General features: G+C 36.7%; 52 protein-coding genes. 18 read left to right on the top strand and 34 right to left on the bottom strand.

What is annotated here, in order from left to right; genetic code table 11:
- Both BMY14_RS19100 and BMY14_RS19095 read left to right on the top strand, forming a co-directional pair.
- Window positions 1-256: ATP-binding protein (locus BMY14_RS19100; protein ID WP_177177524.1), on the top strand; the 256-nt coding region annotated here is incomplete at its 5' end.
- 601 nt (window positions 257-857) lie between these two features.
- Window positions 858-995 carry a helix-turn-helix domain-containing protein gene (locus BMY14_RS19095; RefSeq protein WP_091835469.1) on the top strand — a complete coding sequence of 46 codons (138 nt, stop codon included), beginning with the start codon at window positions 858-860 and terminating at the stop codon, window positions 993-995.
- 700 nt (window positions 996-1,695) lie between these two features.
- Here BMY14_RS19095 and BMY14_RS20710 read toward each other — a convergent pair.
- Entirely contained in the window at window positions 1,696-3,243 is a 1,548-nt protein-coding gene (locus tag BMY14_RS20710) for a hypothetical protein (RefSeq protein ID WP_177177669.1), read from the bottom strand.
- A gap of 1,109 nt (window positions 3,244-4,352) precedes the next feature.
- On the opposite strand from BMY14_RS20710, the gene BMY14_RS19085 reads away from it, so the two are divergent.
- From BMY14_RS19085 to BMY14_RS19075, 3 genes are all read left to right on the top strand, one after another.
- Complete coding sequence (locus tag BMY14_RS19085) at window positions 4,353-4,538, top strand: helix-turn-helix domain-containing protein (protein WP_091835464.1); 186 nt, start codon at window positions 4,353-4,355, stop codon at window positions 4,536-4,538.
- A gap of 90 nt (window positions 4,539-4,628) precedes the next feature.
- Complete coding sequence (locus BMY14_RS19080) at window positions 4,629-5,474, top strand: KilA-N domain-containing protein (RefSeq protein ID WP_019555380.1); 846 nt, start codon at window positions 4,629-4,631, stop codon at window positions 5,472-5,474.
- A 424-nt stretch (window positions 5,475-5,898) separates the two neighbouring features.
- Window positions 5,899-6,849, top strand: coding sequence for a glycosyltransferase family A protein (locus BMY14_RS19075; RefSeq protein WP_342741781.1), 951 nt, complete (start codon window positions 5,899-5,901; stop codon window positions 6,847-6,849).
- Window positions 6,850-7,071: 222 nt separating this feature from the next.
- Here BMY14_RS19075 and BMY14_RS19070 read toward each other — a convergent pair whose 3' ends face one another.
- Together BMY14_RS19070 and BMY14_RS19065 are read right to left on the bottom strand one after the other, a co-directional pair.
- The gene (locus tag BMY14_RS19070; RefSeq protein WP_091835460.1) at window positions 7,072-7,428 is read right to left on the bottom strand and encodes a hypothetical protein; all 357 of its coding nucleotides are present in this window, start codon (window positions 7,426-7,428) and stop codon (window positions 7,072-7,074) included.
- Between the two features lie 26 nt (window positions 7,429-7,454).
- On the bottom strand, window positions 7,455-7,745 hold the full coding sequence (locus BMY14_RS19065; protein WP_091835458.1) for a hypothetical protein: 291 nt from the start codon (window positions 7,743-7,745) through the stop codon (window positions 7,455-7,457).
- A 310-nt stretch (window positions 7,746-8,055) separates the two neighbouring features.
- Between BMY14_RS19065 and BMY14_RS19060 the strand changes: the two genes are divergently transcribed.
- Window positions 8,056-9,018 carry a LacI family DNA-binding transcriptional regulator gene (locus tag BMY14_RS19060; RefSeq protein WP_091835455.1) on the top strand — a complete coding sequence of 321 codons (963 nt, stop codon included), beginning with the start codon at window positions 8,056-8,058 and terminating at the stop codon, window positions 9,016-9,018.
- Between the two features lie 118 nt (window positions 9,019-9,136).
- On the opposite strand, the gene BMY14_RS19055 is transcribed toward BMY14_RS19060, so the two are convergent.
- The 6 genes from BMY14_RS19055 to BMY14_RS19030 form a co-directional block, all read right to left on the bottom strand.
- Window positions 9,137-10,309 (bottom strand): mandelate racemase/muconate lactonizing enzyme family protein, encoded by a 1,173-nt coding sequence (locus BMY14_RS19055; protein ID WP_091835452.1) that lies wholly within the window; start codon window positions 10,307-10,309, stop codon window positions 9,137-9,139.
- 94 nt (window positions 10,310-10,403) lie between these two features.
- Window positions 10,404-12,245, bottom strand: a complete 1,842-nt coding sequence (locus BMY14_RS19050; RefSeq protein ID WP_091835448.1) for a beta-glucoside-specific PTS transporter subunit IIABC — start codon at window positions 12,243-12,245, stop codon at window positions 10,404-10,406.
- A 330-nt stretch (window positions 12,246-12,575) separates the two neighbouring features.
- Complete coding sequence (locus tag BMY14_RS19045; RefSeq protein WP_091835445.1) at window positions 12,576-13,970, bottom strand: 6-phospho-beta-glucosidase; 1,395 nt, start codon at window positions 13,968-13,970, stop codon at window positions 12,576-12,578.
- A gap of 432 nt (window positions 13,971-14,402) precedes the next feature.
- On the bottom strand, window positions 14,403-14,612 hold the full coding sequence (locus BMY14_RS20950) for a hypothetical protein (protein ID WP_245741494.1): 210 nt from the start codon (window positions 14,610-14,612) through the stop codon (window positions 14,403-14,405).
- A gap of 2 nt (window positions 14,613-14,614) precedes the next feature.
- Entirely contained in the window at window positions 14,615-15,049 is a 435-nt protein-coding gene (locus BMY14_RS19035) for a Fur family transcriptional regulator (RefSeq protein WP_091835439.1), read from the bottom strand.
- Between the two features lie 150 nt (window positions 15,050-15,199).
- Window positions 15,200-15,745 (bottom strand): MarR family winged helix-turn-helix transcriptional regulator, encoded by a 546-nt coding sequence (locus BMY14_RS19030; protein ID WP_091835436.1) that lies wholly within the window; start codon window positions 15,743-15,745, stop codon window positions 15,200-15,202.
- A 454-nt stretch (window positions 15,746-16,199) separates the two neighbouring features.
- On the opposite strand from BMY14_RS19030, the gene dmpI reads away from it, so the two are divergent.
- From dmpI to nudC, 3 genes are all read left to right on the top strand, one after another.
- Window positions 16,200-16,394: a 4-oxalocrotonate tautomerase DmpI gene (gene dmpI / locus BMY14_RS19025; protein WP_091835433.1), complete on the top strand. Its 195-nt coding sequence runs from the start codon at window positions 16,200-16,202 to the stop codon at window positions 16,392-16,394.
- An 86-nt stretch (window positions 16,395-16,480) separates the two neighbouring features.
- Complete coding sequence (locus BMY14_RS19020; protein WP_091835430.1) at window positions 16,481-16,834, top strand: winged helix-turn-helix transcriptional regulator; 354 nt, start codon at window positions 16,481-16,483, stop codon at window positions 16,832-16,834.
- A 16-nt stretch (window positions 16,835-16,850) separates the two neighbouring features.
- Window positions 16,851-17,696, top strand: a complete 846-nt coding sequence (gene nudC / locus BMY14_RS19015; protein WP_091835427.1) for an NAD(+) diphosphatase — start codon at window positions 16,851-16,853, stop codon at window positions 17,694-17,696.
- Between the two features lie 68 nt (window positions 17,697-17,764).
- Here nudC and BMY14_RS19010 read toward each other — a convergent pair whose 3' ends face one another.
- Together BMY14_RS19010 and BMY14_RS19005 are read right to left on the bottom strand one after the other, a co-directional pair.
- Entirely contained in the window at window positions 17,765-18,241 is a 477-nt protein-coding gene (locus tag BMY14_RS19010; protein WP_143063196.1) for a glutathione peroxidase, read from the bottom strand.
- A 288-nt stretch (window positions 18,242-18,529) separates the two neighbouring features.
- Window positions 18,530-19,054, bottom strand: coding sequence for a cysteine hydrolase family protein (locus tag BMY14_RS19005; RefSeq protein ID WP_091835421.1), 525 nt, complete (start codon window positions 19,052-19,054; stop codon window positions 18,530-18,532).
- Window positions 19,055-19,230: 176 nt separating this feature from the next.
- Between BMY14_RS19005 and BMY14_RS19000 the strand changes: the two genes are divergently transcribed.
- Window positions 19,231-20,334 carry a cobalamin B12-binding domain-containing protein gene (locus BMY14_RS19000; RefSeq protein ID WP_177177668.1) on the top strand — a complete coding sequence of 368 codons (1,104 nt, stop codon included), beginning with the start codon at window positions 19,231-19,233 and terminating at the stop codon, window positions 20,332-20,334.
- Window positions 20,335-20,364: 30 nt separating this feature from the next.
- A complete protein-coding gene (locus tag BMY14_RS18995) occupies window positions 20,365-20,979 on the top strand; it encodes a GGDEF domain-containing protein (protein ID WP_091835415.1) in 615 nt (204 codons plus the stop codon).
- Between the two features lie 64 nt (window positions 20,980-21,043).
- On the opposite strand, the gene BMY14_RS18990 is transcribed toward BMY14_RS18995, so the two are convergent.
- Genes BMY14_RS18990 through BMY14_RS18980 form a run of 3 tightly spaced genes read right to left on the bottom strand, consistent with a single transcriptional unit; the run spans window position 21,044 to window position 25,125 of the window.
- A complete protein-coding gene (locus BMY14_RS18990) occupies window positions 21,044-22,534 on the bottom strand; it encodes a PepSY-associated TM helix domain-containing protein (protein ID WP_091835412.1) in 1,491 nt (496 codons plus the stop codon).
- Between the two features lie 17 nt (window positions 22,535-22,551).
- Entirely contained in the window at window positions 22,552-22,881 is a 330-nt protein-coding gene (locus BMY14_RS18985) for a hypothetical protein (protein ID WP_091835410.1), read from the bottom strand.
- Window positions 22,882-22,890: 9 nt separating this feature from the next.
- A complete protein-coding gene (locus tag BMY14_RS18980; RefSeq protein WP_091835407.1) occupies window positions 22,891-25,125 on the bottom strand; it encodes a TonB-dependent receptor in 2,235 nt (744 codons plus the stop codon).
- Window positions 25,126-25,353: 228 nt separating this feature from the next.
- Here BMY14_RS18980 and BMY14_RS18975 point away from each other — a divergent pair, with 228 nt between their 5' ends.
- Window positions 25,354-26,193, top strand: a complete 840-nt coding sequence (locus BMY14_RS18975; protein WP_091835405.1) for a helix-turn-helix transcriptional regulator — start codon at window positions 25,354-25,356, stop codon at window positions 26,191-26,193.
- A gap of 191 nt (window positions 26,194-26,384) precedes the next feature.
- Window positions 26,385-27,167, top strand: a complete 783-nt coding sequence (locus BMY14_RS18970; RefSeq protein ID WP_091835403.1) for a TerC family protein — start codon at window positions 26,385-26,387, stop codon at window positions 27,165-27,167.
- A gap of 367 nt (window positions 27,168-27,534) precedes the next feature.
- Here BMY14_RS18970 and BMY14_RS18965 read toward each other — a convergent pair whose 3' ends face one another.
- The 19 genes from BMY14_RS18965 to BMY14_RS18880 all read right to left on the bottom strand — a co-directional run bounded on the left by BMY14_RS18965 (window position 27,535) and on the right by BMY14_RS18880 (window position 44,638).
- Window positions 27,535-29,880, bottom strand: a complete 2,346-nt coding sequence (locus BMY14_RS18965) for a M1 aminopeptidase family protein (protein WP_091835401.1) — start codon at window positions 29,878-29,880, stop codon at window positions 27,535-27,537.
- On the bottom strand, window positions 29,877-30,602 hold the full coding sequence (locus BMY14_RS18960; protein WP_091835398.1) for an ABC transporter ATP-binding protein: 726 nt from the start codon (window positions 30,600-30,602) through the stop codon (window positions 29,877-29,879). Before BMY14_RS18960 ends, BMY14_RS18965 begins: the two co-directional genes overlap by 4 nt.
- Window positions 30,599-31,474 (bottom strand): ATP-binding cassette domain-containing protein, encoded by an 876-nt coding sequence (locus tag BMY14_RS18955; RefSeq protein WP_091835395.1) that lies wholly within the window; start codon window positions 31,472-31,474, stop codon window positions 30,599-30,601. The genes BMY14_RS18960 and BMY14_RS18955 overlap by 4 nt, the downstream gene beginning before the upstream one ends.
- A 19-nt stretch (window positions 31,475-31,493) precedes the next feature.
- Entirely contained in the window at window positions 31,494-32,327 is an 834-nt protein-coding gene (locus BMY14_RS18950) for a hypothetical protein (RefSeq protein ID WP_091835392.1), read from the bottom strand.
- A complete protein-coding gene (locus BMY14_RS18945) occupies window positions 32,314-32,898 on the bottom strand; it encodes an RNA polymerase sigma factor (protein ID WP_245741492.1) in 585 nt (194 codons plus the stop codon). The genes BMY14_RS18950 and BMY14_RS18945 overlap by 14 nt, the downstream gene beginning before the upstream one ends.
- Before the next feature lie 21 nt (window positions 32,899-32,919).
- Window positions 32,920-33,060: a hypothetical protein gene (locus tag BMY14_RS20700; RefSeq protein WP_177177667.1), complete on the bottom strand. Its 141-nt coding sequence runs from the start codon at window positions 33,058-33,060 to the stop codon at window positions 32,920-32,922.
- Window positions 33,061-33,162: 102 nt separating this feature from the next.
- On the bottom strand, window positions 33,163-34,005 hold the full coding sequence (locus BMY14_RS18940; RefSeq protein ID WP_091835389.1) for a class II fructose-bisphosphate aldolase: 843 nt from the start codon (window positions 34,003-34,005) through the stop codon (window positions 33,163-33,165).
- Between the two features lie 43 nt (window positions 34,006-34,048).
- Entirely contained in the window at window positions 34,049-34,435 is a 387-nt protein-coding gene (locus BMY14_RS18935) for a tetratricopeptide repeat protein (RefSeq protein WP_091835386.1), read from the bottom strand.
- Window positions 34,436-34,457: 22 nt separating this feature from the next.
- Window positions 34,458-35,738, bottom strand: a complete 1,281-nt coding sequence (locus BMY14_RS18930; protein WP_091835384.1) for a PTS sugar transporter subunit IIC — start codon at window positions 35,736-35,738, stop codon at window positions 34,458-34,460.
- A gap of 24 nt (window positions 35,739-35,762) precedes the next feature.
- Entirely contained in the window at window positions 35,763-36,071 is a 309-nt protein-coding gene (locus BMY14_RS18925) for a PTS sugar transporter subunit IIB (protein WP_091835381.1), read from the bottom strand.
- 153 nt (window positions 36,072-36,224) lie between these two features.
- Complete coding sequence (locus BMY14_RS18920; RefSeq protein WP_091835378.1) at window positions 36,225-36,689, bottom strand: PTS sugar transporter subunit IIA; 465 nt, start codon at window positions 36,687-36,689, stop codon at window positions 36,225-36,227.
- A gap of 60 nt (window positions 36,690-36,749) precedes the next feature.
- The gene (locus BMY14_RS18915) at window positions 36,750-38,699 is read right to left on the bottom strand and encodes a BglG family transcription antiterminator (RefSeq protein ID WP_091835376.1); all 1,950 of its coding nucleotides are present in this window, start codon (window positions 38,697-38,699) and stop codon (window positions 36,750-36,752) included.
- Between the two features lie 305 nt (window positions 38,700-39,004).
- The gene (locus BMY14_RS18910) at window positions 39,005-39,610 is read right to left on the bottom strand and encodes a P-loop nucleotide/nucleoside kinase family protein (protein ID WP_091835373.1); all 606 of its coding nucleotides are present in this window, start codon (window positions 39,608-39,610) and stop codon (window positions 39,005-39,007) included.
- A 249-nt stretch (window positions 39,611-39,859) separates the two neighbouring features.
- Complete coding sequence (dhaL, locus tag BMY14_RS18905; protein ID WP_091835371.1) at window positions 39,860-40,516, bottom strand: dihydroxyacetone kinase subunit DhaL; 657 nt, start codon at window positions 40,514-40,516, stop codon at window positions 39,860-39,862.
- A gap of 14 nt (window positions 40,517-40,530) precedes the next feature.
- Window positions 40,531-41,535, bottom strand: a complete 1,005-nt coding sequence (locus BMY14_RS18900; RefSeq protein WP_091835368.1) for a dihydroxyacetone kinase subunit DhaK — start codon at window positions 41,533-41,535, stop codon at window positions 40,531-40,533.
- A 185-nt stretch (window positions 41,536-41,720) separates the two neighbouring features.
- Entirely contained in the window at window positions 41,721-42,386 is a 666-nt protein-coding gene (locus tag BMY14_RS18895; protein ID WP_091835365.1) for a class II aldolase/adducin family protein, read from the bottom strand.
- Between the two features lie 17 nt (window positions 42,387-42,403).
- Window positions 42,404-43,753, bottom strand: a complete 1,350-nt coding sequence (locus BMY14_RS18890) for a PTS galactitol transporter subunit IIC (RefSeq protein ID WP_091835362.1) — start codon at window positions 43,751-43,753, stop codon at window positions 42,404-42,406.
- Window positions 43,754-43,874: 121 nt separating this feature from the next.
- Entirely contained in the window at window positions 43,875-44,156 is a 282-nt protein-coding gene (locus BMY14_RS18885) for a PTS sugar transporter subunit IIB (protein ID WP_091835359.1), read from the bottom strand.
- Window positions 44,157-44,176: 20 nt separating this feature from the next.
- A complete protein-coding gene (locus BMY14_RS18880; RefSeq protein ID WP_091835356.1) occupies window positions 44,177-44,638 on the bottom strand; it encodes a PTS sugar transporter subunit IIA in 462 nt (153 codons plus the stop codon).
- Window positions 44,639-44,929: 291 nt separating this feature from the next.
- On the opposite strand from BMY14_RS18880, the gene BMY14_RS18875 reads away from it, so the two are divergent.
- On the top strand, window positions 44,930-47,719 hold the full coding sequence (locus BMY14_RS18875; RefSeq protein WP_091835353.1) for a sigma-54-dependent transcriptional regulator: 2,790 nt from the start codon (window positions 44,930-44,932) through the stop codon (window positions 47,717-47,719).
- 217 nt (window positions 47,720-47,936) lie between these two features.
- Here BMY14_RS18875 and BMY14_RS18870 read toward each other — a convergent pair whose 3' ends face one another.
- Entirely contained in the window at window positions 47,937-48,725 is a 789-nt protein-coding gene (locus tag BMY14_RS18870; protein WP_091835350.1) for an IclR family transcriptional regulator, read from the bottom strand.
- Window positions 48,726-49,033: 308 nt separating this feature from the next.
- On the opposite strand from BMY14_RS18870, the gene BMY14_RS18865 reads away from it, so the two are divergent.
- The 4 genes from BMY14_RS18865 to BMY14_RS18850 form a co-directional block, all read left to right on the top strand.
- Window positions 49,034-51,010 carry a YjhG/YagF family D-xylonate dehydratase gene (locus tag BMY14_RS18865; RefSeq protein WP_091835347.1) on the top strand — a complete coding sequence of 659 codons (1,977 nt, stop codon included), beginning with the start codon at window positions 49,034-49,036 and terminating at the stop codon, window positions 51,008-51,010.
- A gap of 26 nt (window positions 51,011-51,036) precedes the next feature.
- Window positions 51,037-52,383 (top strand): gluconate:H+ symporter, encoded by a 1,347-nt coding sequence (locus BMY14_RS18860; protein ID WP_091835343.1) that lies wholly within the window; start codon window positions 51,037-51,039, stop codon window positions 52,381-52,383.
- Window positions 52,384-52,413: 30 nt separating this feature from the next.
- Entirely contained in the window at window positions 52,414-53,310 is an 897-nt protein-coding gene (locus tag BMY14_RS18855; RefSeq protein WP_091835340.1) for a dihydrodipicolinate synthase family protein, read from the top strand.
- Between the two features lie 147 nt (window positions 53,311-53,457).
- Window positions 53,458-53,676, top strand: a 219-nt coding sequence (locus BMY14_RS18850; RefSeq protein ID WP_483878440.1) for a transposase, incomplete at its 3' end; no start/stop codon positions are given.

Raw genomic sequence — 53,676 nt, 5'->3', positions numbered from 1 at the left:
AATCTGTGATGAATGGGGTTATGTGCCATTGGACAGAGAAGCTGCACAATTGCTGTTTCAAGTTATTTCCGACAGCTATGAGCGCAGGAACGTTGTTTTGACAACCAATCTTGAGTTCAGCCGCTGGGTGAGTATTTTTTATGATGAACAAATGACCGCAGCCATAATTGATCGGCTGGTACACCATAGTTATCTCTTGCTTTACGATGGCCCTAGCAACCGCATGCGCGATTCGCTTATGCGGCAAGATGGATAAAATTCCCCACCCATATAGGTGAGGAAAAACTTTTGCAAAAGTGAGGAATTTTCACTTGCAAAATACACCATATACTGTGTTATTTATCATTAAGCTTTTCACACCGCCATACTCTAAAAGTATTTCGATCAATTATTTACATTTTTTCTTTAATTAATATAACTCTTGCAACATTCTATCCAAACTATATAACAGACCTAAACCTTTTATTTTTTAAAAAGTTCAGGTCTGTTTTCGCTATTACAACGATAAAATTCTCAATATACTGCTAACGGCGAATTACATCAGCATCATCTAAATTAAAAATTTTGAAAATTGCTTACCTTGAGTGTTTATTTACTCTCAAATCATATATTTTTTAGTAATTATACAAAACCATCTTTTTCAGCCATTCTCTATACTTATTTATATATCCTTCTTTTAATTATATAATTGCAGTTAAAATACTTAACCCGGTTTTACCATCAATATTGGTAATTACGCTTGCTAGTTTTATATTTGCTTTCTCTAACACAGCCTGTATGTGATTAAATTCTGGGCAGTAAGCGTTTTTTGACGCTGGCGATAGCCTCCGTTTTATCTGTTTTTAGAGTTTTGTGAAATGCTTTCCATCGGTAAAAACGCGGCTTACAAATTACTAGCATCTGGACAGCTAAAGTGCTTTCGGTATAACCATGTCTGGAAAATTCCCAAACAGGGTATTATTGCATACATAAAAACACAAAGTAATTTAGTGTAAAAATTAGGACTTTGTATTCTTGCCAAGTCCCACAGTATAAATAAAGTTCCATCTGTTACACTATTTTTAATTTCTATCCGATAAATTTAAGTTTTAAATTTAAAATGACAACATCCATTTTATCGGATGTTGTCAAAATATTGTCAAAAGCGCTTTTCTGCTCTATTTTTATGCAATAAAAAAAGCTCCGCGCAAGCCACGCGAATCCTTGAAATTACTACTATCAGCGAGGGTTTGATTCGAATCCACGGTACCTTGCGATACAATTGATTTCGAGTTATCCAAAGATGTTTCTTAACCCCTTTGACAGCTTACACCCGATTGTAAATCAAGAATTCATCTATGTATATCGAATTATATATAACGGTGAAAAATTGGTACTATCAATAGTTTTTTGCAAATTCATATTTCATTCAACAATGAGTCTTTCATAATAATCATCAATTATAAAAATCAGACAAAAACTAATTAAGCCTTAAACCTATTTAAATATTTCATATTTCTCTACCGTATCAACAACATAATAACGGCTACGCCCAAAATGGCGATTTATATGCTGATCAAATATCATTAAGTTGCTTTTACTTTTCAAATATTTCCACCCTTAAATGCAGCATTATTTGCACGTTGCAATAACTACAAAAAACAAGACAACGAATTGTCCTCATTGCCCTGCATATTTTAATATTGTCACGTCAGTTTATTTGCAAATCAATTCTCCTTCAATAATATTGGGAGATCTTTTAGAAGTAATTTTATATCTTATTTGTTCTGGAAAATCTTTAAACACAAGATACGAAGGAAAAAAACTGTTGGTATTCTGTTTAAGATATTTTTGATTATAGCAAACTATATCACACTCATCGTCTTCAAAATATTCATAACAGAAAATAGTTTTGCAGTTATTGTTAAAATCATTTCTTTTACTTTCAATTATTTCATTATAAGACGGTCCAAATCCATTCAGATGTGGAATGCTAAAGCCTTTAGGTCTTATATCATAATCATAATATTCATCTATTGCAACCGTCTTTTTCGGTTTATAGACAAGTTCAAATATTTCATTTGCCACATTAAGAATATCGTCCTCTGGAATAGGCAGTTGCTTACGTACGCAAAGGTGATTTTTATTAATAAATAGTTTGACATCAATATCTTCATCAAAATCCGTCCCAATATTACAGAGCGCAAGATTAAGATAAACATTAGCATCAAGCTCAACAAAATATCTAGTTAATTGCATAAACTTGTCAATCTTCTGTTTCACGTTTCTTATTAGTTCATACTTTTTCTTTTCTTCATCACTTCCTGTTTCTGATTTACTTGGCTCCATTCCATATAGTCCACCACCCATAGGACTTTGTATTATCATCAAATTTCCCAAACAGTAAAAATCATTTTGTATATCAATGTGATTCTGTTCAATAAAAATATTAATGGCATCTTTACAATCGTCAACCTTCGCAGGCTCAGAAGGAAAAATGTTGTTAATAGCTTTTATCTGTTGTTGCCATATCTCAGGCATCATTATAGCATCGTTTTTCTTTTCCTTGTTAATTTTAATAAACAATCTAATATTTTTTATCTCTTCAATATTATCAATAATAGATTGTTTCATGTTTATCATATATGGCGAATTTAAAAAATTGGTATGAAATGCAGTTGGTGGATCTTTGGGAATTCTATCACATACACCGTTAATACATAATTTACTTTTCGCTCTAAAGTCAGTTCCTTCCCCAAACATCTTCAAAAAATGCAAAGATAAGTGATTAAGAAAATCTTTTTTAAAATCATCCAGATTAGAATATGTCCAATACAGTCCTTTATCTTTATATTTTTCCCTAAAAGCTAGTACTTTTTTATACTGTTCATTATCAATTTCAGATGGCTTAAGAGGGCAATCGCTAAAATATAAAAATACTTGCTTACCACTTTTTATAAGTTCTTCTATTTCCTCTTCTGTACCCGAACTATATGCATCCGTCGGGGTCCCAAATTTTGTCCAAAACACCGCGACAGCCGCATCACAAGAAAAAACAATTTGCTTATTGAGTATTTTTTGAGGATGGTCTCCTGATTCAGGATATGCGCCAGATGACCAATGAAGTACTTCTATCCTAGCATTATTTACTGAACCAAAAATTTTATTAAAAGTTTCAACTGTTTCTTTTATAAGATGTAATTCTTGCTGTACATCAGACGGGCACGATATAAGTAGCTCAAATTGTGTCATTGTTTTAGGCATTTTAATTCTCCTCGCTAACACTAACTGCTTTTTTCAACCATTTCAATAGATAGCTATATCATATATTATTATCTTTCCAAATAAATCTAATTAACTTTACTTATATTCCACATTTTCCTCAGCAACCTTCGGAACACTCACTATCCCATCATAAATTGCAGCTACTCACGATATCCAGCACTTATAATGTTCCAACGACTTTTCTTGACATGTATAAAATATATTTTATAGTTCAGCTAAGGTTAAGTGACAAAAAAATTTTAGCTCTATAAATTATCATAGAAGATCCAACCTACAGAGATTTTTCCTTCGCATATAATCTCAAAGGGCGATTTATAATCGCTAACCATAAATTTATTTCATAAAATCAAAAAAAGCTCTTATACTATTCAATATTTACTTAGGAAGAACCCCCAGCGAAGTTCAATCCAAGAATACCAAAATTCACTGTAATTCCTGCAAATTTAATGTTTTTTATTAAATTTTTTATGCCTGTATATATCATAAGGCATCCCCCCTTTATCTGCTTCGCTGAGTTGAGCTGGTGGTTCACCCATGGACCGCAAGGGTAGTCCTTCCTAAGCAAACATAGATATTTTTTATTATACTATATTCTCGTAATTCATGCTGAATTTTTCAACGTTTATTAGTCTGTATATTAATAGAACAAACTGCGCCTCAACAATTTCTAGATCTTCTAGCTTTTCCTCTCCCCCATGTTATGAAGTTTCTAGAGGACTCGTTATTAAGTAGCCCCAGGCGGTAAAAAAGATAAATTCCGGTTCTTTGTCAAGTGTTGTGGTAAAACATAAAGTGAGTTTTTAGCGAGGGGATTTCCCTTCGCTATTTTCTATTTTTATGCAGCCATATAAAGTATCTGATTTCTCATTCGTTTAAATTTCTGTATGCCATAAGAGCCATAAAATACAGCAAAGTTTATTTTATATAATCTTCAATCCAAGATTATATAAACACCATGATGACTTAAGATGATTATATGGCAATATATTCATTTTTCTTACGTTGTATAAGTTTATTGCAACTTATACATGCAATGCTTTTTTCAATAAACATTTAAGTAATATAACAAAACTGGAGGTAAAACAATCATGTTTGAACAATATAACGATCTAGTAACCGTAGAAGAGCTTTGTGAAATGCTTTCCATCGGTAAAAACGCTGCTTATAAATTATTAGCATCCGATGAACTAAAATGTTCCCGATCTAACCGCATCTGGAAAATCCCTAAACAAGGGGTTATCGAATATATTAAAAAACAAAATAATTTAGCGTAAATATAGAACTTGGCGATTTGCCAAGTCCTATATTTCGACTTAATATTATGCTATGATTATATCAGTAAAGTACATCGGACGGAGGATCTTATGGCTAAACAAAATAAAGAAACGCTCCATGCAAAAGGAATAGAAATCTCTATATTCTCGGAAGATTTTCAAAATGATTTCATTTCATTAACAGATATTGCACGTTATAAAAGTGAAGAACCAAAAGATGTTGTTAAAAATTGGCTTAGAACCAAAGATACCTTAGAATTTCTCGGATTGTGGGAACAACTCCATAATCCTAATTTTAAAGGGGTCGAATTCGACGCCTTTAGAAAAGGAGCTGGTCTAAACGCTTTTACTCTATCTCCACAAAAATGGATCAGCTCTACTAATGCAATCGGCATGATTTCAAAATCCGGGCGATACGGCGGAACCTATGCCCATAGTGATATTGCCTTTGAATTTGCCTCATGGGTTTCAGCTGAATTTAAGCTCTATATTATAAAAGACTATCAACGAATAAAAAGCGATGCAAGCAGTAAATTAGCACTTGGTTGGAACTTAAACCGTGAAATTGCAAAGCTAAATTATAAAATTCATACGGATGCCATAAAAGAAAACCTGATTCCCCAAAAACTAGCACCGAAACAAAAGTCCATGACCTATGCCAACGAAGCCGATGTCTTAAATGTAGCTTTGTTTGGCAAAACAGCTAAAGAGTGGCGAGACGAGTATCCTAAAGCTAAAGGTAACATCAGAGATTGTGCTTCACTTCATCAACTATTAGTTCTCGCTAACCTGGAAAGCTATAATGCCATACTTATTAAAGAAAATATCCCCCAAGAGCAAAGACTTGATCTTTTAAATAAAATGGCCATTGATCAGCTCAAAGCTATTCAAACCATAAACATTGATTCCATTCAAAAACTTAGTAAGCAATCCTAAACGGTACTCCCCCAATAACAATCGACGCCTAATCAAAATCAATGCGCCTTATTTGCGCCTTAACATTTAAAAACCATTGCCATTTCAAACCAACATTCACCAATCCTGACCCCCGTAAAGCCAGTAAAATCAATGATTTCCTATCAATCTACAATAATCACAAATAGTCCTTACGTCATTCGTAATAAGCAGGTCGTAGGTTCAATTCCTATCATCAGCTCCAGTGTTATCAATGCCTCCGAGGTTTTCGGAGGCTTTTTTGTTGTTCCAATTTAAATTCTGCGCCTTATTTTGCGTCTTAAAACCTAACCAATCAGTATTCAGGCAAAATCGTGCACTGCTGGAAGGTGATTGAGAGAATACGCATTAAGTATTATAATAAAATTATGGATTCAAAAAACAAATCAAATGGAAAAAGCGATGGATGCTGGCAGGCAAAAGCAGCATAAACGGAGGTAAAATGGAAATTTCTTCAAACACGAATCGATGTGCATCACAGCTAACGGCTGTAGTTACAAGCTTTAATCAAGGAGAGATGATTCAAGAGGCCTTAAAGTCGTTATTGAATCAAACCATCTTGCCGGATAAAATCATCATCGTTGATGATGGATCGACGGACGAAAAATCGCTGGACATCATAAGAGGGTTAGAATCAATGGTAAACCAAGTTCCAATTATGGTTCATCGACAGAAAAATTCTGGCGTTTCTGCGGCAAGAAATACCGGCATCCAACTCGCAAATACTACATTTGCATTGGTTCTAGATGGAGATGATAAACTGGAACCGTCTTTTGTGGAACAAGCATTACCTCATATTAAGAAATCCTCTGAAATTGTCGCTGTATCTTCATGGATGAAGACATTCGGCGTACTCCAAAGTATCGTATGCCCATCAGGTGGTGATATTCGAAAGTTTCTTTCTCATAATTGCTGTCCTGCAACGCATATCATGCGCTGTGAAGCATGGAGAAAATGCGGTGGATATGATGAAACGATGCGTACGGGATTTGAAGATTGGGATTATTTTCTCCGGCTACTTGAGACTTCGCCAAAGGCTCGTATTGCAATCGTAGAAGAAGCTTTGATTGACTATCGCACAGTACCGGCATCATCGAATGTCCGCAGTATGGATAAGAGATTAGAATTAATGAAGTATCTGATGGAAAAACATTCTAATGCATATGCTAAGCATATGGTCGATGTGATGCTTGATTTGGAAGCAATCTCCATATCTCGACTATACGCATGGGAAAGCGAAATGAAAAAACAAATTTTAAATTCGAATCTTAGTGATGCGTCGAAGAAGTTCATGAAATCTCCGAGTTATGGTGATGGAGGTATGGCTGCAGCAGTACGAATTGCTGCTAGAATATAAATAGATCAATTTAAAATGAGAAATCCGAAAAATATAGTACAATAGAGAAAATAATTCGGAAGTATCTCATTATATAAAAACACATAGTAATTTAGCGTAAAAATAAGGACTTGGCGATTTGCCAAGTCCTTATTTTTACTTACTATTATGCTATGATTATAGAAATAAAGTACATCGTGACACTATTTTTCAACGGCAAAAGCATTATCGTTTCTCCTGATATTATAGTGGATGATCGGAATATTTGACTCCTTCTATGATGCTGAACCCTACATCCCGTTTTTCCGGTGTCATTAACGATTTCATGGCGTAATGGACAATCCCCAGGCTGGAATTCCCCTTAAACAGCCGCGTAATGGTGTGTTTGTCTGCCCCACCCTGGTTCTTGTTCACCAGTTTTATCCCTACATCCATCTGACGATCATCCTTATCTTTACCGGTAATTCCAACCGTTTCCTGATCAATCTGATAGGTCAGCATCGGTAGTTCGATCATCGTCATCCATTTGGGAGCAGCAAATGCGGGTCTTGTGAAACCTAGAATCACTATGACAAGCAAATATGTAATGACTTTTATCACGGCTGTACCTCCACGAAAATATGTTTTTATACTTTTTCTCCACAATTTTGTTTAATGCTTTTAATATATGGAAAAATAGTACATTTTCCCCAGTCCGTTTTCTGAGCCTTACGTTGGAACCCAAAATGGCCCTGCCTTTCCTCTATGATTTGTTCGCCTCGATTTACTTGTTCAACCCGTTGGTAAGGAGTGAAGATATCAAACACACCACATACGCTTTGTATCTTCAAGTGGAACCGTTGATAAATTGCAACCATTCGTAGAACAAATAAAAAATAAAAATAAACTACACGCAAATTCTTTATATTAGTTTTCATGGTGCAAGCCTCCCTGTCATTTTTTTGCAGCCGACAGTCTCCGTTCATTTAACGTAAGCTCTATATTTCAGCTCGATATCATGCTATGATTATATCAACAAAAGAAAGAATCCGCTCAAAGCTATTCAAAAATTCAGGAAGCAAGCCTAAACGGTACTCCCCCAATGACAATAAACTTCTAATCAAAATCAATGATTTTCTATCAATTTACAATGATCACAAATAGTCCTTACATCATTCGTAATAAGCAGATCGTAGGTTTGAATCCCATCATCAGCTCCCTAGTAAATTCGAGAAAGAAGATGATTCATTGGCCACTATATTTGACATAGCAAAATTAGCAAAGACTTCTAAATCTACCGTTTCCAGAGTTATTAGTGAGCATGGTTATGTCAGTGAGGGAACTCGTTCTCGTGTTTTAGATGCAATAAACGAATTGAACTATATCCCAAATCAAATTGCTCGCCAGATGAAGTATCAACGCACTAATACCATAGGCTTTTTAGTAAATAATTATCATCCTACGGCCGGAGATTTTATAAATTATTTTGCCAATACCGCCAAGTCATATAACTATCGTGTAAACATATATTTTACAGGAACTCCCCAAGATGAATTAAAGGCTCTTAATCTATTGGCCACGCGCTCTCTAGATGGTTTATTTTTGTTAGCAAAAATAAATGATTGGGATAAAATCATTCCATATACAAAGTTTGGCCCCATTGCAACTTGGCGTCGAATTAAATCGGATAAGATCTATTCATCCTATATTGATCATTTTCCCCTATACATGCAAATCTTAGAATATATCTATGCCAAAGGAACACGCTTTGTCGGTCACATTTTAAATTGTGAAAAAAATTCTAATACCCAAGCTCGTTTAGAAGCAATACAAACCTTTGAAAAAACTCATTCCATGAATAATGATTGGATATTATTTTATACTGAGCAAAAAGATGCTGGCATTGATGCCGCCCATAAATGGATTGCAGCCGGAAAAGAAGCCCCCAAAACAGTTGTAATATATTCTGATTATGTTGCTACTGAATTCATTTCTATACTTAAAGAAAACGGCTATCAAGTACCTAAAGATTGTGCTATCTTTGGTTTTGATAATAGCACGTTCGGACGTTTACTGAATATATCTACAGTAGATACATTTCTTGAAAAACAAGCCATCAATGCATTTTACTATATTCATAATAACTTAAATAATACAAAGCTTACATACAAGAAAATCAATCCAAAATTGGTGTTTAGAGAAACTTGCTAGCAAAAATATCCATGCTTGTTATCTTTGCTATAAGATATTTTATAAACACGCATAAAAAAGCAGTTCTCCATGTATTTTTATATAGATGGAGTACTGCTTTTTTTACATCAATTATATATTAGACTATCTTTTTTTTGCTGCATTTCGCCAAAATATCAGCAGGAATTTCCTGACCTAGTCCCGGTCGGTCTGGTACTGTAATATAGCCATTAACAGGCTGATCATCATAAACACCCAAGCTTCTTGTAAAATCACTTAAATTACCTATATGGTGTTCATGGATGCAAAAATTAGGAATTACTGCTTCTATTTGTATTGCCGCTGCACAGGAAATAGGTCCACCACATACATGCGGTTGAACTAAAACATCATATATTCTAGCCATATCACATATTTTTTTACACTCAGATATTCCTCCGCAAGTAGCAAGATCTGGTTGAATTACATCTAAAGAGCGATTTTCTAAAAAAGGCTTAAATCCATAACGTGAATAAATCCTCTCACCAGCAGCTAAGGGAACATTTACTTTATTTTTCAGTTCTTTACTTAATTGTGGATTCAAAGAACCACATGCTTCTTCCATATAATAGATATTTAAATCTTCGATCAACTTGCTAATTTGAAATGCTGCATTAATATCTGTCTTGGCATGCAATTCCAAAATAATATCTACTTTATCTCCAACAGCTTTTCTTATGGCTACTAATCTATCACGACACAATTTTAATTTGTCAAACGTTAACAACCCATCATTTCTGTAATTTTTATTACCATTTTCATCACGCTGCAATGGATCGACTTTAATCGCTGTATAACCATCTGCAACAGCTTTCTGAGCAGCTAAGCCATACGCTTCTACACCGCCGAGAGGAAGCGCCTTCTTCCCCCAACCAAACTGAATTTGACTAGCATATGCTCTTATTTTATCACGGGTTTTCCCACCTAACAATTCATAAACAGGAACATTTAATGCCTTACCCTTAATATCCCAAAGAGCAATATCAATTGCACTCATGGCCGCAAAAATTAGTGTACCACCACCTTGTCCCCAGAAAGTATCTCTGTATAAACGATCCCAAATTTTTTCGATACAGAAAGGATTTTCACCTATAATCAATTTAGCAAAATCTTGAACTTGCCCGATACCTCCTAGTTTAGCATTTCCATAAGCTACACCTGCTTCACCAAAACCGCTGATCCCCTCATCCGTATTTATTCTTATAAAAATCGGTTCATTTGGTGCTGTTTTATCAAAGTCCGCACAAAATATTTCTACATCTGTAATCTTCATAAATATTCCTCCTGAACTTAATCGTTGTACTAAAACTATGGTTATACACTTTGCAATAACAAAATACTACTTTACAGTTGTGACTATTTTCGTTTTAATCAATAATTTCTAACAATGTATCCTGGATCGTCAACCTGTCTTTTTTTGTGATTATTAGATTATCCATTACACGATTCAATATGACAATAATGACTGTCGTATCATAACCTTTTTCTTTCAGAAGATTTAAATCAACCTCGATCAACAAATCACCTTTTTTGACTTCCATTCCAGTTTTTATATGTGACTTAAACCCTTCTCCTTCCAGCTTTACAGTATCTATACCAATATGAATCAATATTTCTTTGCCACTTTTACTAGTGATCCCAATCGCATGACCAGTAGGGTATACCATTGATAGTACGCCATCAACAGGAGAATGTATCGCTCCTTCCTGTGGTATTATCGCTGCTCCGCCCCCTAGAGTTCCTGATGAAAATGCTTCATCTTTAACATCTTGCAATGGAATCAATGTACCTGCCACTACATTTTTAACTTCTTCTTTACCATTTTCTACTTCTTTTTTTGTTTCTTCTGCAACACTTTCTACTGGAACAAACACATAAGTCAATACAAAAGAAAGGACTAATGCTATCATTGCTGTAATAATTGCATTGATTATATTATTAGGATTGTCACCAATAAAAACTGGCAAAGACAAAAAGCTTGCTGAAGCAATAGCATATCTTACAACACCGGTTATTCCGGCATAAAGACCCGCAATACCCCCTGAAACCATAACACAGAGCAACGCTCTTTTATATTTTACCGTTACACCATAAAGTGCAGGTTCCGTTATTCCTGATAAAGCTGTAATTCCTGCTGAAATGGCCACTTCACGTTTTTCTATCCGCTTTTCTTTAAATGCGATTGCTAGTGAAGCACCACCTTGTGCAATATTGCTGCCAAGCATCCCTGGACCCATAAGTGTTTCATAGCCAAATCTAGACACTGACAAGATAGCAAACGGTGTTATCGATAAATGCATACCAGCCATTACCAGTAACGGTGAAAAGGTTCCCATTAACATCGGTACAGCCCAAGGAACATTTTCATTGAGTATTTGTATAACATAGTAAAGACCTTCACCTAAGTATCCACCTAAAGGCCCAATTACAATTAAAACCACAGGGGCTGTTATTAAAAGGGTTAATAATGGTCTAAACATCGTCTTGATTAATTTAGGCGTGTATTTGTCCACAACCTTTTCCACATAGCTCATAAACCAAACAGCAAAAATAATAGGAATAACCGTTGCACTATAGGATACTAATCGCACTGGCAAATCAAAGAAAGAAACTGCTTTACCCGCACTAACCATGCTCATAAAATTAGGATGAAGCAGTATCCCTGCTATAACCATTGCCATATAATTATTGGTCTTAATTCTCGTTGCAAAACTATTGGCAATGAAAAACGGTAAAAAATAAAAAGTAGCATCCGAAATAAAATAAAGTATCTTATAATTTTGCGAATCACGACTCATTCCCGAAAGCACCAGCAATGCAAGCACAACTTTTACCATACCACCGGCAATCAAAATAGGTAAAATAGGCGCCATAATTCCAGCCAGTGCGGTCAATCCTTTTTGAAATATCTCTCTAATATTGAATTTTTGTTTTTCTTGGTTACTTGAACAATCACTAAAATTCTCTAACCCTTGTTTTAATAAATCATTATAAAACGTATCGACTTCTGCACCAATAATAATTTGTGACTCTGCTCCAGATTGTACTATATTTATAACACCTGGTATATTCTTTAATGCTTCCGCATTAAATTTTTTTTGATCTTTTAAAATAAATCTCAATCTAGTCATACAATGATAGAGGTTTACAACATTTTCAATACCGCCAACATTTTCTATAATTAGATTAGATATATTTTCTTGTTTCAAAATAAACCCTTCTTTCTCCAAGTAAACTTAAAACTCAAAATATAAAGTTTCTTAATTAAAACAATATGAACCGATAACTCAAATTTTTATGACGAAAAGCTATGATTGCAACAATTATCGAAATTTTCAAATATTAATTAATGAAATTTATACATACTTTTATATTTCTATTATTTTTTAAGGGTTGATTAATTTATAGAACCCTTCGCATACTCTATCATACTGCATTGCCAAAGACTATAAATTAATCATCACCCTCCCGTGTATATACCAACTTTTTTAGATTATCACTCTCCGTTGTCATAAATACACGAATTATCTAATTACAAATTAAATTGTATTATCGATATTTGCAGCTACCTGATCATGTACTTTTACACCAGCATCTAGCAATTCCTTGATTTTTCCAGAAAACTGTGGTAGATATTTTTTATTTGCCACTAGCATTTCATCTAGTAAATCCTTCGCTTTCTGCCCACTTGGAATAAGCGGATTTAATATAAACGCTTGTAAAGCTAAACCATAATCACCCGTTACAGCTGCTTGAACTATTATCAACTCCATATTCTTCATCACTTGCAGCCAGCCTCGTTCTGCTGGTGAAAAAGGACCAAAGACCATTGGAACAGCACCAGATGCACCGATTTGTGAAGAAACTTCCACTATCTGATCGTTAGGCAAATCCGGAACAGCACCATTATTTACAGTAGATACAACCATTTGTGTTTTCTTGTTCCCATAAACAGACGCAATAGCTTCACAAGCTGCATCAGAATAATGTGCGCCGCCTCGTTCTGACAACTGTTTAGGCTTATAATCCAGTTTAGGATCTTTATACAACTCAAACAGCTCTTTTTCAATCTTCATAACCTGCTGCCCACGTGTACCTTTTTCACTTTCATACTCTTCCAAGCCATGTTTGAGCATTTCTTCCTGACGGTAATAGTATCTATGATAACCGCATGGAATCATTTTCATTTGAGTTAATTGTTCCCTAAAGAATGGAACATTAAAAATATTTTTAGGTAAACCAGCATCTTCACCATCATACATTTTACTGATGATTTCCAATGTCATTTCTTTACCAGTGTTATCCCAAACGCGATGCCAATGGAAATGATCAAGCCCTGCAAATTTATACGTAAGTTCATCTAACGTTTTCTCAATCAATTTTGGTTCACTAATCATTGCCATAACTGGTACATTACATAAACCGATGACTTTATTCCAATGCCCATAGGAAACAATAGCTTCTGTAAGCATTCCGCTTGGATTCGTAAAGTTAATTAGCCAAGCATCCGGGCATAATTCCTTCATATCTTTAACTATATCAAGAATTACTGGAATCGATCGAAAAGCCTTAAATATACCACCAGCACCATTCGTCTCCTGACCAATCATTCCATAAGAATTAGGTATTCTTTCATCTTTTATACGTGATTGTAAAAAACCTACTCTAAACTGGGTAGACACAAAATCAGCATCTTTCAGCGCTTTACATCTATCTATTGTCAAATGAATATCCCAATCCAAATTTGCAGCTTTGACCATTCTCCTGGCCATGGCTCCAACTATTTCCAACTTTTCTTTTCCTTCTAAAATATCAACTAACCAAATTTCTTTAATAGGCAATTGATCACTACGCTTAATATAACCTTCTATTAATTCCGGAGTATAACTAGAACCCCCACCGATAGTAACTATTTTTAATGCATTCCTTGACATACCTTTCTACCTCCTTATTTATATTCTTAAGATAACATCATCTTAAGTTATGGGAACATTCCCATGTCAAGATAATTTTTTAAATATTCTTTAAATATTCATGATCATTTTTCTCTGACTGTTTTCGTCATTTTCCTTTGCTGTCTTGCATGCTACGAATGAACGATCTGGGTCGTCTACTATATTTAAATTCAAATATTGAATTTATTGACCCCAGTCAATTTCTCACTAAATTATAGAACAGCAAAAAAACACTTTCAGCACGGCATTACCGCTATCTGAAAGTGTTTTTTCTGTAAAATATACAAACATATGGTTGGTAAGCTAATTGAAATATGTCGATCTGTGAACGAGGAGATTAAATCAAAACGTTTCGAAACAAATCCATATAAAGTCCATCCGGCGAAGGTAATCATTGCACCATACATATCATTACTGTAAAGCCGCAGGCATGCAACGCATAAAGACTGTACAACGCCCCACGAAGCCAACAAAACCTTTCCAGCTGCTTTTCCCCAAAGGAACTCCCTTGATTTCCGGAATAATCCCGTTTTCGAGCAAATAATTCGTTAAGATTGTCGCTGGAATGCCGAACGTATCATATTCCCCCATATCAACCTTAACTCCCTGTGTAGTTAGCATGATCACCTTATCGCTTGACAATTTTTACAGTAACCATAAAAATATATTTGGCAATCCACTACTCGAAAATCATTTAAAACTTGCTTCTTTCTCTTAACCATATTCAGCACCTCCTCAGTTGCTTCATCAGTTACTTCAACAATTGCCCCACATGACAGGCAAATCATATGATGATGCTTTTGTTCAGATATTTCATAGTATGCTCGTCTATTCAATAAATCCAGTCTTTGGACAATACCTACTTGTATAAATATTTGCAATGTTCTGTATATAGTTGCCACTCCAATTTCCGGATGAGCCTCATGCACAATATCCAATATATCTTCTACAGTAAAATGAAGATGTGGTTTATTATTCATCGAATTAAAAACGATTTCACGTTGTCGAGTCATTTTATACTTTCCATTTATAATTTGCTTTAAATCACTGACCGTCACTTGTGCCGCCCCCTCCCAACCCACATACTGCTAAAAAACAACTGCACTCGATTATTTCATTCTTTCCTTTACAAACAAACAGTATCCACTGCTCATCAAATCAGCTCGCCCTGTATGCCAATTAAATTGATATGATTTAACCATAACTTACTAAAATCTTTTCAAGTTATGCATGCAACCTTTCATATGGTGCCCGTGATTTTCGTGATGATCATCATCGTGATGATGTTTCAGTAAAGCATCTTGTGCCTCCGGCATTTCATCTTTTAATAGCGTAATCATTCTGTCCATATAATCTGCTAGATTTTTCTGTTCTTCCTCGTTAAGACACTTAAAAATTTCTTCTGTATTTTGGTCACATTTCAGAAAATTTTCATTTGCTGTTGCTGCTTCCATTCCCTTTTCTGTCAATTCAATATCCAATGAACGACGATCCTCTTCTGATTGAGTCCTCGTAATATCGCCATTTTGTTCAAGTTTTCCTAATAATTCCCCCATAGATTGAGGCCGTATCCCAAGTAAAAAAGAAAGTTTCTTTTGACTCATTTTAGGTTCTATTTTAAGCAAAGAAAGAACTCTTCCCTGTCCGTGATAAGGACTATGCATATGATTTCCTTTCATGTGATGGTGTCTGTACATCATTAAACGACTCAAAATAATAAGCTGCTCCATTAAAGTGATTTTTTCTTTTTCCATAACTAATCTCTCCTTATATCATTATCATCAGGTACCTTAATATCATTATAATAAGGTACCTGATAAATGTCAATATATTTTATAGATTTTTAATTTTATTTCATTCTTACTTATTTGTATAAAAGGAACTATTGTAAGCGTAAAATCGGTTCTTTCCAACATTAGTTGATTTTCTATAATTTTCACTATGATAGTTTAGCTTTTATTATTGCTTAATAGATTCTTTCAACTAAAGTTGGAAAGAACCATAAAACCAAACAGCGTATACAACCATAAACATTGATTCCATTCAAAAACTTAGTAATCAATCGTAATGTATATGTATGTTAGCAGGGTTGAGAGCATTTTCAAGGAATATATTACAGTAAATAAAAAACAATATTGCTATCAAAACAATAGCATGCTATAATATCTATAGCATGCATGCAATAAAATTTACGAAGGATGTGTTTTTATGCCAGTAATTACAATGCAAATGAAAAAAACAAAACCAGAAACGAAAAAATTATTAATTGAAAAATTAACTGCCGCTGCAGTTGAAGTTACGAATTCACAACCAAGTTCTTTTACTGTCTTTATTGAAGAATATGACCCTGACAGTATTGGTATTTCCGGACAACCATTAGTTGAAAAGTTAGCAAATAAGTAATACAATAATTATTCTAGAGCCAGCATCTTTTATAATAAAAGATGCTGGCTATTCACAAAAATTTAATTTATCCGAGGAGGAATACTATGTCGATTCCATGTCCCGGTAAGCCGGTTCGAGGCTCAAAATCTGGAATTCCAATCATGGCACTTTTTGATTTTTTAGGTAGAAATTGGGCTATGGGTATCATCTGGAATTTACAGAAAGGTCCGACCACATTCAGAGAACTTCAGGAAAGATGCGAATCCATTTCTCCTTCAATATTAAACAGTCGTATCAAAGAATTGAGAGCCGCTGATATTATAGAGCGTACCCTTGATGGGTACCAATTAACCATCAGAGGCAAAGAGCTGATGGAGTTATTGCGGCCCTTTGGTGAATGGTCACGAATCTGGTCCAAAGAAGTCTTTAATTTCTCCAAAACACAAGAAAAAAAATAGTATATGGAGGATTGTTATGATTCAAGATATAGCGCCCAAAGTATTCAATAATAAATTTGAAAACAAACAAGCCAGCAACAATGATATTTTTCTAACTTACGAAAAAAACAATATTTTGATCCGCGAAAACAGCGATCATCTATGCTATCCACGTTTTTCCGACTTCTCATCGACCTATCCTAAACTTATCGAAAATGCTCAATTTTTATTCACAATTGATAGCACAAATTATTTCCTTGTAAATAATCCCCATCTTAATAATATCTCTGGTTGGGCATATGCTAATATCCAACAATTACGTTCAGAATCTGAATGCTGGCGTTCTTTTGCCGGAATTGTTGGGTATCAATTAAGCCAATGGTATACACAACATAGATATTGTAGTCATTGCGGAAAACTTATGAAAAAATCCAGCAAAGAGCGTATGCTCCACTGCGAAAATTGTGGTCTTCAAGTTTATCCGACAATTTTCCCAGCCATCATTGTTGGTGTATATAATGATGACCGTTTATTACTTACCAAATATGCGAATCGCAACCATGCACGTCATGCTCTTATTGCTGGATTTGCCGAAATCGGTGAAAGTTTCGAAGAAACGGTTCGCCGTGAAGTGATGGAAGAAGTGGGCTTAAAAATAAAAAACCTTACATATTATAAAAGTCAGCCATGGCCTTTTTCTAATACTTTACTTGCAGGTTTTTTTGCTGAACTTGATGGTGATGATAACGTAACGCTTCAAGAAGATAAGTTATCTCTTGCGATTTGGAAAGACCGTGAAAATATTCCGCAAGAAGATCTATTGCAAATAAGTCTCACGAGTGAAATGATCGAAGCATTTCGTACGAAAGCAGTCTCTTTATAGAAAGAGTTCATTTCCCCCTTGAAAGACAACTGTTACCAGCCACGCTGCAGAGCATAGCTGCATATCGATTAATCCAATATTTTTTCTATATCGGCTGCAAATTTATGTGGACTCGTTATCGGAGCATACCTATTTCTTACTTTCCCCTGAGAATCTACCAGAAATTTTGTAAAATTCCATTTGACCGAATCCCCCAGCCAGCCGGGAGCCTGCTTAGTTAAATACGTAAATAACGCATGAGCATTTTCACCCTTCACATCAATTTTTCCAAATACCGGAAAAGTAACACCATAATTGACTTGGCAAAATTTTTGAATTTCTTCATTCGTCCCTGGTTCTTGCTTGCGAAATTGATTGCAAGGAAACCCTAAAACCATAAAATTTCTCTGTTTATATTTCTGATATAGTTCTTCTAATTCTTTATATTGTGGAGTAAAACCACAGTTGCTCGCCGTATTAACGATCAGTAAAACTTTTCCTTGATATTCAGCTAACGATTTTATCTTGCCCGTCGCAGTAGGAACTTCAAAATCATAAATTTCCATAATGATTCACCTTCCTATTTATATAAGATTACCTTCTAATTATACTGACGTTCCAGTTGCTCTTTTATTGCAACAAATTCCATTCTGCAAAGACATAGCCTAAGCAAATGAGAAAACATCCTATCGTTTTCTAAGCATAAACTTTTCGCCTCTAATGAACCATCAACCTATGGCCCAGCTACGGGTTAAGCAAAATACCTGTCGTAAAAAATAAAAAGCTTCCAAATTGGTAAGAATTATACTACATTCAAATCCATTAGGGAGTTTTTTTGTTCACGAAAAATCAATTTATTCTTCCATTTTATTAAGGGTTTCATCCATTGAAATACAAGAAGCATATCTGGTGTTCCACATATATTCATTGTAATACTTATAGCTCTGTTCCGAAGTCATAAAATCATTATCAACCGTTGAATTTGCATACGTTGGTATGGTTATGTTAAAGCCATGTTCAAAGCCGCATTTCACCGTTGCATCAATACAATAGTCTGTTTGAAGACCTACGACGATTACTTCTTTTTCATTTTTATTTTTTAAATAATCCAATAAACCTGTATCTCTAAAAGCACTGTTAACTGACTTATCAAATATTTTTTCTTGGGAAAATGGTTTAAATTCATCGTAGATTTCAAATCCATCGGTTCCTTTTGTCAACTCACAGCCTGCACCATCATCATGGCGTACATAGATTATCTCAAGCTTATTTTTTCTGGCTGCACATATCAATTTTTTGATATTGGAAACAAACAAATCAAATTTGTACAGTTTCTCCGTTACGATCAACTTTTGTACATCAATCACCAGTAATACCATTTTCATCCCTCCATCTATCAAATATAACACATACCCATTTTTCTTTCAATTTGATCAAAATGCTCCTGCATTCAACAAAATAATACTCGAGCATTTATTTTTAAAGGAAAATCGATATATTTGTCTAATAATCAAAGTAAGTTTAATAAAGCATCAAATATGGGGAGATGTTTTATATGTTTTCAAGCCAGTATAAAAAATTTTTATTTCATTTAAAACCAGTTTCTTTAGATTCTTTATTATTGTTAAAAGAAAAAAAACAATTTCTACTTGCTGATGCTATACGATATTTAAACCGTAAACAAACTACAAATTATCTATATCAAGAAATACATTTTAACTATATGTCAAATATTTTTCAATATGCAGATTATAACCTTCTGACATACTTAGTTATTTGGTGGTATAGAACAGGAAAAAATTACAATACGATCCTGTGTGAATTTAAAGCTTGGAAATATGCGATTCAGAAAAACATTTCCCAACATGATAATACCGAATTGATAAATGTATATGATTCACTCATAAAAAACCATAAAAATTTTATAAAAATTGCTGAATCAAATATAAATTTATTGAAAAATCAATCAATATCTAGTAACACTATGCTAAAAGATCAGTTTTTACAAATAATTTTAGCAGGAGAAAAAACAACCGCATTAGATTTAACTGAAAACCACGTACATGATAAAGAGACGTTAAAAGATTTTTATCTCACTGTAATTCAGCCTTGCTTATACGATATTGGTTATTTGTGGGAAACGCAAAAAATCAGTGTTGCTCAAGAGCATTTGGCGTCTGCAATCGTTATAAATATCATGACGGCATTATACAGCCAATATGTATTGGGTGATCACAAAAAAGGAACCGCTATTTTAGCTACAATTTTTAATGAATATCATGAAATTGGTGCGAGAATGTCGGCCGATCTCTTAGAATCGGATGGTTGGGATGTGCATTATTTAGGCAGTAATACGGAAACAAATTTATTATTAAAAGAAATAGATCTTCTAAAACCTGATATAATCGGACTCAGTATTTCAATGCCCTATAATCTAGCGAATGCATTTGAGATCATTCAGTCTATAAAGAAACGTACGCCACCCAGTACATTAGTCATTGTCGGCGGAAATATATTTAATTACGCTCCTGATATCTGGATCAAATTAAAAGCTGACAATCTTGCAAGAAATGCCGAAGAATTTTTAAATCTAGCCAATAATCACTGGTGTAACCTAAAAAAGAACACTGCTACGAATGAAAAAGCAGTGGTATTATAACCAGATAAGATTATCTAAGGAGGCTGCTCTGTGCATTATTCTAAGAAAGCCGAACATATCTACGCCATCATTTCAAAATTAAATAATGAATTAGCGAATTGCAATCGAGAATTAGAACAAAAAAATTATGAATTGAACTGTGTGAATAAAAAATTTTCACAAATGTTAAATACGGATTATTTAACAGGTTTATTTTCTCGCAAATTTATTCAAGATAAATTAAATTATTTCATCACGACAATTGACCCAACCATTTATGACACCTGTATTATGTTTGGCGATATTGACTATTTCAAAAAAGTGAATGACACCTATGGGCACACGAGCGGTGATCAGGTTTTAATTACTGTTTCCAAAACAATCAAAGAATCCATACCAAAAAACAGTTTTGCGGGACGTTTAGGTGGAGAAGAGTTTTTAATTATATTAGAAGATCTTAACACGGAACAGGCAAAAATAATTGAAAATAAAATCCGTCTAAGTTTAACAAACATCCAAATAAATAATCACTTTCAAGACATTACATTAAGCTGGGGAATAACAAAAATAAAAAAAGGCGACACCGTAGATTCCATTCTAACGCGTAGTGATAATGCGATGTACAACTCCAAAAAGTCGGGGAAAAACAAAAGCACAATTTGTTGATTTGATCAAAACCCCACGAAGCAATGGACGCATATCTGGCAAAATCCCAGGCATGCGTCCTTTATTATTCGGAAAGAAACTCATTTTTATGATTCAATTTCCATTGTTTATTTAATTTATGTGCTGCTGCCCATAAAATAATCGCCGCCAAGAAAAAAACCAGCTCTACCGCGATGCTCATCCATTCTCCTGTAGAAAGTAGGTACCAAAATTTTTCCGAAGTTTTCCAGACACTAAAAAATGGTAATATAAAAAATAAAGTGGCACTAATTTTTAATTGCTCAACCCACGCCACTTTAACTGACCGCCGAAAAGCATGACATATCATGATCCCCCAGGCAAGAAAAAAGATCCCCACTTCCATATCTTCGCGCCCGTTCAGTGATAGTGGCAATAGTCGATTTGCCCAAAAATAGGCACTGACAGCTACGATACAACCACAAACTACCGCAATATTAAAAGACTCAACTTTTTTGAAAAAATTTTGTGTTCCAGCGCTTGCTCTTTCATATACTAATCGGCGCTTTATTGTGAAAAAAACCAAGCCCGTAGCAATCATACCGCTGCTAATCAGTCCAAATAAAAAATATCCCCAAGCCATTGGATAGCCGCCAAACTTTGCAATATGAAGCCCAACCATCGACCGAACAATTACAGCCTGGGTATCCCATGTATTTTTTGTAATAAGCCATTGCCCTGTTACACCATCAAAACTAGCACGGTCTGTAATGGCCAGCATCCGATCATCTACACGGCGCATAAAATGAATAACTGCATTTTCTGTATTTGGCTGTTTGATTTGAACAAATGCCAACTGCCCTTCGCCCAGTTCTTGTTCCGCCACTGGTAAAAGTTCTGCTAGTGGATATAATTTCGCCCATACCTGACTTTTCGGCCGCTCAACACTTTGTAGAAATTCCGTCCAAAATCCACCTTCGTTTTTGTAAAACGTATGCAGCGCAACAGGCATCACTTCTGTAAACGCCATAACAAGCCCCGTATAAGTAATGATCACGACAAACGGCAACGTCATTACTCCACTCATTGTATGAATACTAAAAAAATTCTTTCGCCAACGAAAAGAAAAAAAATCAAAGATCACTTTTTTTCGAATTGCAATACCTGAAAAAATCGCCATGATCATCATACCACCAGCAATGCTAACAATCCAGATTCCAAGTGGCTCATGGTGCAACTGGTAATGAAATTCTGCGAAGAATTCGCCCCCTTTTGTTTGGCGAACGTTTAACGTTTCACCTGTTTCGGGATGTACGTACCGCTCAAATTTCTGTCCATTCTTTTGCCAGGAAATTTCCAGTGACTTTGTCCGTCCTTGCGGCAAAATCACAAACCACATATCTGCATCAGAGGCATTTTCCTGTAAGGCTTTTTCAGCTGCTTGCAGAGCCTGTCCATGATTAGCTGCCGCCACGCGTGCTTCTGGCGTCATCCAATAGGTAATTTCAGGTGCAAAAACAGACAATGTTCCCGTAAAAAATACGATAAACAACAGCCAACCAAAAAAAAGACCACCCCACGTGTGAAAATCACGCATCGTCTCGATAACCTCCTTCACTGAAACAAATAAAATCCACCGACAATCAATCTACTGACGAGCGTAACGAATAAAAAATTTCTCCATACCAACGCCACGTTTACAACCGAAAATGCATACCATAACCCGAATACATAAAAAATGGGGGCAAGCCACTCGCAAAGAAAAATCGTCTCCAAGGCTCCGAATAAATTGGCAAGTGACAAGATCTTTTCCATAAAATACGTCAAACTTATACCACCTGCTATTGCAGCTAAAAACCGCATAAGCATCACAAGTACAGGGCTTGTGTGAAAGAGAAGTTCTTCCACACAGACCCATTCTGTCTTTATTTTTTTTATCTGCATAAAGCCACCTTACAAATCAATTGACATCGATAACTTATATGTACGTCCATTGCCTATCGTCAAATAATCTTCTCTAAACAAGCCTGACCAATAATTTTTATTTGTTAGATTTTCCACGCTAAAGCGCAGCGTAGTCGGATTTCCCTGCAATGACGTTTTATACTGCAGCCCGGCATCGAATCGCATCCAGGAAGGAATTTTCGCTGTATTATTATTGTTTGTATACTGCGATCCTGTATAAACCAGGCGTGTATCAAAACTCAAACCTTGCACATGTGGTACGGCATATTCGAAACTAACATTTGCTTGCCAAACCGGAACTCCATACGCTGTTTTTCCATCATTGGTTCCACTTTGCGTATGAGTCTGCACTCCACGCATATAGGTGATACCACCTAAAATGGACACTTCGTTATTTAGGTTGCCAAAAGCACTCCATTCAATCCCACGATTTCGCTGTTTTCCAGATTCATTATAGGTATTGCTCAAACTGTCTTTCAAAAGGCTTGGTTTCTTAATTTGGAAAAAGCTCAACGTATTAGCAAATGTTCCATTTTCCCACTTCACGCCAACTTCTGCTTGTTTTGTTTTAAACGGTGCAAATACCTCACCATAATTCGCTGCCGCTGTATCGGTAACCGTACTACCTTTGCTTAAACCCTCGATATAATTTGCATAAAAAGAAACTGGTTTGTCCCATGGTTTAAAAACAAACGCAATCGCCGGGGTTACGGCATTTTTATTGTAAGAAGCTGTCCTTGCTCCTGTGGAACGATTGTAATTTTTACTTTCAATCGTCTGGTTGCGTACACCTAATGTCAGATTGTATTTATCTCCGCCAAAAGACAAAGTATCCGCAAAAGCAATACTGTTCAAGGTACTTTCTGCCGTTTTGGGTGCATCCGATGCAACTGCAACAAGCAATGGGATAACCGGATGATAAATATTGGACGCATAGCGTGCGCTTTCGGTGTAAGCCGACCCGCTCTCTGTCTCCAGGCGCGTAGCACTCATAACCATTTTATGATTTACCATCCCTGTCTTAAAGCTCTGGCGCAGACCAGCTTCAGCTGATACATTATTCGAATATCCATTGATATATGTAGTATAGCCCGTATAATTCCCCTCGGAATCAACGCCTCTAGCATGCGTTGAGTTTATAAAACCTTCATATGTATTTTCAAGGTAGCCGATACCAGCATATGCCGTCAAATTCTTACTAAGATCATATTCACCACGCAGCATTGCCCCTTTATTTTCGAGACTTGCATTGGCACCTTTGAAAGCATTAACATCCCCCTCCGGTGCATCGGGAATTGCTGTAACAGAATTTTTAAAATTCACCATCATCGAAGAACCATTTTTGAATTTTTCTTCATTATCAAATGCATCAAGATACATTCGCCAATTTTGCCCTTGATAATCGACATTAATTGAGCCAAAAGCCCGCTCTTTCTTTTGCCCGTCAACACCAGTTTGCCCATCGCGCGTTGCAGCGTTTAGGCGGATTCCCCATTCTTTTGCTTCCCCAAAACGCCGTCCAAGGTCCAAATGCAACCCCATCTGCGAACCCGATGCATAATCCGTCGTAAGACGTGTAACAGACTCTGACCCGGCTTTTTTCGTAACAATATTTACTGTACCGCCAACCGATCCCCCTGGCGGCGTACCATTCAAAAGTGCACTCGGCCCTTTTAAAACTTCGACTCGATCGATAAATTCCGTCGGCACATGCCCCGAGGGAGCAAGACCATATAGACCATTCAAACTCAGGTCATCTGCTGTAACATCAAATCCACGAATGGTATAGTTTTCATTCATATGTCCACTCGATGTCGTAAATCGTACGGATGAATCGTCAAGCAAAATATCCGAAAGCGTTCTTGCTTGTTTCGATTCAATTTCTTGGGCTGTATAGCTCGTAATATTAAATGGAATCGAAAAAATATCGGCACTACCTAAAATTCCGACATTAGCTTTTTTTGAAAGTTTCCCGCCCACATATGTATCTTCCGCATCTTTTTTCTTTTCTTCACGTTTTGCAAAAACAGTGATTCCCTCAAAGGAAAATTCATTTCCCGCTGCTTTTTCCTGCCTAATTTCTTTGCTGGCGTTGCTTTGCTGCACAGGTTCAGCCGCAGTCTCCGTTTCATCTGCGTATACAACTGCGGGTGTTTGCAATACTAAGCTGCTGCCCACTAATGCATATAAGACTTTTTTTTTATGTTTTGACAATCTATTCAATATAATCTCTCCTCTCAATGATAATAATTATCACCAGTTAGTATGTCGCTATTTTAACAATATACACCGGTAATGTAAATGGATTTTTTCCTCAAAACACCTGCATATTTTCCCAATCAATAAAGCAATGCTATAAAAATTTATTTATTTTCGACATTTAGTTGACAACAATTCTATTTTTTGATAAATTGATAATGATTATCGTTTCAAGAAGGAGTCTATGATCTGATGCGCCAAATACTCGATATAAAACAAGTTATAAACTATTACAGACAAGCTGTTTTCCACGTCTTACGCGTTCAACGAAATGTAGTCGCTCCTGGTAGTAAATATTTTGGAGCCAAAACACCCCCAGCGTATGGTTTGCTCATTCCCTTGTGTGGACGAGCAAACATGCATTTTGACAAAGTTCTATATGAAATGGAGCCGGGGAAAATATTTCATTTTACACCAAACATGCAACTAGATAAAGAGGTCATTGGGCAGGAGTATTGGGACTATATCGTCATACAATACCACCGTGAAGACAACATCCCCCTCCTGCAATATGCCGATTCCCATTATGAAAGTGACATCTCTTTTACGCCGCATCTTTATGATCTTTTATTACAAATTTATATGCAATGCTCTATCCCTGGACAGTTTACCAACCAAAAGGCGCAGGCATTATTGGCAAATATCTGGGTGGAAATTCTACCGAAAAACTTAGATACTGATAATGAAAAAAGTCGGCTTTTAATCCAAGAAGCCATAAAATTCATAGACTTGCACTATACAAAAAACTTGACCATACCAGCCATCGCAGAAAATTATGGTCTGGGATGTAAACAGTTCACCTATTTATTTCGTAAATTTAAAGGTATAAGCCCCAATCAATATATTATTAGCTTGCGAATTCAGCGGGCACAGGAATTACTTTACCGGCATCAATATTCAATAGCAGAAGTTTCACATTGCGTGGGTTACACTGATCCATATTATTTCAGTCGATTGTTTAAAAAAAGAACTGGTCAGACTCCCGGTGCCTGTAAAAAATCAGTCCCCCTACGAACATGCCACGAGCTATAATTGTTTCCGCTAGCATTGCAGTGGACATCTGCCATACTGATTATTTTTCTTTGTTACATATTAAATAAATTACAAACATCATTTCGCATCAACTACATTTGTAGTAAGATAGAAAGTATATACAATTGCCTGAATAGAAAACTTTGTTTGATAGATTCACATAATTCATTATTATATGAGGAGATGACGCAATGGAATGGTTGACTGATCCACAGGCCTGGATAGCATTGGTGACCCTAACTACTCTGGAAATTGTACTCGGAATTGATAATGTAATTTTCATCTCAATTCAAGCAAGTAAACTCCCCTATCATCTCCAAACCAAAGCCCGACGCGTCGGGCTGGGGCTGGCAATGTTTATACGCATAGCACTTCTTTTTTCATTTACTTGGTTAATGGGACTTACCATCCCACTATTTACTGTCGTTGGCAATGAAATTTCCGGACGTGATTTGATTCTTATTATTGGTGGATTGTTTCTGATATGGAAAAGCACCATGGAAATCCACGAAAAGCTGGAAGGAGAGGAGATGGCTGCACCTAATCGCGTTGGAGCAACCTTCAAATCTGTGATTTTCCAGATATTGCTTTTGGATGTTGTTTTTTCGCTTGACTCAATCATTACCGCATTAGGTATGGCACAACAATTGGGTATCATGATTGCGGCAGTTATCATTGCTGTTGTTTTTATGATGGTGTTTTCCGAAAAAATCAGTATATTTGTGGAACAGCACCCAACTATCAAGATGCTGGCCTTAAGTTTTTTACTTTTAATAGGCGTAGCACTTATTGGTGACGGTCTTGATATGCATATTCCAAAAGGATATATCTATTTCGCAATGGGCTTCTCAATCATGATTGAAATATTAAACATGAAAATCAGGAAGAGTAATCCGGTCAAACTTCATCAACCACACCTCGAAATATCAAACGATAAAATAAAATCAGATAGTACTTCTTCGACCGATTCGTAAATAGTTTAATTACAAAAGATATAAGTATAGCCACAATTTCTTATTTTTCAAGGAATTGTGGCTATACTTTATTCTAATCTGGTATGCTCTTTTAAAGTTTGAATATATAATACGACTCCAGCTCAGGTAAAACAACAAAATCAGTGCGCTTTTATTTAAAATAATAAAATTTAGCGTATACACAAAAAATACAAAAATGCATTAAATCAAATAGAATCAATGTATCCAAGAATTTTTCAGCACACTTAGCATATTTCATTCTTTATGCTGCCTGATTGTAGGTTCAATTTCCATCACCAGTTCCCGTGTTATTAATGCCTCCAAGGTTTAACGAAGAGTTTTGTCTGTTTTTAATTTCATGCCTTTCTTACCGAATATTCAACTGCACGGATGGCTCCCTTTTTTGATTTGATCCATCTTTTTCATCCCATTGCTGCATGTGCAATGCCCGTTGCCGAGAAGCTTCTGTAGCCGCTTGAATTTGTTCCACGGAATAACCTGTTATTTGCAGATTCTTTTCACAAGAATCCAATGCCTGCAACACATCTGTCCAGTTTAAGTCTCTATTTTCCAGTGATATCGAGCGGGCATGTATTTCTTGCAGATAAACTTTTACCCCAGCATCTCCTAAATCCGACCGCCGGATATCATCAAGCAATAAAAAGACTTCTTTCACCATAACATTATCCCCGCCAACATGTTTTCTATCTGGATCAATGCCGGCATTGGCTATTTGGCTTACTGGTTCGCTCTGCAGCCACGACTGTCGAACAGACTCATAATAATCTTTTCCTAAAATATTTTCCTCATATAATACATACATATAAGACAGCAGCCCCGCATCAATGCTGCCTGGATCGGTCGTGCTAAATCGCGGCCACCATAGAAACAGGACGGATTCTTCAAAATGTAGTTTTTGCAATTCTAATTCGTCCGTATCCTCCCGCGGAAATAAATAAAAATAGCTTTCGGCAATCATAATAGAATTTTGCAAGCTGATTCGTTTATATTCTGGAGATTGTCCCAGCCAATTGTTTAATAGAAAGTCCGGTATTTCCACGATTGGAAAATAATGAGGACCACTTAACGGAATCCACTTTTCATAAAAATCCAACCGCAGTCTAACTTGCTCCTGTATTGTTGCAGCGCTGAACGCATGCAAGGCCGCAGAGTATACCGGTAAATCTGCGGCAGCAGTTTTTTTATAGGGAGCCGCCAGAATAAAAATATCCTGTGCCGAATCGCTCGCAAAGTCGACCTCCTGTCCATTTTTTAAATTCTCCGTACTAAGTATTGGCAAGCCAGTAACAATCTCCATCGGTTGATCTGTTTTGACTTTTATAGCAAAAGCAACTGGTCTGTGGACTGCTTTTTGGCTCTTTAATACCTGTTCAACTTTTCCTACATATTGTGGACATTCAAGGATATCCGCCAATTTGTATTTTCCCACAATAGGGTACCAAGCCTCTCCTGATCGCAAGAGCGTCATTTCCGGCGATATAAAATTGATAAACCCACGCGGCTCAGCATCATAGTTCGTAAACCATTCTCTAACCTTTCCGTGATAATCAATCTGGATGGATTGCTGTTCACCACTAGGCAAAGGACTCGGCAAATCAACCTCAAGAAAATCACCGGTTCTACGCCAAATCAGTTTCTTTCCTGTATTGTCGATTATTTTTTCGATCTTATAATAATTTTTAAGCGTAAATGGGATTGTCCGAACAGCTCTTCCGGTTTCATTACTCAAAATCAGTTGAGTTTGACACTGCATTGAGTGCTCTCCTGTTAACAACTGAACGGACATTTTATATTCAAGCGTCTCCAGCAGCTGTGCCCCCAAGCTTGTATCCTGTGCATCAATTTCAGTAGCAGCAATGGCTTCTTTGTAACTTTGTTCGCGGCTTTCATATTCCGCACTAAGTTTATATGCCCCGCAGAAAAAAGCACTTGCTGCTATGAGCACCAAAACAACATAAACATAGCGACGACGTTGTTCAAAACAGCGCTTGCTATAAACATAACAGCTTACCCCCAAAAGCACGCCGGCCAAACCAAGCTGTTCGCTAAGTATTGCTCCAAGCAGCTTACCATTCGGAAAAAGTCCCGTAACCTGCGAAGGAACATTCGTCACGGCTAAATTCACTGCAAAATTACAGGGTGGCAGCCAATAAGGCAGTGCTGTTGTTATATCACCATCTACCCCCACATGAATAATACAATACAATAAGGTTAAGCCCATCGTGCGAAAATGATTAGCTCCACTAAGCATATCGATAAATAAAACCACTGAAATCGAATTTATACACACAATAATATAATTGACCCAATAACTAAAAAACAAATTGTCGAAGGATACTTGATTGGGAAAATCAAACGCCCGCACAGATAGAGAAACAAGAAAAAGTTCTACGCCCAACAGCAACAGCAGCAAAAAGCTTGCCAAAAAACGTGCGCTCAGAACTGGCACTCCATTCAATGGTAACACTTGCAAAAATGTCAGCGTCCCCTTATTCGCATCCCGGGAAATGATTCCAACATTCCAAAACACAAAAAACACATAGTAGAGCTCTATTGCTCGCAAAACAATATGTTGATCTTCAAACAACGAATAAAGTAACAAACTGTTGGTCAATAAGACTAATATCCAATAGCCAAAACCTTTTAGTTCAAAAAAGATCTCCTGCCGAACAATCGCCATTATGATATTCATACATCTGTTCCTTTCCATGTTTTCAGCATTGCTATATAGCCTTCCGTTATATTAGAAAATCCCATTGCCAGTTTATCCACACTATCATGAAAAACCATGTCTCCCTTATGTAGTATGGATACATCTGTGCAGCATGCTTCTATATCAGCAAAAATATGTGTTGAGTAAATAATGGTTCTATTTTTCCCTAATTCACTGATGATATGGTGAATCCTATTGCACTCAACCAGATCAAGACCAACCGTCGGCTCATCCAAAATCAAAAGTTTGGGATTGCCAAGCATTGCCTGAATAATCCCCAATCGCTGCTTCATGCCATACGAATAGTTTGAAATTCGTTTATCTTTGACTTTCAACAAATTAAATGTCGTCATCAAATGATAAATATGATCATGACGAATTTCTTTTTGCAGCATACCTTTGAGCACCGCAAAATAATCAAGCATCTCAAAACCAGTCAGACGTGAATAAAAATCAAATTCCTGCGGCAAATATCCCAATTGTTTGCGAACTTCACTTTTTTCTGTCCCCAAATCTTTTCCGTCGATAATAATTTCCCCACTTGTCGGCTCGAGCAGTGTTGCTAATAGTTTTAAAAAAGTACTTTTCCCCGCACCATTTTCCCCCAATAGCCCAAATACCCCACTGCCGATCGTCCAATTAATATCCCGTAATACAACCTTATCTTTATATTGTTTCGTTAGATTTTTGACTTCTATCATTTTCCAAAATCTCCATGTTTCGCTATAAAATTGATATAAGCATCTTCTAACCCTGCCTGCACTGAAAAGACTCGTTTCAAATCTGGTCTGCTTTCACAAAGCAAACGCACCTCATACATGCCATTATGAAATTTGAAACGGCTTACTGGAAAATTGTTTTTTTTGCGATTCCATTCAGCCTCCGTTACCGAAGCAGACCATACTTTACCACTAACAAGTTGAATCATTTCACTGGCAATTCCGTCAAATTGCAGTTTCCGCTCGTATAGCAACATAATCCGATCTACAAACGGATCCAATTCCGTCACAATATGACTACTCAATATAACAATTCTCTTTTTCGCTAAATACGAAAACAGTTCGTAAAAATAAGAACGGTCCTCAGTATCCAACCCCGATAATGGTTCATCCATAAGCAGTAGTGCCGGATCATTTAGTAAAGCTTGGGCAATTCCTATTTTCTGTCGCATCCCCTTCGTCCAAATACCGAGTTTTTCCTTGCGAAATGATTGTATTCTAACAAGTTCCATAACTTCTGCAACCCTTATCCTGGCTGCAGATCGAGAAAAACCTTTTAAATCTGCAAAATAAAGCAAAAACTTATCAGGTGTCATTTCTGGATAAACGCCAAATGACTGTGGCACATAACCAATATGAGTTCTAAATTGACTGTCTTCAGCCTGCCCAATTCCATTTAATTCTATATGTCCACTCGTCATCGGAAGTATACCCGCTAAAATGCGCAGCAGTGTTGTCTTGCCTGCTCCGTTCGGCCCTGTCAACACATGCAGACCTCTTGGCAGGCAAGTGCTGACACGATCTAACACCAGCTCTTTTGCAAAATACTTCGTAATTGCTTCTATTTCCAGCATAAAATCCCCTCATCTATCTTTAACATACACATTTCACTCTATTTGAATAACGTATATACAGTAAAATCATTAGGATCCCTATACATAAAAATAACAAAGGCATTTCTTGAAGCCATTGATATTCAAACCCTTTAAAATATTTATTTTGTTCACACATAAGCTGTATCAGCCATAATATATAGGTAGCAAAAGAACCATAACCAATGCCCGCACGCAAAGAAAGCACCAGGGTTATTCCCAGAAAAAACACCATTGGCACCAGCCAAGCTAAGATCATATTTCCCAGCAGAATTTTTTTCCCTGTAAACATGGCAAAGGCCGAAGCATCAATTAACACTGTTGCCACAAAACAAAGCAATCCAGTATACATTAAAGTCACAAGAATTCGCGCGGCAGCTACATACGCTGGCGAAAACGGACAAGCTGCCTCCATTTCTTCCATCTTATAAAATTTTGACCGATGTTCATATAAAAGTGTTAATGATGCTAATATCGGGGCTCCATTTATCAAAAAAAGCAAGGAACCATCGCCTTTTGTCAAACCTATACCCCCAAAAAGCAAAATACTGGTCACTATAATAAATTTCCAAGTTAATATTCGCATCTGTGCTTTGAACAAATGTCCTATCGTCGGATGCGGTGTCTCAATCTGACTCTTTTTGAAAAAGCTATTTTCTATAGTTTCAGGGATTTTTTCCTGTAAAACAACATCCTTCAAACGCCTTACTAACTCTTCTGTCATCAATGCTGATGGTTTTGCAACAGTATAACTTGACAGCTTGTCCAATACTGACAGCCATTCCTCATCTGTTTCTCTTCCGATTTCCTTTAAAATATCTCTATGCTCGTCCAAATTCTTCGCCGCCTTCCTTAAATAAGCTTTTAAGTGATCGCAGTCCATTAAATAGCCTTGATTTTACTGTACCAACGGGAATATGAAGCACCATTGCTATTTCCTCAAGTTTTAATTCTTCATAAAATCGCAAGATAATAACTTCGCGGCAACCATCACTCAAGCAGCCCAGTGCCTCGGCAACCATCTCCCGATCATCCTGCTTCTGCAAATAATCCTCCGGGGTATTTTCATCCAGCAATGTGTCCTCCCTAACAGACAACCCCATAACCGTCTTTTGCACATAGGAACTTTTTAAATAGTCTTTATATGTATTAGCAGCAATCGTATAAATCCATGTTTTAAACGAATAGCACGTACTATATTTTTTTATATTCCGGCACATTTTAATAAACACATCCTGTGTAATATCATTGCTGGTATGATGGTTTTTACTCATCCGATATACATAGGAAAATATCTTTGCATGATACCGAGAAACCAATTCTTCCAAAGCTGTTTCATTCCCCGCCTGGAGCTGCACAGCCAGTTCTTCATCAGAAATAATACTACCTCCTAAAGAAATCCGCAAAGTTTACTTATATTGCATCATTCAGCTTTTCTGATTATACATATCCTCTATATTTATACGAGGTACCTGCGCCAATAGTTCACTACTATAAAAAATATTATACGCCATCGCACTAAACTTTTGTTCATCATAACTCGTATAACTCGCTACAATCTTTTTCATTTTCATAAAAATATTATAAGCCCAGCCTCCTTTATTTTTTAAGATAAAGTAAGCCGGGCTTATATTTTTATACCATTTCAAAGAACTGTCTATATTGAATTCCTATAGATTTAAAAATATACCGATCTTTCTTTTGATTACATCCTTAACAACATCATTGCAGGGAACTATATTATTGCGAAGTGAGGCATTAACCTTTGTCTGTCCAAACATTTTTTGAGCCGCTTCCGTCCAGCCTACAAGAAGTTCCGTTCCTACATTAAATTTTCGAACACCATAATTTGTACACTGATGGATATCTTCTTCTTTTACGCCCGTTCCGCCATGGATGACCAATGGAGTATCAATGGTTTCATTGATTTCTTTTAACAATGGAAAATTAAGTTCTGTCTTTGATTTATATTGTCCATGGTTGGTCCCAACACCTACTGCCAAAGCATCAATTCCTGTCGCTTCAACAAAAATCTTGGCAGCTTTCGGATCAGTATAAACCATGTTTTCTGCACTTACGTGAACACCTTCTTCTGTTCCGCCAATCGTTCCGAGTTCTGCCTCTACCGATACCCCGCGTTTATGAGCATATTCAACAACCGCTCTTGTCCGAAGAATATTTTCTTTGAACGGCAAGGCTGACCCGTCAAACATTACAGAACTGTACCCGGCTTCAATCGCCGTGCGAATATCGTCAAATTTTGCTGCATGATCGAGATGCAGTACCACATCCACATCTTCATAATCTGCCATGTATTTACATACACTGGCAATAACACCATAACCTATATATTTAGCTGTTCCAGCACTCGTTTGAATGATAATCGGTGATCCCATTTCCTTCGCTGCCATAATCATGGCGGGCAGCATTTCCATGTTATGCATATTAAAGGACCCTACTGTAAAATTAAATTTTTCTGCCTGCTCTAAAACTTCTTTTAATGTCTTGTACATATACTGTCATCCTCTCGTAGATCCTGACTAACTCCTTATTCCTTCATACTTTACGCATAATGGTTTTTGTAGTTTGCATCAAATTATCTATTTTATTTAAATACAATTGAAGCTGCTCATCATCTTTTGCCACAGCGGCTTCCCGACGCTTAATATTGTATAGACTCATAAGATCCGTACAAGCTTTACCAAAAACTGTATCTTCTTCCAAACTTATTTCATAGTAATGAATCGCTTGCTCTGTATCTTGTATCTCCATATATGCACTTCCTAAAGCATTGAGGCAAGCGATTCTGTCTTTTCCCAACGCTGCTGTTAAATCGGTTTCTAAACATTCTATTTTTTCTTTCAGTTTTTCTATATCTGCCACTTCAACTTTTTCGATTACAGGTACTTCTTGCTTTTTCTTATTGTTATTCCAAAAGAACATTTTTAAGTCCCCCCTTATTACATTACAGCAAAGTCATAAGCGGCATTATAATCCATGCATACAATAACGCTGCCGAAATCGTATCAACATCCGTTGCCGTCGCATTAACAAAACCTAATGTATTAAAAATTGTCACAAGCAAGGCTGGCAGCAGCGTAATAAAGAACCCATGGGCAATTCCGCCGATAATCGCTCCTCGTTTACCGCCAACAGCATTACCGAAAATTCCCGCGGTACCACCGGCAAAGAAATTCGTGAGCATCCCTGGCAAGATCATCGCCAGACCAAAACTCGGCAGCACGAACATAGCAATGACCGTACCGATTGTTGTCGTAACAAACCCCACGATAACCGCATTGGGAGAGAAGGGGAAAAGTACCGGACAATCCAGTGCCGGAATAGCATCTGGAACAATTTTCATGGCAATGCCGCGAAAAGCCGGAACGATTTCTCCTAAAATTAAACGAACACCCGCTAGTAGTACATAAACACCTACAACAAATTGAATAGCCTGTAAAAATGAATGTACCAAGTAATTTGTATTTCCTGCAATCGGTTGACAAAATTCCTCACCAGCAAAAAAAGCGGTAATTAGATAAAGAGGAACCATAATAACCATAACGGACAAATACGTATCTTGTAAAAATTCAAAAGCCTTCGGAAGTTCAATCTTTTCTACAGATTGTTTAGGGTTACCGACAAGTTTAGCAACGCCTGCTTCAAATAAATACCCGATGGTGCAAAAATGACCTAAGGCAATATCATTATTACCCGTAATCTTACGAACAATTGGCTGCGCCATTGCAGGCATTGCTACAGCAAAGATCCCGCCGATAACCCCACCAACAGCAACCAGCATAAAACCTCTAAGTCCGGCAAAATAACCAAATGCTGTACACATTGTAGCCATCCATAAAATAGCCTGCCCCGTTAAAAAGACATATTTCCATTTCGTGAAACGAGCAATAATAATATTGACAACAAAAATAGCTAAAAACGTAAATGCAATGGGACTGCCCAACCCAAGTTCATTCATGGCCTGTCCATTAATTGCTTCAATGGAAGGAATAATGCCCTGCATATGGAATCCTTGTGTAAAGATCTTGCCAAAATAGATCAAACTAGCAACGATAATCGCTGAACCTGCGGATAACACCTGAAACCCCAGCAACGTCTTAAATGTACCAGCGATTGTTTGCCCGATTGATTTTCTCTGCAATACGAGTCCAAGTAATGCAATCAGTGCCAACGTAATACCCGCCTGCGTCAAAATATTATTGATTATGAAATTAATAACACTCATAGAAAAAACCCCCTCTTTCTTCTGTTACATAATGCCTTTTTCTTTCAATATAGGTACCAGTTTTTCTTCGATTTCTTTTTTACCAACAATGTTCGTCAAATAAATAATGTTTGTTTCCGCTGGATTTATCGTAAATTTTTCAAACTGTGATTTGAAATTAGATGCCGTCAGAATAAGATCTGGATGCATTGACACTGCTGATGAAATATCACAATGATCTAAATCAGCTTCCACCCCTAACTTATTCAAAACATCTTCCACGCTCATCTGACAAGCAAAACTACTCCCCAGACCTGCCCCGCAAACCATTAAAATCTTTATTTTCTTTTTCATTTCAACACACTCCTATTTATTTTAATATTCAGCTGAATCGCATCCAATATATCTCTCACTTATATTTTCACAATTTTACAACAATTATTGTTAAACTGATTTTTCAACATATGCCTTGCTAATCGTCATCAACAAGGCTGTGCTCTTTACAAGTTAGTCATTTTTACTATTTTCTTCAATTTTCTCCAGTGTCTTTTTAAAATCCATTAAGTTTTTTTGTGCCACAATTTCATTTATTTTCCAATTTTCATTAATTATATGAACGATAGAACGCATAATATCCAAATGAGCCTTCGAATCAATGGCTGCCAGGCAAAATATCAGTTTTACAGGATCATTTTCCTGATTGCCGAAAGCAATTGGGTCTTTTAATGTCATCACACTAAGCCCTAACTTTTGAACACCTTCTTCAGGTCTCGCATGGGCAAGTGCCACGCCTTTGCCGACAACGATATAAGCACCATATTGTTTAACCGCATTAACCATTGCCTCAATATAATTTTGCGTAATATATTTTTCTTTAAGTAGTGGCTGTGCCACTAAGCGGATGCTTTCTTGCCAATCTTTTGGACTCATATTTAGTAAAATATGACTATCCTGTATCACATCACGAATCATACCTAACACTCCAATATAAAGGAATTTTGTCTAACGCTTCGGCTGCGTCAGAAATGCTTTTTATGCCATTGATAAATTTTTCATAAGAACATCAAAATCGGGTTCTCGAATAAGATCATTTACCCCCATGTTCATTACAAAATAACGATAAATTTTTTTAAAAACAGGTTCCCATATATCATATTTTGTTTTCGATATACTGATCAGAAAAACAACTTGTACTTTCTCTGCATTCCAAACAATTTGATTCTCTAATATTGCAATTGCAATGGATGGCTGTTCCATATTATTTTCCAGTGCATGTGGGATTGCAATAAGCCCCCCCAGCTCTGTTGATGCCATACGTTCTCTGTCAAAAATAGATTTTTTTACCTTTTCATCGATATAACCCTCTCGAATCATTCTATTAGTCAGCTTCTCCAAAACCTCAAATTTTGAATACGCTGCTAATTTCGAGAAAAATAAATCGCGTTTAAAAAAGTCATTATATCGTATAGTATCCCCGCCATCACTGCCGGTTGTAATCACCTGATTCAAAACCTCCAAATCTTCTTCTGTAAGAATTGGATCTACTTGAATCACTTTTGTCGAAATAATATTTTTAAGTGGTACTGTTGTAAATATATAATTTACAGTTTGAGCCAGTTCTTCGGTAATGGCATACGATGGACAGATCTTTACGATTTGAAGATATCCGCCAAAGCGGCGCTGCAGCTTACTTTTTAATAGCATTGCCGTTGCCGCTCCGGCTCCACAAACCACAATAGCCGTTTTTTCTTTACAACTATTTCTTTCGAGAGCTGCACCAAAATGAACGGCCAGAAAACCAATTTCATTTTCATTCGTCTTGAGATTTTCTGCTTTTTCCATAACTTTACTGGCCGCAATAGCGATTTCAAAAGCTAATGGATAACTTTTTTTCACGGTCGCTAAAATATCATTTCGAATATTCATATTAAACTTCAAACGATTTACCGCTGCGCCTAAATGAATCGTAAGCCCTGATAATAATTCTTCATCTGCCGAAAAATCAATGCCAATATCACACTTGATCGTCGCCAAGATATTTTCAATAAGGCCCTTATATTCACCCTTATCAGCATTACTGCCATCTTTCATGAATTTTTTACTCGACATAAAATGCTTGGTAAGATAAAAAACTTCGTCGCTAATATCTACACACATTTTTTCTGCTATTTCCTGCGTAATTTCATTCGCAACAACAAAATCAAGGGTCTTACTAAGTTCTTTCATCTCATCGCCACTATATTCAAGGGTATTTTTAATATCAGCCCGTTTTAAAACAATCACGATATGAACAATCAAGCCTCTAAAAGCAGTATCCGTCAAATAAATATTGTACTTTGAAATAACTTTGAGCAAAATACCAGTTACCGTTTCAACTTCTTCTATCGAGAAAACATTGGCATAAAATTTATTATTTTCCAAATCTACCAAATCATCTTTATTGAAAATATACTCTGAGATGCAATGACGAATCTGGGCCTCATCGCCCTCAATTCTTACGCCATTTGATCGATCCGCAACAAGCTGCAGATTAAATCTGGCCAGGCTTTTTTTGATATCTTTCCAGTAAGACTTCAGTGTTGATAAACTAATAAACAATTCGTCAGCAAGTTCCAGCTGATTGACAATTTTTTGATGAAGCGAGAAGGTCAGTAGTTTTGTAATGATAAAAAATATACGATCATTATGATCGGTTGGCACAATTTGATCCGTAACGTAATCCGCTTTTCTGAAATTAAGATGTTGTCCTTTAAACTCCTGATACTTTTTCGCATCCGTTATTTTTAATAAATATCCCAACCCAGTTTCAGATTGAATTACAGCCCCATAATTTTTCAAAAGTGAATTGACTTCTTTCATATCACTACGTACTGTTCTGGAACTTACACCTAATAAAAGCGCTAATTTACTACTATCCAATAATTTTTTACTTGCATCAAATATTTTAATTATTTTCAATATTCTCTTGCTGGATGTATTCATAATGTCTCTCCTTCTTGCTATGTTTGTATTATACAATTCCTTTTTCAGGTTTCCTAGGCATTGTATTTCCGCCCTTGCGGAAATATAATGCCTAAGCACCATGATTAACCTATCTATAAAAATTATGATTTCATGCTTACGCACCAGCATTCATCTCCTTATATATAAAATTCTAAAACAAAACGCTCTCTATGAAAAAGCAGCCATATTTCGACTGTTCCCCAAAGAGAGCGTACCATCTATTAAAAATCTGTCCATTTTTTCACCATGCAGCCGTACCATTTCGCTGAGCTTACACAAGAATTTTATTTTATAAGCAGTGCGAGCTTTTCCATTGCGCCTGAATAATCAACTTGGCTAAAGTCACTTACATTCAACTCAATTAAATAGCCCAAACAAAAAGTATCATACCCGCGTGTCCGGCAGCGATTCATAAATTCATCACGCGTAACCAGTGAATCTGCCTTATAACGATCTTTTAAAACATCACCCTTATGATAAGCACTCAAAATATGTCCCAAATGACGCTGGTCATCCAAATCCCTCTTTTTCTGTCGCTCAAACAAGATATCTAAATCAGCTAATAACCGTATTGTCACAACTTGATAACCATATTTTTCGATTCGTTCCTGCAATGCTGCCTTCTGTTTAATACTAAAAGGATAATCCGAAATGATCGAAATATCATCCTGCATGCATTCTTCCATTTTTTTATAATAATATTGCCAACTCATCGCAATATCATTTTGTTTTTCCGTTTCATTATCAAAACCATATTCATCCCAAAATTTTTCTTTAATTTCATCTGGTGATAAAACAAAAAAACGTTTTTCCAGCTTCAAAATCATACTACATAAATAAGATTTTCCCGTTCCTGGGTATCCAGCTAATAAAACCAAGGTCTTTTTCATTTCATGCTGCTCCTATTCTATAGCAAATAAATTTAAGAGCCACTTCATGAATACATCCATAAACAATATAACAAGTCACATTATATATTGTCAATAGTATTATAATACAAACCAATCGACGCCCTAGCTGCATCTATTATTGCCTACAGTAAAAACCTCCAAAATGAATCTGGTAGAATTCATTTGGAGGTTTTTACATATTTCATAATAGCCCCGATCACTTATTCAAATACATTTTTACAATTGTCACTAGATGTGGTAATTTTTATTCAGTTTCTCACAGCCTCTAACAATTCCTTTAATAATAAACATAACCGCCGTAGCCCCCGGATCTTGCCTGCCAATTGATTTTTCCGCATAATAAGCAGCTCGTCCATGTACTGACTGCATTGTCTTCGTTTTTTCTACACCGATTTCAGCCGCTGCTAAAGCATCTTGCTGCCCTGATTTCATTGACTTACCAGAAATAACTGCCAGTTCTAAAGCTTCTACTGCTGGAATCAAGGCATCCAACATCGTTTTGTCGCCAACCTTACTTTTGCCCCTCACCATAATGCCATCTACTCCAGCTTTCCCCATAGCTGCAAAATCCTGCAAAGTAAGTTCTGTCTTCCCTTTAGCTTTTGGTGCTGCTTTCACAAAACAAGTTGAAAGCAAAGTCCCCATCGTTGATGGAACTGTTGCATTCATTTTCATGCCAAGCTTCATAATTACCTTACCTAAATCTTCATCCTCGATATTATCTATTTCCTTATATATCGCCTGAAAACCAGAACACATGGTTAGCCCCAAATCGCCATCCCCCATTGAACCATCCAATTCAATAAGAAATTGTTTTTCCTCTTCCATAATATCCATGATATTTTTTAAAATAGTTTTTAATCCAGATTTTGTTATTTTTTCCATAACAGTTTCCTCCATTAGCGAGATTGTTCAAAAAATGGTGAATAGCATGGCCTGTCTATATATTTTTTCAATTCATCATCAAGCCTCAATAAACTGACTGACATACCTGCCATTTCCAATGAAGTCGCATATTCTCCGATATATTTACGATAAATTTTAATACCTTTTCCTTGTAAAATCTTATAAACCTGCCGATAGGCAATATATAGTTCTTCTTTAGGAGTTCCGCCTAATCCATTGACCAGCACAGACACTTCACTGCCATCTTCAAATGACAAATCAGAGAGAATCTTATTCGTTATTTCTGCAACAACTTCATCTATTGGCTTTAGCTTCGTACGGTTAATCCCTGGTTCACCATGAATTCCCATACCAATTTCCATTTCATCTTCACCAATACTGAACGTAGCTTTGCCGGCTTCGGGAACAATACAAGGTGTAAGGGCAACTCCCATCGTTCGTGTATTATCAACCGTCTTTTGTGCAACACGTGTTACCTCGGCTAAAGAAAGCATGTCTTCGGCAGCCGCACCAGCAATCTTATAAGCAAATAGCAATCCGGCCACACCACGGCGTTTACTTTCTTTGCCTTTTGGTGCAGAAGCTACATCATCACACCCCAGCACCTCGGTAACTTCAATATCTTCCATTTCCGCAAGGTCTGCCGCCATCCCAAAATTCATGATATCACCACCATAGTTCCCATAAAGATGCAATACACCTGCTCCAGCGTGAATAGCCTTATCGATATCATGCATTACCTCCGCACTCGGTGAGGCAAATACATTTCCCACGCTGACCCCATCTGCCAAGCCCTTGCCTACATACCCTAAAAACAAAGGCAGATGACCCGATCCGCCTCCGGTTGCAATGGCCACCTTTCCTTGTTTTTTTTCATCAGCCCGCACCACACAATGATGATTTTCATTCAACATTTTCAAACTCTCTGGATGAGCTAAAACAATCCCCTCTATCGTTTCTCGAGCGAAATCTTCCGCTTTATTGATGAGTTTTTTCATATCCCATACCTCCAATTTTATAAAAGATACTATATATACGGCATTAAACATTTTATATGGCAATCGTCAGGAATGGGGTATAGGGCTCCGTGGCGTTACGTAGGAAGCAAACGATGCCCTATACCCCATTTCTGGCAGACTGATAGACTGGATGTAATTTCTTTAATGCGTTCTATATAGTATGCTTATTTAGGCAGCAATTGAATTTCTTTTGGGTATTCCCATTTCTGCAGTTCTTCCAGCGGCACAACATGCGGCTCCGTCCCACCGGTCAACGTAAGTGTACGATAATAAATTTCCGCCATTTCTTCTACATAATGGGCCTTTAGCAAGGCTTCTTTTATATCCGCATCAACAGCAATTACGCCATGACTTTCCATTAAAACGACATCAGAAATTTTTAGCTGAGCCACCGTTCTTTCAGCCAATTCCGGCGTTCCTGGTCGTCCATAGTCAGCTACTGGAATATAGCCATTTTTACAGCCAAGGTTAGCAACCTCATAAACAATCGCCGGAATTGGCTTCTTTAGGATGGAAAAAGATGTAGCAAATCTAGAATGTGTATGTGCCACTGCATTTACATCCTGACGCATTTTATATGCGGCCAAATGCATAAGCGTTTCACTCGTCGGTCTAAGACCTGTCTCCGCTTCAATAACCTTAGCATCCAGATCTATCACAACAATATCATGATAACTCAGTTCTGCCCGATCAACCCCCGTTGGTGTAATACATACATATCCAGTTTTAGGATCACGCATACTAAAATTACCGGATCTATGTTTACATAATCCTGAACGATCTGCTTCTAATGCATACTTTACAACTTCTTGTTTTAACTTATCTAACATCTGAATATCCTCCTAAATTATTTTTTATCATCCAACGTTTTATTAATAACTATCATACGTTTAAAGTACCAAACAAAGGCCAATGCTAAAGCTATAATTACAGCAATTCCGGTTACTTCTCCATTAAATGCATGTGCCAAACCCCATCTAAGTTCAGGTGCTTCAAATGCAAGCCAGCCGATAAATTGTCCAGATTGAACTTGCAGCGCATTGGTTGCTATCGCCATTTTTGTCATTACTGGAGCAAAACTGGTCGCAACTAATAGATAAATTGGTGTCGCCATAATCGAAATTAGGATCATTCTAAGTAAATTTCCGTTTCCTGCAATAAGTGCTGGCACTGTAACCGCCACATTAATAATGGAAGCCAGAGGAATTAAATTATTAAGTCCCATTTGACTCATGACAATCGCCAATAATAATTCGACTGGGACAATAATAATTGCAGCAACCCACACTTCAGATTGTCCAGCTATAAACGGCCAATCCAACCCAATATAAAATTCTCTTCCTTTAAATTTGTTTTTCATAAAAGTACTGGCAGCATCAGCGATAGGTGCCAACGCCTGCATAAATAACTTTGCAACCATCGGGAATAAAACCATTGCTGTAGCAACCTGAATAGCTGTTGTCGCAATACCTTTAAAATCATACCCGCCGATTCCAGCAATAAGTGCACCAACAAGCAACCCCATAATACTGTTTTCCCCAAAAATTCCCAGTTTATCTTTTAACCCTTTAGAATCTAAATTAATTTTATTAATTCCGGGAATAAAATCAAGAATACGATTAAATGCACAAAGAACCGGTGTCTGTAAAAACATTGGATGGGTACAAGTGACACCTGGTATTTTAGTGAACTGATATAATTGTTTTTGTATCAAATCTCCATTTAAAAGTTCCAGTATAACTTGAATTCCTGCGGCAATAAAACCAAAAATCAAACTACCGGAAACATACGTTACCATAGAAGCTATAAAAATTTTTCCCCATACATTCCATAAATCTACATTCAAACAATTTGTCCGATTCAAAGCAAGCATAATTAAGTTTATTGCAATCTGAAAAGGAAACATTAAGACAGCATAAGGCCAAGCCCATGCAATCGAAGCAATTGGTGCCCAACCAACATCAATTGCGGTTAGCTGTATCCCCGTCATTTCAACTAATGCTTTCGCTGCTGGACTAATAGCATCAAACATAAAGCCTAAAACTACGTTCATACCTGTAAATGCAATACCCAATGTCACACCCGCAGTTATAGCTTTTTTAACCTTCATGCCCATGCATAGTCCCAGAATGATCATAATTACTGGTAAAAAGATTGCGGCTCCGAGCCCTAATATATAATTCAATATAGCATCCATAATTTTAAGGCACCTCACTTTTTTATCTATAAATTTTAAATATATGTTATAATCAAAATGTGTTTATATTTGATCCGGTATATTTTAGGATCATCCCTCTCTTTTCGAGAGGGCTATTTTTTTATAATTCAATAAAACTCTTTAGTTTTTCCCATTCATCATCCATGCCAATACCTGTCAAGAAAGGAATTCCACTAACTGTCGGTTTATCAAAAATATTTGCGTCATTAGAAACAATGGACACATAGATATCACATTGGTCAATAATGTTTTCCAACGATTTTATGTCTACTGCTTCAATGGCGACATCTAATCCTTCATCTTCACACATACTACTAATTTTGGATGCCACCGTCTGTGATGTAGCAACACCTGAACCACAAGCCACATAAATTCTTTTCATTTTACGTACACTCCTTTTCATCAATTTAAAACTGCATTTAATTTTTCTATTAATCGTTTTTTATCGACAGTATTATACACCTCCAGTAATTTTTCTTTTTGCGAAAAAATAGACATAAGTTTACTTAGCGCATCCAAATGATTTTTGGGGTCTTGTACTGCTAACATAAAAATAAGACTTGCCTCCACATCTTTTCCACTATTCCCCATTTCTTTAAACATAACCGGCTGAGCCAGTTTAGCCACCAATATTGCCTCTTTATAAACATGCTTTGGTGCTGCATGCGGCATCGCCAATTTTACCCCAGGCGTATTCAACCCAGTAGGGAATTCTTTTTCCCTGGCAAGAATAGCTTGTATATAGCTATCCTTAACATATCCCTGCTGCTGTAAAATTGTAGCTAATTCTTTAAGTAGTGTTTCTGCATTGTCTGCTTGATAATTCAGCAAAACAAGCTCTTCATGTAAAAGTGATGCCATCATCTAAAACCTCCTTTTTTTATAAAACTTTTAAATAAACCTCCTGTAACACTTAATATAATTGCAAATTCCATGCCAATCTAGTGCATACACTTTTATCTCATATAATTTATTAGAATTTTCTGTTTTTATGCACTAAATTATTTTATTTCAAAATTGCATAACTTTTATAAAATAGTTTTCAGCAATTTCTGTAGAGATTATGCACTAATCTGAAATAAAATTTGAAATCTTCTGTATTCTATATTAAATTAGAAGAAACGCTACAAGATTTTATTATAAGGAGCCTGTTTTATGAAAAGTTCTGACTTAGTTCTCGATTTTATCGAAAAAAATTGTTCTTATACAACACTGTTTCAATCTTTACAAGATCGCAAGCCACTGGGAATTCAAGCCGAAGATATTCAGCAAGCACTCGGTATCGTCCGTAACAATGCCAGCACTATATTGAACCAGCTGCACAAAAAAGGACAGCTCATCAAAATCAACAGCCGCCCCGTTACATTCATCGCCAAGAAAAATTTTCAAAAGTTTTTTCAAGATCATTCCTCTGAAAGCAAAGAAACCTATACATTAAATGAACTCACTGCTATCTTGCAAGCAAGCTCTTCCAAAGATGACCCTTTCAGTCATCTTTTAGGCAGCAATGGAAGCTTAGCCAATCAAATCAGCCAAGCAAAGGCTGCCATCGTTTATCCACCAGATGGTTTACATACGTTACTTCTTGGAGCTAGTGGTGTTGGTAAAACAACTTTTGCTGCCGCCATGCATGCCTATGGTCTACATGTGCATAAAAAAAAATCCGACGAATTCCCGTTTGTCACGTTCAACTGTGCTGACTATTTTAATAATCCACAACTGTTGCTCTCCCAACTATTTGGCCATACCAAAAACGCTTTTACAGGAGCCAGTCAAGATAAGGTCGGCCTAGTGGAAAAGGCAAATGGCGGCATCCTCTTTCTCGACGAAATTCATCGCTTACCGCCGGATGGTCAAGAAATGTTATTTTATCTAATGGATAAGGGTGAATACAATCGTTTGGGAGAAAGTTCTTCCAGGCGCAAAGCGAATCTTTTAATTATTGCCGCTACAACCGAAAATCCAAATGACAGCTTGCTAACAACGTTCAAACGTCGCATCCCCGTTACAATAAATCTTCCGACATTTAATCAGAAACCGATCTTTGAACGCATTGAAATTGTTGATCATTTTTTTAAGTATGAATCCATAAACTTAAACCGCTCGATAACTCTAGCACCGGAAGTTTTGAAAGCTCTCGCTATTTACACTTTCAAGACTGGCAATATCGGACAGTTGCGCTCCGAAATTAAGTTGCTTTGCGCGAATGCTTTTCTGCAATATCTACAGGATAACCAAACAATCTATATCGATTTTTCTTTACTAAACAAGGATATCAAAGAAGGTATGTTCCATTTAGAAAAATTAGACAGCGAAACAAAACATTATCTTAGCATGTTCTCGGAAAACATCGTGATTTCTCCTGACAAAGAAAAAAATGATTATCCTTTTGAGCTGCTTAACAATGATATTTATGATCAGATGTCAACTAAACTAACAGATTTACGTCGCCAAGGACTTAATAATGATACGATTCACGAAGTATTAAAAAAAGATGTCGACGAATATTTTAGCTGCATTTTAAAAAACATCCACACTACTCAATCCAACATACAGACTCTCTATAAAGTTATTCCGAAAGAAATTGTTGATACTACCGTCAAACTTGTCGAATTTGCTGAACATCAGCTAGCGACAAAGTTTAAAGATAAATTTATCTTCGGCCTTTGTTTTCACATTCATGCCTTATTAAAGCGATTGAATACCAACCCAATTATGCCAACACCACAATTATCCAAAATCCAAGTCGAACATCTCAAGGAATTTCAGGTATCTCAAGCCATCATAAAAAAGCTCGAAAAAATTTTTCATACTTCGATTCCACTTTCTGAACAAGGCTTTTTAGCCTTACTCTTATCCCAAAACAAACTTGACGCAGTAATCAATAACTATATTGGCATTGTTATCATCTGTCACGGTAACTCAACTGCCTCAAGTATTGCTGCCGTTGCCAATACATTATTGAATACAGCTTGGTTAAAAGCTATCGATATGCCGTTGTCAACTGCTATTGACGAAACCTACAAAAAATTTCGCAGTGTTGCCATTTCTGTCCATCGTGGCAGAGGCCTGCTTCTGTTGGTTGATATGGGATCACTTGTTGATTTTGGCAAACGTCTTACAGAAGAAACGGGGATACAAGTCAGCGTGATAGAATCAATTTCCACCCCCTTAGCGCTTGAATTATTACGCAAAGTATTATACAAAACAGATGAATTAGATACCATTTACAACTCTATTCTAAGCAATAAGTTTCTGCCTGTTACCGCCAATCGGAGACTTGCTATCCTTTCGGTTTGCATAACCGGTGAAGGAGCCAGTAAAATGGTAAAAGATATTCTGGAAACTACCCTGCAAAAAAAGTATCGTCAAATTTTTGATATCATCGTCACAAATTATCTTGATGTCAAAAAAGAATATTCCAAACTACAAGCAACACATAATTTCATTGCTGCTATTGGCAATATCGATCCAGAACTTGATATTCCTTATTTCCCAATCGGTCAACTTATGGAAGAATCTGGTCGGAAAAAGTTTTGGGCCTTACTAAATACAAGTTTACCAGCATCACCGCAAGAAAATTTAACCATATTAAAAAGCAACGATATCTATGATAAAGCGTGCTTGCTGTTAGAAAAATATGTAAAGTATATCAACCCCAAAGTTGCAATCAAACACATAAAGACCTTCATCAATGACATACAGTATTCCTCAAAAAATGATGAACAACTGTTGGATTTCACTGTTCATCTTGGTTGTATGCTCGATCGTTGTATTCACAGAGATGCCATTTATTTTGAAAATATTCGTCAGTTCAAGCAAGACCATCTTGTCATTTTTTCAACCATACGTACTGCTATAACTTCGCTGGAAAAAAGCTATGATATACAAATTAATGATGATGAAGTCTGTTATATTATAAAATTAATAGAAGTTCATGCATAATTAATTGTTCACCTGACCAAAATATAAAATAGCCCGCTGCTAAAAAAATACCAATCAAAAAAGCTTTGCAAAATTTTGCAAAGCTTTTTTGATTGGTATAGAAAGCGTTCAGGTTACTTTTTAACCCCAATTACTGCATTAACGATAAAAACATCACCAAATCTTAATAATTAGTTAGCAGCATAAACCTATATCAATAATAATACTATAATGCCACCTAATCATTTAGCCTAAAGTTATTAACAGAGTCCGCATCAATATTTAAACTCGTTGCCTCAATTTGTTCTTTTGCTTGTAATAATAATGTAGTCGCCAAATTTATTTTTTCTTCATTCGCTCTAAAGCTCGGAATACTTATGCTAATCGCCGCAAACGTTTTTCCGCTTGAAATCAAAGGAACGGCAAAGCAGCATAAAAATTCCGTCACTTCTTCAAACTCTTTTGCTATATGCGTTTTACGAATGGTTTTTAGTTGATCTTCTAACACAACAAAATCGGTTACTGTCTTTTTCGTAACGGCTTTTAATCCATCTGGATAAAGCTCTTTTATTTTTTCAATTTCATATTCGCTCAATAAAGCCTTTCCAAGTGCAGTACAATAAGCCGGTATTCGCGTTCCAATATGTGAAACCAACCGAAATCCACTTTCTTTTACTGGGTCTTCACGTAATATATAGACTACATTATTTTCATCTAATATACCCATTTGGCAAGTTTCATTGATTTGAGAAACAATATTCACCATGATTTTTTTTATAAAATCTAATATATATTTATTTTTTGAATAAGACAGCCCTACCGAAAAAGCCGCAATACCAATTTTATATTTTAGCGAACTTTTTTCAAGCGAAACAAACTTACGAATTAACATCGTTTGCATAATAGGGTATAGTGTACTTTTCGGCACAGCACTTGCTTCCGAAAGTTCCGTCAATGTTAACCCTTTTGGTGTAACTGATAAAAACTTTAAAATATCTAATACTCTCTCCGTAGGTTTATGTGCCATATGGACCTCCATTTATTTACTTGTATACCTTAAAAATAAGGCTAAGCAATAGATACATTTATCGATATATTTCTTATATAAACTAAATCGCAATTAATTTTATTGTAACACAGAAAAACACTTCTCTATATATTTTTGTTCAAAACTAAATTGTTAATCAGAATTTATGAATTAATCAGAATTCTCTTGACATTTCGCTAGAATATAGTAATATTTAATTAATATTTCGTATAAACAAATAAGATTTGTATATACGAATAATATGAGTATTCATATTTTCAAATAACGATTGAATTGGAGGAATTATTATGTCAATGAAAACAATTTACGGAGAAGAATCTGCAACTTTATATGATATTCCGACTCATGCAAACGGTCCACGTGGTTCACTACCATTAACCCCATCATTATTAAAAAATTCACCAAGTGGGAATATATTTGGTATGACTTTAAATGCAGGAATGGGCTGGAATCCAGATAAGCTTCTCGGTGACGATATTCTACTGCTGAGCACACAAGGTGGAATTCGCGACAATGATGGTACACCTATTGCGGTAGGTTTACATACTGGTCACTTTGAATTAGGTTTGCAAATGCGCGCGGCGGCCGCAGAAATAAAAAAGTCCGGTGGTGTACCTCATGCTGCCTATGTGACAGATCCATGTGACGGTCGCAGCCAAGGTACAACTGGAATGTTTGATTCCCTGCCTTATCGCAATGATGCGGCAATTGTATTTCGCCGTTTAATTCGGTCCTTGCCAACACGGCAAGCCGTAATTGGGGTAGCAGCATGCGACAAAGGTCTGCCCGCTATGATGATGGCACTGGCAGCTATGCATGATCTACCAACAATTATTGTGCCTGGCGGTTCCACTTTACAGCCAAATGAAGGCGAAGATGCCGGCACCATCCAAACAATTGGCGCCAGATTTTCAAATAATGAAATATCTCTGGAAGATGCATCCCGTCTAGGCTGTAAAGCTTGTGCTTCTGCCGGTGGAGGCTGTCAATTTTTGGGGACAGCCGGAACCTCTCAAGTCATTGCCGAAGCCTTAGGACTGGCATTAACCCACTCTGCATTAGCACCTTCTGGTCAGCCAATATGGGAAGAACTCGCCAAACAATCGGCCCGAGCTTCTTTAGAAATGGCACACCAGAAAATAACAACAAAAGACATTCTCACCGATAAAGCAATCGAAAATGCTATGGTGATTCATGCAGCTTTTGGCGGATCAACAAATTTGCTGCTTCATCTTCCGGCCATTGCCCATGCGGCAAACTGCAAAATTCCAACCGTCACTGATTGGGCAAAAATTAATAAAAAAGTCCCTCGTTTAGTGAGTGTTATGCCAATTGGTCCAGTTAATCATCCTACAGTCTCCGTATTTTTAGCCGGAGGTGTTCCAGAAGTTATGCTTCATTTAAGAAAGCTCGGTCTTTTGCATGAGGATGTTCTGACGGTTACGGGCGAAACCCTTGGCGTAAATCTTGATTGGTGGGAAAAATCCACAAGACGCGCCCAGTGCAAAAAGCGCCTGTTTGACATTGATCATATTGCTGCTGATGAAGTTATTATGAGTCCCAGCCAAGCAAAAGTAAGAGGGCTAACCTCAACTGTTACATTCCCCATAGGCAATATTGCGCCCGAAGGTTCTGTCGTAAAATCAACCGCGATTGATCCATCCGTTATTGATACGGACGGGGTATTCCGGCATACAGGCAAAGCCAAAGTTTTCACATCTGAAAAGAATGCAATTCAAGCGATTAAAACCGGGGGACAAATTCAAGCAGGAGATATTATGATTGTCAGTGGTGTAGGTCCGATGGGAACCGGAATGGAAGAAACGTATCAATTAACCTCTGCACTAAAAAAATTATCTTTTGGCAAACATGTTTCCCTCATTACCGATGCACGTTTTTCTGGTGTTTCAACAGGAGCCTGTTTTGGTCATGTCGGTCCGGAAGCATTGGTCGGTGGTCCAATTGGAAAATTACAAAATAACGACATTATTGAAATTATCATTGATACCCAACGGCTTGAAGGTTCCATTAATTTTATCGGAACGGAGAATAATCCTCTTTCTTATGAAGCTGCAGCCGATGTTTTAGCCGCACGTAAAATCCACGCCGGGCTGCAACCCGACCCTGATCTTCCCGATGACACAAGATTATGGGCAGCTCTTCAATCGGTAAGTGGCGGTACCTGGCGGGGTAGTATTTATGATGTAGATAAAATCATTGAAGTCCTTGCGGCCGGATCAAAAGCATTAGCTGATAAAAAATAAAAATATGCCATAACAGGAGGATTATTATGCCATTATTTATTGTAGCACTGGGTGTAGTACTCTTAATCGTATTAATCTCTGTCTTTAAAATGAATACCTTTGTTTCTCTTTTGATTATCTCTTTTATTGCCTCTTTGGCCTTAGGTGTACCAATGGAAAAAACAGTTTTGACAATTGAATCCGGGATTGGCGGAACACTCGGTCATATTGCTTTAATATTTGGGCTAGGCGCTATGTTAGGCAAATTAATTGCTGACTCGGGCGGAGCAAAACGAATTGCCCTGACTTTAATTCATAAATTTGGTGAAAAACGAATTCAATGGGCTGTTGTAGTTTCCTCATTTATTGTTGGTGTCGCAATGTTCTTTGAAGTAGGTTTAGTTTTATTAATCCCTATCGTTTTTTCGATTGAAAAAGAATTAAAAGTTTCACCATTATATTTAGGTATTCCAATGCTTGCTGCTTTATTAGCAACGCATGCATTCCTGCCACCGCACCCAGGACCGACTGTCATTGCCGGCGAATATGGTGCAGATATTGGAACTGTTTTATTATATGGTATTATTGTTGCCATACCATCCGTGATTTTAGCAGGTCCAGTATTTACAAAATTCGCAAAAAAAATTGTACCAAATGCTTTTACGAAAGACGGTAATATTTCGTCATTGGGTGAACAAAAAGTTTTAAAGTTAGAAGAAACACCTGCCTTTGGCATCAGTTTGTTAACGGCAACATTCCCTGTCATTTTAATGTTACTCGCAACGATACTTTCAATCATAAAAAACACAGCAGGAATGCCCGATAGTTTCTTTTTTAAAGTTGTAAATCTTATCGGAAACCCTTCCACTGCTATGCTTATATCTTTACTCCTTGCATTTTACACAATGGGAATTCGCAGGAATATTCCTATAAAAGAAGTAATGTCGGCTTGTTCATCATCAATCGCTTCCATCGGAATGATGCTTTTAATTATCGGTGGTGGCGGGGCTTTCAAACAAGTTCTTATTGCGGGCGGCGTTGGTGATTATATCGCTCTATTATTTCAAGGAAGCTCCATGTCACCCATTCTGCTTGCCTGGATTGTTGCCGCAATTTTGCGTGTATCGTTAGGTTCAGCAACAGTAGCTGCTCTTTCTACCGCCGGCTTAGTTATTCCCATGCTAGCCGCTTCCCATGTCAACTTGGCATTAGTAACACTAGCCACGGGTGCTGGCAGTGCAATAGCTTCGCATGTAAACGATGCCGGATTTTGGATGGTAAAAGAATATTTCGGTCTAAGTCTAAAAGAAACATTCGCCACCTGGACGTTGCTATCAACAATTGTATCCGTATCTGGTTTGCTATTTATTTTACTATTGAGCTTATTTGTTTAATACACATACAAAATTTAAGGAGGACTAGCTATGTTTAAAGGTATTTATACACCAAGTATTACGATTTTGCACGAGGATGGGACATTCAATTTTCCAGCTATGGAAAAACATATCAATAACTTAATTAAAAATGGCATCAATGGAATTTTGTTTTTCGGCAGTCTCGGCGAATTTTTTGCTTTTTCCCTGAACGAAAAAAAACAAATGATTGATTTTGCCATAAAAGCAGTGAATAAACGAGTATCCGTTATGATTGGCGTCGGTGGAACCATAATGGAAGAGGTAATTGAGCTGACCCAGTACGCTAAAACTTCTGGTGCAGATGCCGCCGTTGCTGTATCGCCGTATTATTTTGGACCGACAGATACGGCTGCTGAAATTTATTTTGGTACAATTGCCGAAAAAGTCGACATACCTATTGTGTTATACAACTTTCCTGCCAGAACAGGCAATGATTTAACACCCGATTTAGTATACAAATTAGCCATGAAATATCCAAATATTGTAGGCATTAAAGATACGGTTGATACTATAAGCCACACCAGAAAATTAATTCAAAAAATAAAACCCGACCGTCCTGATTTTTCAATTTTGTCTGGATTCGACGAATACTATTTGGTGAACCGAATATCAGGTGGTGATGGAGTTTTATGCGGATTAACAAATGTTGATCCGTTATTATTCACCACCTTGCATACAGCTTATGAAAATAAAGATTTTATTACAACTCAAATATGTGCTCAGAAAGTATCGACCCTTATGAAACTCTACGATATAACTGATTTATTTATCACAGGAATCAAAGCCGCTGTGAAAGCAAAAGGACTTGAAATGTCTACCTATACAAAAGCTCCCACCGTACAAGTAACAAATACGCAATATCAAAACATTAAAAACATCCTTACGGAAGCTCATAAACAGCAATAATAAAACTGATGCAATAAAACACATTGTAGTGATAACGAAAAACAGCAAAAAAGGGGCTGTGAAATAATGCCCCTATAAAAACAAAAGAGGATCACTAGCTCGAAAGAGCCGCTGATCCTCTTTTTGTGTTAAAATTTTACATAGCACATGAAAAATTCAAACATACATTATTTTAAAACAAAACAGGCAGTTTTGCCACTGTTTATTTCAGATTATCTGAATATCTGTGATCCCGTGCTGGTTTTTGACCGATTTATGGAGGAAATCGACTTGGAGAAATACCTGAAAAATGTTCCAGCTCACTTTGCTGGACGTATCAGGTATAACCCGACCAGCATGTTGAAAACAATCTTATTCGGATTTATG

Origin of the sequence: Propionispira arboris (genome assembly GCF_900109225.1) — a bacterium.
GTDB lineage: Bacteria > Bacillota > Negativicutes > Selenomonadales > Selenomonadaceae > Propionispira > Propionispira arboris.
This window is presented reverse-complemented; position numbering and strand designations above follow the sequence as displayed.

Bases quoted from the DNA above. Each gene is read 5' to 3' on its own strand.
- BMY14_RS18885 (WP_091835359.1), bottom strand. From the start codon at position 44,156: ATGAAAAGAATTTATGTGGCTTGTGGTTCAGGTGTTGCTACATCACAG.
- BMY14_RS19065 (WP_091835458.1), bottom strand. From the start codon at position 7,745: ATGAAAACTAATATAAAGAATTTGCGTGTAGTTTATTTTTATTTTTTA.
- BMY14_RS19055 (WP_091835452.1), bottom strand. From the start codon at position 10,309: ATGAAGATTACAGATGTAGAAATATTTTGTGCGGACTTTGATAAAACA.
- BMY14_RS18970 (WP_091835403.1), top strand. From the start codon at position 26,385: ATGGAATGGTTGACTGATCCACAGGCCTGGATAGCATTGGTGACCCTA.
- BMY14_RS19045 (WP_091835445.1), bottom strand. From the start codon at position 13,970: ATGTCAAGGAATGCATTAAAAATAGTTACTATCGGTGGGGGTTCTAGT.
- BMY14_RS18870 (WP_091835350.1), bottom strand. From the start codon at position 48,725: ATGGCACATAAACCTACGGAGAGAGTATTAGATATTTTAAAGTTTTTA.
- BMY14_RS20950 (WP_245741494.1), bottom strand. From the start codon at position 14,612: ATGCTAACTACACAGGGAGTTAAGGTTGATATGGGGGAATATGATACG.
- BMY14_RS18930 (WP_091835384.1), bottom strand. From the start codon at position 35,738: ATGAGTGTTATTAATTTCATAATCAATAATATTTTGACGCAGGCGGGT.
- BMY14_RS18890 (WP_091835362.1), bottom strand. From the start codon at position 43,753: ATGGATGCTATATTGAATTATATATTAGGGCTCGGAGCCGCAATCTTT.
- BMY14_RS18990 (WP_091835412.1), bottom strand. From the start codon at position 22,534: ATGCGTGATTTTCACACGTGGGGTGGTCTTTTTTTTGGTTGGCTGTTG.
- BMY14_RS20710 (WP_177177669.1), bottom strand. From the start codon at position 3,243: ATGCCTAAAACAATGACACAATTTGAGCTACTTATATCGTGCCCGTCT.
- dmpI (WP_091835433.1), top strand. From the start codon at position 16,200: ATGCCAGTAATTACAATGCAAATGAAAAAAACAAAACCAGAAACGAAA.
- BMY14_RS18860 (WP_091835343.1), top strand. From the start codon at position 51,037: ATGCCATTATTTATTGTAGCACTGGGTGTAGTACTCTTAATCGTATTA.
- BMY14_RS18965 (WP_091835401.1), bottom strand. From the start codon at position 29,880: ATGAATATCATAATGGCGATTGTTCGGCAGGAGATCTTTTTTGAACTA.
- BMY14_RS18940 (WP_091835389.1), bottom strand. From the start codon at position 34,005: ATGTACAAGACATTAAAAGAAGTTTTAGAGCAGGCAGAAAAATTTAAT.
- BMY14_RS18855 (WP_091835340.1), top strand. From the start codon at position 52,414: ATGTTTAAAGGTATTTATACACCAAGTATTACGATTTTGCACGAGGAT.
- nudC (WP_091835427.1), top strand. From the start codon at position 16,851: ATGATTCAAGATATAGCGCCCAAAGTATTCAATAATAAATTTGAAAAC.
- BMY14_RS18960 (WP_091835398.1), bottom strand. From the start codon at position 30,602: ATGATAGAAGTCAAAAATCTAACGAAACAATATAAAGATAAGGTTGTA.
- BMY14_RS18975 (WP_091835405.1), top strand. From the start codon at position 25,354: ATGCGCCAAATACTCGATATAAAACAAGTTATAAACTATTACAGACAA.
- BMY14_RS20700 (WP_177177667.1), bottom strand. From the start codon at position 33,060: ATGAAAAAGATTGTAGCGAGTTATACGAGTTATGATGAACAAAAGTTT.
- BMY14_RS19030 (WP_091835436.1), bottom strand. From the start codon at position 15,745: ATGGAAAAAGAAAAAATCACTTTAATGGAGCAGCTTATTATTTTGAGT.
- BMY14_RS19095 (WP_091835469.1), top strand. From the start codon at position 858: ATGCTTTCCATCGGTAAAAACGCGGCTTACAAATTACTAGCATCTGGA.
- BMY14_RS18985 (WP_091835410.1), bottom strand. From the start codon at position 22,881: ATGCAGATAAAAAAAATAAAGACAGAATGGGTCTGTGTGGAAGAACTT.
- BMY14_RS19020 (WP_091835430.1), top strand. From the start codon at position 16,481: ATGTCGATTCCATGTCCCGGTAAGCCGGTTCGAGGCTCAAAATCTGGA.
- BMY14_RS18915 (WP_091835376.1), bottom strand. From the start codon at position 38,699: ATGAATACATCCAGCAAGAGAATATTGAAAATAATTAAAATATTTGAT.
- BMY14_RS18925 (WP_091835381.1), bottom strand. From the start codon at position 36,071: ATGAAAAAGAAAATAAAGATTTTAATGGTTTGCGGGGCAGGTCTGGGG.
- BMY14_RS18865 (WP_091835347.1), top strand. From the start codon at position 49,034: ATGTCAATGAAAACAATTTACGGAGAAGAATCTGCAACTTTATATGAT.
- BMY14_RS19080 (WP_019555380.1), top strand. From the start codon at position 4,629: ATGGCTAAACAAAATAAAGAAACGCTCCATGCAAAAGGAATAGAAATC.
- BMY14_RS18935 (WP_091835386.1), bottom strand. From the start codon at position 34,435: ATGTTCTTTTGGAATAACAATAAGAAAAAGCAAGAAGTACCTGTAATC.
- BMY14_RS19000 (WP_177177668.1), top strand. From the start codon at position 19,231: ATGTTTTCAAGCCAGTATAAAAAATTTTTATTTCATTTAAAACCAGTT.
- BMY14_RS18880 (WP_091835356.1), bottom strand. From the start codon at position 44,638: ATGATGGCATCACTTTTACATGAAGAGCTTGTTTTGCTGAATTATCAA.
- BMY14_RS18895 (WP_091835365.1), bottom strand. From the start codon at position 42,386: ATGTTAGATAAGTTAAAACAAGAAGTTGTAAAGTATGCATTAGAAGCA.
- BMY14_RS18920 (WP_091835378.1), bottom strand. From the start codon at position 36,689: ATGATTCGTGATGTGATACAGGATAGTCATATTTTACTAAATATGAGT.
- dhaL (WP_091835371.1), bottom strand. From the start codon at position 40,516: ATGGAAAAAATAACAAAATCTGGATTAAAAACTATTTTAAAAAATATC.
- BMY14_RS18900 (WP_091835368.1), bottom strand. From the start codon at position 41,535: ATGAAAAAACTCATCAATAAAGCGGAAGATTTCGCTCGAGAAACGATA.
- BMY14_RS19085 (WP_091835464.1), top strand. From the start codon at position 4,353: ATGTTTGAACAATATAACGATCTAGTAACCGTAGAAGAGCTTTGTGAA.
- BMY14_RS18875 (WP_091835353.1), top strand. From the start codon at position 44,930: ATGAAAAGTTCTGACTTAGTTCTCGATTTTATCGAAAAAAATTGTTCT.
- BMY14_RS19075 (WP_342741781.1), top strand. From the start codon at position 5,899: ATGCTGGCAGGCAAAAGCAGCATAAACGGAGGTAAAATGGAAATTTCT.
- BMY14_RS18955 (WP_091835395.1), bottom strand. From the start codon at position 31,474: ATGCTGGAAATAGAAGCAATTACGAAGTATTTTGCAAAAGAGCTGGTG.
- BMY14_RS19005 (WP_091835421.1), bottom strand. From the start codon at position 19,054: ATGGTATTACTGGTGATTGATGTACAAAAGTTGATCGTAACGGAGAAA.
- BMY14_RS18910 (WP_091835373.1), bottom strand. From the start codon at position 39,610: ATGAAAAAGACCTTGGTTTTATTAGCTGGATACCCAGGAACGGGAAAA.
- BMY14_RS19010 (WP_143063196.1), bottom strand. From the start codon at position 18,241: ATGGAAATTTATGATTTTGAAGTTCCTACTGCGACGGGCAAGATAAAA.